This is a genomic window from Brevundimonas sp. UBA4553, from assembly GCF_002387245.1.
GTDB lineage: Bacteria > Pseudomonadota > Alphaproteobacteria > Caulobacterales > Caulobacteraceae > Brevundimonas.
In genome coordinates this window covers 53,436-107,043 of the sequence record NZ_DGLD01000006.1, presented here as the reverse complement: position 1 = coordinate 107,043, position 53,608 = coordinate 53,436, and the positions used below count along the sequence as shown (strand labels likewise).

Below are 53,608 nucleotides of genomic sequence, written 5' to 3'. Positions count from 1 at the left end.
GCCTTCATCCATGTCGATGAAGTCGATGACGATCAGGCCGGCGAGGTCGCGCAGGCGCAACTGGCGGGCGGCCTCGACGGCAGCTTCCAGGTTGGTCTTGGTGGCGGTGGCCTCGACGTTGCGCTCCTTGGTGGAGCGACCCGAGTTCACATCGATGGCCACCAGGGCCTCAGTCTGGTTGATCACCAGATAGCCGCCCGACTTCAGCGGCACGACCGGCTGGTGAATCTGGGTCAGAACCTCTTCGATGCCGTTGGCGGCGAACAGGGGCTTGGAGCCCTGATAGAGATGAATCTTCTTGGCCTGCGACGGCATCAGCACGCGCATAAAGTCGCGGGCTTCCTTGAAGCCTTCCAGCCCCTCGACCTGGATACCGTCGAAGTCCTTGTCGTACATGTCGCGAACGGCGCGGCGGACCAGGTTCTCTTCTTCGTAGATGACGGCGGGGGCGTTCGACTTCAGCGTCGTCTCGCGGATCGTCTCCCACAGGCGCAGCAGATATTCGTAGTCGCGCTTGATCTCGGCCTTGGTGCGCTTGGCGCCGGCCGTGCGAATGATCAGGCCCATGCCCTTCGGCACCTTCAGCGCCGAGGCGGCGGCCTTCAGGCGGCGACGGTCCGAGGTGTTGGTGATCTTGCGCGAGATGCCGCCGCCCTTGCCTGTGTTGGGCATCAGGACGCAGTAGCGGCCAGCCAGCGACAGCCAGGTGGTCAGGGCCGCGCCCTTGGCGCCCCGCTCATCCTTGACGACCTGCACCAGCAGGATCTGGCGGCGCTTGATGACGTCCTGGATCTTGTAGCGACGCATCAGGCGGCGCTTCAGGCGCTCTTCGTCGGCCAGACCGCCCTCGGACTCGTCGTCGCCTTCACGGCCCAAATCGTCGTGATCGTCGTCGTCCGAGTTCGCTTCGGCCATGATGGCTTCGCGGTCGGCGACCGGGATCTGGTAATAGTCCGGGTGGATTTCGTTGAAGGCCAGGAAGCCGTGGCGATTGCCGCCGTACTCGATAAAGGCAGCCTGCAGGCTGGGCTCTACGCGCGTGACCTTGGCGAGATAGATGTTGCCGCGAAGCTGGCGGCGGGCCGTGGATTCGAAATCGAATTCCTCAACCTGACGTCCGTCCACGATGGCGACGCGGGTTTCTTCCGCGTGCGCCGCATCGATCAGCATTGTCTTTGACATTAAGGGTCTCTCTCTGGCGCGCCAGGCCGGGCCCTGCGGAAGTCTCCGCGGACAAGGGGGCGGCTCGCCGAATGGAAATGGGGGCCAGGGCGCGCGTCATCCCCTCGCGAATTGCGAGCGCGGCAATGGTCTGCCGTTCGGGAGCGCAGGCGGGTCGGCCCATGAGGTTCTGTCGGTCCTGGATCCGAACGCGCCGTTCAAAGGCCGCGTCCCGGACCCGTTCTTCGGACCGTCGGCCAGGCCGGGCGATCCTCGGAATGAGGTGAAAGTCAGCGTTGCGAGGAGGGCGCGCCTGACCCTGCGTCAAGATGCAGAGGGCGCGATCGTTCGCGAACGGATCACACCATAGGCCTAACTTGTAGAAAATAAAAGAACCGCGGCCGTTACATGGGTTAACGAAATCCTTAGCAGCTTTAGCCTTTACTGGTGGCGGAACCAGAAGGGTGAAGTCCGTCCATGTTCGGCCGGTGGCGTAACAGTCTGTCCCTTTGGGGCGTGCGTGAATGGATCATGACGGGCTTGTCCTTTGTCGTGGTTTGCGCCGTCGTGCTTACGGCTGGGCGGGGCCTGGCCTTCGGCCCGGACGGACAGATTTCCGGCATTCGCTTTGGCGGCGACGCCCAGCGGACACGGGTCGTCCTGGATATGGGCAAGAGCACGCGCGGCCAGGTGATCGAGGATGGCACGACCGGACGCGTTGTCGTGGCTCTGTCCGATGTGGCGCCAGGCAGGGGGCTGGACGGCGCAGGCTCGGGCCTCGTGCGGGGTTATGAGGTGTCCTCTGCGGGCACGTCGTCGCGGGTTCGTCTGGATCTGGCGCGCGGGGCGGAGATCGAGCGCCGCTTTCTGCTGCCGCCCGGCGACGGGGTGCAGCACTATCGCTATGTCATCGATCTGAAAGCCACCGGAGCGGCCGCCGTAGTCGCCGCCAGCACGCCGCCGCGTCGCGAGCAGGCGCGCCGTGAAAAGCCCCTGATCGTTATCGACGCCGGTCACGGCGGCCGCGATCCGGGCGCTCAAGGGCAACACGCTCAGGAAAAGACCGTCACCCTGGCCGCCGCACGCGAACTGAAGGCCGCGATCGAACGCACGGGCCGCTATCGAGTGCGCCTGACCCGTGACAGCGACGTCTATGTCATTCACGGCCGTCGGGTGCAGATAGCGCGTGACGCCGGGGCGGATCTGTTCATTTCACTGCACGCCGACGCCGGGACGGATCCGGCCTTGCGCGGCGCCAGCGTCTACACCCTATCGGAACAGGGTGCGGGCCGGGCTGTGCGCGAGTATACACGCGGCGATGACTGGCAGCGTGACCTTCGCCTGCCCGGGCGCGACGCCTCGGTCGACCGCATCCTTCTGGACATGACCCAGCGCGCCACCCAGAATCGTTCGGCCCAATTCGCGCGGGTGCTGCTGACCCACCTGGAAGGCGACAGCCATCCGTTGCTGCGACGCAGCCACCGCGACGCCGGACTGGCTGTCCTGTTGGCTCCTGACGTCCCGGCCATCCTGTTGGAAATGGGCTTCATCACGAATCCCGAGGACGAGCGGGTTCTGACCGACGAGAGAGCCCGTCGCCGCCTGATGCGCTCGGTGGCTGAGGGCATAGACCGCTATTTTCGCGAACCTTCGGCCCCTGTGATGGTGGCCGGCGAGGTCGCTGGCGGCGGTTGATCTAGTTTGCCAGCGCCGCCTTGGCGCGATGGAAGATGGCCTCGAACATCTCAGGCGTCAGGCGGCCGGTGTTCGTGTTCAGCCGCGAGCAGTGGTAGCTGTTGATGATCGTATAGCCTCCGACCTTGCCCTCGACGCCGTGGCCAGCAGGGATCGCCGTGCCAGGGTAGCCGAGCGTGCGCAGGATGCTGCGCCGGGACACGTCGCCCAGGGTCACGATCACCTGCAATCGGGGCAGGGCCGCCAGCCGGTCGATCAGGAAGGGGCGGCAGGTGTTCTCTTCCTCGCCTGTCGGCTTGTTCTGCGGCGGGGCGCAGCGCACGGCGTTGGTGATCATGCAGTCGACCAGTGTCAGGTCGTCGTGGCCGTCTGGGTGATATTCGCCCTTGGCGAAGCCGGTTTTCTTCAGCGTATCGTAAAGCAGCCAGCCGGCATGATCGCCCGTGAACGGGCGGCCGGTCCGGTTGGCGCCGGTCCGGCCTGGGGCAAGGCCCGCGATCAGCAGGCGGGCGTTCGGGTCGCCAAACGACGGAGCAGGGCCGTTCCACCAGTCGGGATTCTGGCGAATATTCTCCTGTCGATAGGCGACCAGCCGCGGACATAGTGGGCAGTCGCGCGCCGGTTCGGGGTTCAGGTCGGGGTTCATGCCCGGTCGCTCCGGTCCAAGGTGCGCGCGACACCCTGGTTCATTGCTGTCTTGGGCTTGCTGAAGTGTTCGGCGACATCGGCCAGGTCGATGAAGGTGTCGGCCTGACGGCGAAGTTCGTCGGCGATCTGTGGGGGCTGGCTGCGGGTGGTCGAAACCACTGTGACACGAACGCCCTTGCCCTGAACGGCTTCGACCAGTCTGCGGAAGTCGCCGTCGCCCGAGAACAGGACCATGTGGTCCAGCCGCGGGGCCAGTTCCATCATGTCGACCGCGATCTCCATGTCCATGTTGCCCTTGATGCGGCTATGGCCCTGGGCGTCAGTGAAGCGTTTCACTGGCTTCGTGACGACCGTGAAGCCATTGTAGTCGAGCCAATCCACCAACGGCCGAATGGGGGAGAACTCTTCGCCCTCGATCACCGCCGTGTAATAGTAGGCGCGCACCAGTTGACCCTTCTGGCCAAACCAGTCGGACAGCTTCCTGAAGTCGAGGTCGACATTGAGCGCGCGAGCCGACGAGTAGAGGTTGGCGCCGTCGATGAACAAGGCGATGCGGTCGCCCGTGTAGCCGGTCATGAATATGAGCTCGTGCAAATGGTCGAGAATATGAGCGTCCCGACAGACATCCCCGAAGGTGATCTCGATCTGGACGGTGCAGTCATCGTCGCGCTGGGCTGCAATGACAAGGGCGTGTGGGCGTCTTGTGAAGAGTCGTTGGAGGCCGCGCTGGCGCGCTTCCGGGCCGAGGGCATCGATATCCTGGCCCGGTCGTCCTGGTGGTCGTCAAAGGCCTGGCCCGATCCGACCGATCCTCCGTTCCTGAACGGCGTGGTCATCGTCAAGACCGAGCACGACCCGGGCGCCCTGATGGCCAAGCTGTCGCGCATGGAGGACGTCTTCGACCGCCGCCGCAGCGTTCGTAACGCGCCGCGCACGCTAGACCTGGATTTGATCGCCTATGGGCGGCTGAGTGGCGATCTTGACGGCTTGATCCTGCCCCACCCGCGAGCGGCCGAGCGCCTGTTCGTCATGGGACCGTTGGCCGAGATCGCGCCCACATGGCGACACCCCACGGTCCACAGCGCTGCGGCGACGCTGGCTGCCCAGGCCGTCGTGGGCGCAGACGCGCGACCGCTCACCCGTTGACGCTGCCCCTCGGGCCGCTAGGTTCGCTTGAAATGACACCGGGAGACAAAGTCATGTTTCTGCCTGCTCTGGCGCTGATCGCCGCGCTTCAAGCTTCCTCGGTTCCGGCTTCGCCGCCTGCCGGAACCGGCGTCGTGATCCGAGAGGCTGACACCATGGTGCGTCAGGTCCCGCCTCATAACGGTGAGGGCATGAGCACGGCCTATCGCATATCCGACGGGGTGCCGAACCGGGCGATGGAATTCCGTAAGCGCGTACTTCATCAGGGCGCGGCGATCGGTCTGCATCCAATCGCCCACGACGAGGTCTATTATGTCGTGAGCGGCGAGGGTGAGGTGACGTCGGACGGGGTGACGACGTCGATGCGCGCCGGCGACGCGGCCTATCTGTTCGACGGCAATGTCGTAGGCATCCGTCAGACCGGAGAGGTGGACCTGGTGCTGATCATCAGCTATCCGCTGGCTCAAAGGAAGAACTGAGGCGTTTTGCGCCGCATTCCGGCCTTCGCGGCGTTGCACAATCACGCCTAACCCTATATTTTGTGCGGTTCTCCCTGCCGCCAGAGGAATTTCATGGCCCGCGTCACTGTCGAAGATTGCATCGAGAAGGTGCCGAACCGCTTTGGTCTGGTTCTGCTGGCTGGCCACCGCGCCCGCAATATCGCCAACGGCGCTGCTCTGACCCTCGACCGTGACAACGACAAGAATCCTGTCGTCGCCCTGCGCGAACTGGCCGAGGACCGCGTGGTCCCGGAAGAGCTGCGCGAGAACATCATCACCACCCTGCAACGAGTGGATGAGCGCACGGAAGCCGAGGACGAAGCCGAAGTCGTGGCGCTGCTGGCCGAGCCGCAGCACATGAACATGGCCGAGGCTGAACTGATCCGGGCTCTGCAAAGCGACCGGGACGGCGGCCAGGAGGAACGCTACTGACGGCAGAGCCTGTCAACGGCGTTACCATATTTCCGGCGCGGCCCTTGGCGGACACGCCGACGAAGCCAGTCGTGAATCAAAAAGATCAGTCGGCGTCGCTCCCCACCGGGGCGACGCCGAAGTCGTCTGAAGGCCCCCAGTCCGAGTCGCAATTGTCTGATGCCAAGCGCGCGCCGATCATGCGCCAGTTTGAATTGATCGAGGCGGTCAAGGCCTACGACCCCACTGCTGATGAGGCCCTGCTGAACCGGGCCTATGTCTACGCGATGAAGATGCATGGCTCGCAGCTTCGGGCGTCAGGCGATCCCTATTTCGCGCACCCGATCCAGGTTGCGGGCATTTTGACGGATTACCGGCTGGATACGGCGACGATCGTCACGGCCCTGCTGCACGACGTGGTCGAGGACACCTCCGCCACGCGCGACGACATCGCCGCCATGTTTGGCGAAGAGGTCGCGGTTCTGGTCGAGGGCGTGACCAAGCTGTCGCGACTGGAACTTCAGGCCGAGCACACGCGCCAGGCCGAGAACCTGCGCAAGTTCATCCTGGCCATTTCCAAGGATGTGCGGGTGCTGCTGGTCAAGCTGGCCGACCGCCTGCACAACATGCGCACCCTCCAGTATGTAAAGCCGGAGAAGCGCGAGCGCATCAGCCGCGAAACGCTGGAAGTCTATGCCCCGCTGGGCCGCTCCATCGGCATCCACTCCATTGCTTCGGAGCTGGAAGAACTGGCGTTCGAGCATCTGAACGCCACTGCGCGTGTCGCCATCCAGCGCCGTCTTGAGGCGCTGAAGCTCGAGCATGGCCGCGCCATCGAGGGCGTGTCGCGCGAAATCGAGACTGTTCTCAGCGAGGCGGGCATCCCCGCCCATGTGAAGGGTCGGGAGAAGACGCCCTATTCGATCTGGCGCAAGCTGCAGAGGAAATCCGTCGGCTTCTCCTCTCTGTCGGACATCTATGGCTTCCGGGTCATCGTCGAGGCCGAGGACGACTGTTACCGTGCCCTGGGCGTTATCCATCGCGCCTGGCCTATGGTGCCGGAGCGGTTCAAGGATTTCATCTCGACGCCCAAGTCGAATAACTATCGCTCGCTGCACACAACGGTCGTGGGGCCGGGCGGCCTTCGTATCGAGATGCAAATCCGCACCGAGATCATGGACCGCGTGGCCGAAGACGGCGTGGCCGCGCACTGGGCCTATAAAAACCATTCCTATGGCTTCGACCGAGAAGCGATGGAAGCCGACGGCGGGCGCGACCCGCTGTTGAACCTGCGCCATCTCGTTCAGGTCATCGAGCACGGCGAGGGCGGCGAGGACTGGGTCGAGCACGCCAAGCTCGAGATGTATCTGGATCAGGTCTTTGTCTTCACGCCCAAGGGCGCCTTGATCACCCTGCCGCGCGGCGGCATGGCGCTGGACTTCGCCTACGCGGTCCATACCGAGGTCGGCGACACGGCGGTGGGCGTCAAGATCAACGGCGAGTTGAAGCCGATGCGGACGGCGCTGCAGAATGGCGACGTGGTCGAGATCATTCGTGGGACCAAGCGCGAGGTCCCGACCGACTGGCGCAGCCTGACCGTCACCGGCCGGGCGCGCTCGGCGATCCGCCGCCACATCCGCACTTCGGAACGCGACGAGTTCGTACGGCTGGGCAAGGCGACGTTGGAACAGACACTCGAACGCGCCGGTAAGTCTCTGGCTGACGTGTCACTGAAGCCGGTGCTGGAAACTCACGCCATCACCACTGAAGAGGACATGTTCGACGCCATTGGCAGGGGGCGGCTGGCCGCCACGCGGGTGGCCGAGACCATGTTCCCGGCGTTGAAGGGCCAGTTGAAGGCGGGACCTGAGCGCAAACGGATCGGCAATGAACACGCTCGCCTGTTTGTGCGGGGCAGCGGCCTGACGCCGGGCGTCAGCATCCATTTCGGCGCCTGTTGTTCGCCAGTGCCCGGCGACCGCATCGTCGGCATTCTGGAGCCCGACAAGGGGCTGACGGTCCATACCATCGACTGTCAGACCCTGGCCGACTTCGCCGACGACGATAGCGTCTGGCAGGATCTGCAATGGACGCCGCAGGCCGAGCAGGACGCCGTGGCCTCCGCCCGCCTTCGCGCGACCATCCGCAATGCGCCCGGCGTGCTGGGCCAGGTGGCGACCATCATCGGCGAGGCCGGGGGCAATATCCTGAACCTGTCGATGGCCCATCGTCAGCAGGACTTCTTCGACGTCGACATCGACGTCGAGGTCGAGGACGCGCGCCACGCCACCATGATCATCGCCGCCCTGCGCGCCAATCCGTCAGTGGACACCGTGGACCGAGCACGGGGCTGATCGCCTGCGCACCTGATTCTGAAGGCCGATATGTCTCCCGAACAACAAGCCCTTGCCAACGCCGCTCAGCTGGCGTCGCCCTCCTATCGTCTGGCCGCCCTGGATCAGGACTTCCTGCTGGGCGAATCGATGCGCGGCGTGCGCTTCCTGATGGAATACGAAAAGGCCGAGGAGGCGCTGAAGGCCTGGGGCGTGCGTTCGACTCTCGTAGTCTTCGGCAGCGCTCGCGTCGGCGCCAATGGGGGCGGGCGGCACAGCTACTGGTACGAACAGGCGCGTCTGTTCGGTCGAATCGCCTCGGAGCGGGGCGGGGCCTTCCGCGGCTCGCCGGGCGAGGTGCGTGACAATGTCATCGCCACCGGCGGCGGGCCGGGCATCATGCAGGCCGCCAACCAGGGCGCGCATGAAGCCGGCGCGCCCTCCATCGGCTTCAACGTCACCCTGCCGCACGAACAGGTGCCCAACCCTTGGTCGACGCCGGAGCTGACCTTCCAGTTCCACTACTTCGCCATGCGCAAGATGCACCTGGCCATGCGGGCCAATGGTCTGGTGGTCTTCCCCGGCGGCTTCGGCACGCTGGACGAGTTGTTCGAGATCCTGACTTTGCGCCAGACCGACAAGGCGCCGCCGATTCCCATCGTCCTGTTCGACGAGACCTATTGGCGCTCTGTGATCAACTTTGACACCCTGATCGAGCACGGCATGGTCAAGGCCTCGGACATGGCGCTGTTTTCCTTCGCCGACGACGCCGAAACCGTCTGGACCAGGCTGCTGGAAGGCGGATTGAAGCCTAACTGCGACCTCACCTAGATCGCTCGCTTGAGGGGGCGGGGCGCAGGGTCTAAGGGACGCTCTCATGAACACTGAAGACGTCCTCAACGAATTCCGCGACGCCGGCGCCTTGCGCGAAGGCCATTTTGTCCTGTCGTCCGGCCTGCACAGCCCGGTTTTCCTGCAGAAGAACCTGGTCTTCATGGATACGCGCCGCTGCGAGCGCCTATGCAAGGCTCTGGCCGACAAGATCGTGGCCACGGTCGGTCCGGTCGACGTGGCGATCTCGCCCGCCGTCGGCGGCATCATTCCCGGCTATGAGACGGCGCGGCACCTGAACGTGCGCTCGCTCTACGTCGAGCGCGAAGGCGGCGAGTTCAAGCTGCGCCGCGGCTTTACCGTCGAGCCGGGCGAGAAGGTCGTCATGGTCGAGGACATCGTCACTACGGGTCTGTCGTCGCGCGAATGCATCGCCGCCATCCAGAAGGCCGGAGGCGAAGTCGTCGCCGCCGCCTGCATCGTCGACCGCTCGGGCGGTCGCGCCGACGTGGGCGTGCCGCTGATCGCGCTGGCGACGCTGGACGTCCCGGCCTATCCGGCCGACGCTCTGCCGCCCGAACTGGCGGCTTTGCCGGTTGAGGATCCGGGCAGCCGCCGGCTGTCCAAGTAAGGGGAAGAAGCGGGATGAAGCGCGAGCGGGTGCGTCTGGGCGTCAACATCGATCACGTCGCCACGGTTCGTAACGCGCGCGGCGGCGCTCATCCCGATCCGGCTCGCGCGGCCGAGGCGGCGCTGGCCGCCGGGGCGGACGGCATCACCGCCCACCTGCGCGAGGATCGCCGCCACATCACCGACGCCGACATCGACGTGCTGACGGCCCTGTGCCGTCGCGCGAACAAGCCGCTGAACTTCGAGATGGCGGTGACCGACGAGATGCTGGCCATCGCCTTACGCCACCGTCCGCACGCGGCCTGTCTGGTGCCGGAACGGCGCGAGGAGGTTACGACGGAGGGCGGCCTAGCCGTCGCCGGTCACGAGGCGCGCATCGCCCCGGTCGTTAAGGCGCTGTCTGATGCGGGCATCCGTGTCAGTCTGTTTATCGAACCGTCCGAAGCCCAGGTCGAGGCCGCCGCCGCTGTGGGCGCGCAGGTGGTTGAGTTCCACACCGGCCGTTACTGCCACCTGACCGATCCGGCCGAGCGCGCCTTCGAGCTGGACCGCCTGGCCGCCGCCGCCGCCCAGGCTGATATCCTGGGGCTGGAGGTCCACGCTGGGCACGGTCTGGACTACGCCACCGCCAGCGTGGTCCTGGCCATCCGCGAGATCAAGGAACTGAACATCGGCCACTTCCTGATCGGGGAGGCGGTTTTCGTCGGCCTTGACGCCGCCATCCGCCGGATGCGGACAGCGATGGACGAAGCTGTGGCAGGAGCAGGTCGGTGATTATCGGCGTCGGCGCTGATGTGTCGGACATTCGCCGCATCCAGAACTCGCTGGATCGCTTCGGTGACCGTTTCAAGGAGCGGTGCTTTACGGAACTGGAGCGGGCACGTTCTGATCGCAAGCCGGACCCGGCATGGAGCTACGCCAAGCGGTTCGCGGCCAAGGAGGCCTGCGCCAAGGCGCTGGGCACGGGGATGCGCGCTGACGTCTATTGGCGTGACATGGGGGTGGTGAACCTGAAGTCGGGCCAGCCGACCCTGGCCCTGACCGGACACGCCGCCGAACATCTGGCGCGTCTGATCCCGCCGGGGCATGAGCCCCGCATCCATCTGACCCTCAGTGACGAACACCCGTATGCTCTCGCTTTCGTGGTCATCGAAGCCTTGCCCGTGGCGTAATCAGCGATTACCCCTCAGGCTTCCAACCCCGCGTTCTGCGGGGGATTCGAGCAGACCATGAGCGACGACCCCAAGGCGAACGGCGGCGCCGGCAATCCTGCCATCGACCCGACCGAGCAGCGACCGATCTGGAGCGACGACGGTGACGCCCCCTTCGACATGGGCGACGATCCCGACGCCCTCGACAGCGACAAGCCGATCTACGCCACGCCGCGTCCCAAGAAAGCCAAACGTGTGAAAAAAGAGAAGTCCGCGAGCAACGAGACGGTCGAGATCATCAAGACCGTCGTCTTCGCCCTGCTGATCGCCTTCGTGCTGCGGGTGCTGTTGTTCCAGCCCTTCACCATCCCCTCGGCCTCGATGGAGCCCAATCTCTACGAGGGCGACTACATCGTCGTGTCGAAGTGGTCCTACGGCTATTCGAAACACTCGATCCCGTGGAGCCCGCCGCTGTTCGACGGCCGTATCATGGGCAAGGACCCGACGCGGGGCGATATCGTCGTCTTCAAGCTGCCGCGCGACAACAAGACCGACTACATCAAGCGCGTGATCGGCCTGCCGGGCGACAAGGTTCAGATGATCGCCAACAAGCTTTACATCAACGGTGCTCCGGTGAAGGACGTCGTCGTCAGCCGCGCCGAGATGGCCGACATGTTCGGCCCGCGTCCGGTGACCCAGGTCCGCGAGACCCTGCCGAACGGCAAGGTCTTCATGACCCAGGACTTCGGCCCCGGCGGCGATCTGGACGACACCCCCGTCTATGAAGTTCCGGCCGGTCACTTCTTCATGATGGGCGACAACCGCGACAACTCGATCGACAGCCGCGTCGAGATGTCGGCCGGCGTCGGCATGGTTCCGGCCGAGAATCTGGTCGGCAAGGCCGAGATCATCATGTTCTCGTGGTCGCCGGGCGCGTCGCTGTTCAACCCGGTCAGCTGGTTCGCAAACCTGCGTCCCAGCCGGTTCTTCAAGATCCTGGACTGATGGCGAACGTAAGGGCCGAGGCCGTCGCCGCGCTCCGGCTTCGGCTGGGCCACGAGTTCAGCGACCCGTCCTTGCTGGAACGGGCGCTGACCCACGCCAGCGTGGGGGAGGGCGGGGGACAGGCCGATGGACGCCGCCCCCCCGCCGACAACGAGCGTCTGGAGTTCCTGGGCGACCGGGTGTTGGGCCTGCTGGTCGCCGACCGCCTCACGCGTGACTTTCCTTCGGCGGACGAAGGTCAGCTGTCGGCCCGCCTGCACGCCTTGGTGGACAAGGCCGCCTGCGCCCGCGTGGGCGAGAGGCTGGGCGTCGGCGCGGCCCTTCGCCTGTCGGCGGGCGAAACCAAGACAGGAGGCCGCAGAAAGGCCGGAGTTATCGCCGATGCTGTCGAGGCTATCTTGGCGGCTGTCTATCGCGACGGCGGCCTGACAGCGGCCAAGGCCATGTTCGACATCGCCTGGGCCGAGGAGTTCGCCTCGCCCCCGGTCCCGGCCGTGACCAATCCCAAGTCCGCTCTGCAGGAGTGGGCGCAGGCTCAAGGGCGTCCGCTGCCGACCTACCGGGTGGTGGAACGCACCGGATCAGATCATGCTCCGACCTTCGTGGTCGAGGCGACGGTGGTCGGTTTCGATCCCGTGAAGCAAACAGGACGTTCGCGTCAGGAGGCGGAAAAAGCCGCCGCCTCGGCGCTGTTGAAACGAGAAGGCGTAATTTGACCGAGACCCTCAACCCGAACCAGCGCGCGGGCTTCGCCGCCATCATCGGCGCGCCCAACGCCGGCAAGTCGACGCTGGTGAACCGGCTGACGGGCTCCAAGGTCTCGATCGTGACCCAGAAGGTCCAGACCACGCGCTTCCCCGTGCGCGGCATCGCCATCGAGGGCGATGCCCAGATCGTTCTGGTGGACACGCCCGGCATATTCACCCCGCGCCGCCGTCTGGACCGCGCCATGGTCGCCTCGGCCTGGGGCGGGGCGCAGGACGCCGATGTCGTGGTTCATCTGATCGACGCCCAGTCGCATATCGACGCCGAAGGTCGTGAAGGCACTGCTGCGGACCGTCGTTCGGCTGAAGACACCGAGACCATCATCGCCAATCTGCAGTCGACGGGGACCAAGGTCATCCTGGCGCTGAACAAGATTGACGGCATGCGTCGCGACACGCTGCTGGCTCTGTCCAGCCGCCTGTTCGAAACCGGCGTCTACGAAGAGGTCTATATGATTTCGGCGCTCAGCGGCGACGGCGTGGATGACCTGAAGCAGCGTCTGGCGCGCTCCATGCCGGCCGGTCCGTGGCTCTACCCGGAAGACCAGTCGGCGGACGTGCCTGTGCGCGTTCTGGCCGCCGAAATCACCCGTGAGAAGGTTTATCTCCGCGTTCACGAGGAACTGCCCTATTCGGCGGCGGTCGAGACCACGGCCTTTGATGAGAAGTCCGATGGTTCGGCCCGCATCGAGCAGACCATCTATGTCGAGCGCGAGAGCCAGCGTCCCATCGTTCTGGGCAAGGGCGGCCAGACCCTGAAATGGATCGGTCAGAAGTCGCGCGAGGAGCTGATCGAGCTGCTCGACCGCCCGGTCCACCTGTTCCTGACCGTCAAGGTCGATCCGAAGTGGCAGGACAGCCGCGCCCTTTACGCTCAGTTCGGGCTGGAGTTCGACGTCTAATCAACGTGGTTTAGTATCGTGTTTGTAGTTCCCAAGTCCGCAGGCGGGCGGCCCTGGTTCCTCGGATCCCTGGCCGCGGTCGCCCTCGCATCCGCCGGCGCCGGCGCCTGGATCGTCCACGCCATTGCGCCAGAGACCCAGGCGGCGGTCGCGAAGCTCAAGCTGCCAGAGCGGCCGCCGGTCGAGGTGGTCGAGGCCCTGCCGCAACTGAAGGCGCGGCTGGACTACTTGGGCGACCGCAAGCAGTTCATGGGCGCCATCCTGGTGGCGAAGGGCGATCAGGTCCTGTTCCGACAGGTCTATGGCAAGGCGAACTACGAAAACGATCAGCCGCTGAAGCTGGACACCCGCTTCCGCCTGGCCTCAGTGTCCAAGCAGTTCACCGCCGCCGCGATCCTGAAGCTACAGGACGAGGGCAGGCTGTCGGTCAACGACCCGGTCTGCAAATGGATCGAGGCCTGTCCGGACGCGTGGAAGCCGCTGCGCATCCACCACCTGCTGTCGCACACCTCGGGCATACCGGACCTGATGGCCCAGTCCGAATGGGGGCGCATCCGCGTCACCCCGCGCACGCCGCAGGAACTGACCGAGACCTCGGCCCGCTATGGCCTGCAGTTCGAGCCTGGAACGAAGATCCGCTACGACAACGCCGCCTATAATCTGGCCGCCGAGATCGTGGCCAAGGTAAGCGGCAAGCCGTTCGAGGCCTATCTGAATGACGCGATCCTTAAGCCGCTAGGCCTGAAGGACACGGGATCGGATGCCCATGCCGACGCTCAGGGTCTGGCCATGGGCTACGCCAACTTCCCCGGCGGATTGGCGGCCCAGCCGATCGCCAACGTCAGCGTCGTCTATGGCGCTGGCGCCCTTTATTCGACGCTGGACGACATGCTGGTGTGGAACCAGGCCCTGCATAAGGGCCGTGTCCTCAGCGACGTTTCCTATGCCCAGATGATCGCTGACCACGCGCCGGCGAATACGCCCAAGGAGCGGGGGCGAGCACACCGGGCCTATGGCTATGGCATCTACGTCAATAGCCTGGGCGAGCAGGTGAAGCCCGCCTTTGACGACAGGCAGATCTATCATACCGGCAGCTGGGCGGGGTTCCGCAATCTGGTTCTTTATCAGCCGGAGGCCGACGTGACCGTGGTGGCCCTGTCCAACAACTACCATCAGCGCGACCTGGTCTTCATGCTCAGCCAGCAGGCGATGGCCGAGGCCCTGGGAAGACCGTTTCCGACGGGCCTGAACCGCTAACTTACGGCTTCATCGTTCCCGTTTCGATGAAGCCCTGATGCCACGACAGGGCTTCGGTCAGCAGGTGAGGCGATTGCAGGCCGTAGGAGCCTTTCAGCGCGCGAGCGTAATAGTCGCTGAGCGCGTCGCGGAAGTCGGGGTGGGCGCAGTTGGCGATGATGACCTGGGCGCGCTGCTTGGGCGACAGGCCGCGCAGGTCGGCCAGTCCCTGTTCCGTGACGATGAGTTGCACGTCCTGAGTGATGTGGTCGACGTGGCTGGCCATGGGGACGATGGCCGAGATCTTGCCGCCCTTGGCCGTCGAGGGCGTGACGAAGCAGGAAATGTAGGCGTTGCGGGCGAAGTCGCCCGAGCCGCCGATGCCGTTTTGGATGCGCGAGCCCATGACGTGGGTCGAGTTCACGTTGCCGTAGATGTCCGCCTCGATCAGACCGTTCATGGCGATGCAGCCCAGGCGACGGATGATCTCCGGGTGGTTCGAGATTTCCTGCGGGCGCAGGATGATCTTGCCGCGGAACTGCTCCATGCGGCTGTTCAGATCGGTGGCGGCCTCGGGGCTGAGCGAGAAGGCGGTGGCCGAGGCGACGGTCAGCTTGCCGCTGTCCAGCAGGTCCAGCATCCCGTCCTGAAGCACCTCGGTATAGGCGGTCAGGTTTTCGAACGGGCTGTTCTGAAGCCCGGCCAACACGGCGTTGGCGACATTGCCCACGCCTGATTGCAGCGGCAGCAGATGGGCGGGCAGGCGGCCCAGCTTCACCTCGTGCTGCAGGAACTCGATCAGGTGCCCGGCGATGGCCGTGGCGCTGGCGTCCGGCGCGGCGAAGGGCAGGTTGCGGTCAGGGCTGTCGGTCTCGACGATGGCGGCGATCTTCGACGGGTCGACGCGGAAGACGGTTTCTCCGATCAGGTCGGTCGGTTTGGTCAGCGGGATCGGCACGCGGGCCGGTGGCAGGGCCGTGCCGTAGTAGATGTCGTGCATCCCCTCCAGCGCCGCATTTTGCCAGCTGTTGACCTCCAGGATGATCTGGTCGGCGCGATCCAGCCAGGTCTTGTTGTTGCCGATCGAGGACGATGGGATCAGCGAGCCGTCCTCGCGGATGCCCGAGACCTCGACCACCGCCGTCTCCAGCGGGCCGAGGAAGCCCTGCCAGGCGACCGGCGCCACCTGCGACAGGTGCATGTCCAGGTATTCCATCTCGCCCTTGTTGATCTTCTCGCGGGCGATGGGATCGGAGTTGTATGGCAGGCGGAACTCGATGCCGTCGGCCTTGGCCAGGGCGCCGTCCAGTTCCGGTCCGGTAGAGGCGCCGGTCCAGACCTTCAGCTTGAAGGGATTGCCCGCGGCGTGCTCCGCCTCGATCCGCTCTGCCAGCGCCATGGGCACGACCTTGGGATAGCCCGAGCCGGTGAAGCCGCTCATGCCCACGGTCGAGTTGGCCGGGATCAGGGACGCGGCGTCCTGAGCGGACATGATTTTCGACTTGAGGGCGGCGTTACGGACGCGGGACATCGCAAACCTGTCGGCTGGAGCCTGAAGGGCTCTGAGAACGAGGTGGACTTAGGCCCCGCATCACTCTGATTCCAATGCGGCTTTGGTCGTAACGGCGCGTGATCACAAGGGTGTCAGCCGCCGGGATTCCAGTCCTCGGCTGGATTGGTGTTGATCATCCACGGAATGCCGAACCTATCGGTGAAGGTGCCAAAACCCGGAGACCAGAAGGTCTCGGCGAAGGGCATGCCGACCTTGCCGCCCTCGGATAGGGCGTCGAAGACTTGGCGCGCCTTGTCTAGATCATCAGTGTGATAGGAGACGTCGAAGCCGTTCTTGGGCTTGTCGATGTTCGGCGCGAACTCGGGCGGCATGTCGGCGCCCATGATCGCCTGGTCACCGACCTCCAGCCAGCCATGCATCAGCCAGTCCTTGTATTTGGCGTCGACCGGCATGTCGGGCGGACCGTCGCCGAACGGGAAGGCGGCGGTGACTTTTCCGCCCAGAACGCGGGCGTAGAACTCCAGCGCTTCGCGGCACTGGCCTTGGAAGCTCAGGCTGGTGACGATCTTCATGACTACCTCCCTTGGATCGGGGGTGAACGCGCGAGGCGAGTGAAGGGTGCGCCTCATCGCCTTTGCGATAGACGGAAGGCTGTGCTTTCCCCTGAAGTAGAACAGGACTAGAACAAAGCCATGATCACCGCAGCCCTGATGATGCTCCAGCTTTCCGCAGCGCCGGCGCCGGCCGCGCCTGTGGCGGACACCGAAACCGCGTCCGTTGAGCGCACGCTGGACGCCATGCACGCTGCTGCGTCAAAGGCTGACGGCGAGGCCTATTTTGCGACCTTTACGGCGGACGGCCGCTTCATCGGCACCGACGCGACTGAGCGCTGGACCCTGCCGGAGTTCCGCGCCTACGCCATGCCCTATTTCTCGCAAGGCAAGGGCTGGACCTATCGTCCGGTCGCGCGGACCGTCACCATCGCCGCGATCGATTGCCGCTGCGTGGCATGGTTCGACGAGGTGCTGGACAACGACGCCTATGGGACCACACGTGGTTCGGGCGTGCTGCGTCTGACCGACGACGGCTGGAAGATTGAGCAGTATGTCCTCAGCTTCGCCGTGCCGAACGACAAGGCCCGCGCCGTCGTCGACGTCATCAAGGCCGACTGATGGAGGTTCAGGACGACGCCTTCGTCCTGTCGGCGCGGGCGCATGGCGACACCGGGGCCGTGGTCGAACTGCTGACCGAGCGGCACGGTCGCCGCGCGGCCTATGTCGCGGGCGGGGCGTCGCGGAAGATGCGACCCTTCCTGCAGGCGGGGGCACGGGTCGTGGTCGATCTGCGGTCGAGAACCTCGGACCAACTGGGCTCTGCGCGGCTGGAGCCGGTGGGCGAGGGGCCGGCGGCCCTGTTCGACGACCCCTTGGCTCTGGTCGGTCTGAACGCCGCCGCCGCCGTGGCGCAGGGAGCCCTGCCGGAGCGCGAGGCGCATCCGGGGGCCTTCTACGCCTTCGAGGCCCTGATGGGGGCCTTCGTCATGCCCGAGGTGTGGCCCGCCATCTTCGTGCGGTTCGAGGCGGGGCTGCTGGAGGACCTGGGGTTTGGTCTGGACCTGTCGCGCTGCGCCGCTACGGGTTCGATGGACGACCTGATCTACGTCAGCCCCCGCACCGGCCGCGCTGTCAGCCGCGATGCGGGTGCGCCCTATGCCGACAAGCTGCTGAACCTGCCGCCCTTCATGCTGGGGGCGCAGGCGGGCTTAAGCGACGGCGACGTGAAGGCGGGGCTGGACCTGACCGGGCACTTCCTCGAACAGTTCGTCTTCCATGCCCTGAACAAGCCGTTGCCGCCGGCGCGGGTCTGGATGATCGAGCGGCTGGCCGAGTCCGGAAGGCTCTAGCCGAAGGTGAAGGCGAAGACCTGAACCCCGGGGTCGAGGAACTCGATCTCGAAGGTCCGTTCGCGCGCGCCGCGCGACTGACGCACCAGTTGATACAGGCGCTGGCTGTCGATCCGCCCCATGCCTGGCGCATCGATGTCCACACCGGCATTGGCGCCCGGCGCTTGGCCGTCGATTCGGACACGGAAGCGAACCGGCTTGCCCGTGCTGCTGGGCCCCATGACCAGATGCAGGTCGCGGGCCTTGAAGCGGAAGGCCAGCCGCCCGCCCATCGTCTGCAGATCGGCGTGTTCCGAGCGTACGATCCAGTCGCCGGACAGACTCCAGTCGTTCAGCTTCAGCGGGGCGGCCGCATAGGCCTTGCGCACGTCGAAGCCGAAGCCGCCTGGCGAGACGAAATGCTCGGCGCGGGCATAGCCGACGTAGGTTTCGGGCGAGGCGACTTCGGCCATTTCGGCGGCGGCCTCGGCGCCCTGGCCGCGCACCTCAACCACGGCCTGATCGACGTCCGTGGCGCCGGCCTCCTTCAGCAGCTGCTGGATGACCCGTTCGGAGTGCTCGTAATCGCCCTCGCCGAAGTGGTGGTAGCGGATGTTGCCCCTGGCATCGATGAAGTAGTGGGCCGGCCAGTATCTGTTGTTGAAGGCGCGCCAAATGGCGAAGTCGTTGTCCATGGCCACGGGGTAGGTGATGCCAAACCGGCTGACAGCGTCGCGGACGTTGGCGGGCGACTTCTCGAAGGCGAACTCGGGCGTGTGGACACCGATCACCACCAGACCCTGATCGCGATACTTCTCGGCCCAGGCGCGGACATAGGGGATAGTCCGCACGCAGTTGATGCAGGAGTAGGTCCAGAAGTCGACCAGCACGACCTTGCCGCGCAGCTGTTCCGTGGTTAGCGGCGTGCTGTTGATCCATTCGGTCCCGCCGGTCAGCGGCGGCATGATCCCTTCGACGGGCAGGGCGTCCAGGGGCGCGGCGGGGGCGTTCGTGGGCTGACCCGCGCCAAAGCGATTGAGCAGGCTTTGTTCGATGCGGGTGGTGCCACCACTGGACAGCCGGGTCAGCAGGCCGGTGTCGAGGCCGAGAGCAATGGCGGCGACGCCGATCAGGACAAGCACGCCCAGACCCCGGCGCACCCACTCGCCGACGCCCAACGACCTCTTCATCGTCTGGAAGACCTTGCCGCCGATCAGCAGGGCCAGGGCCAGCGAGGTGGCGGCCCCGGCTGCGTAGGCGACCAGCAGCAGGGTTGTACCGACGCTGGCGCCTTGCAGCGCCGCGCCGGTCAGGATCAGCCCCAGGATCGGTCCAGCGCACGGCGCCCACAGCAGGCCGGTCGCCACGCCGAGCAGGAAGGAGCGCCAGACGCCGCCCCCGGATTGCTGCTCCGCGCTGGCTTTTTCTGTCAGGCGTGAGCCGAGCGCGACGACAGGCCGGGTGAGTCGATCCGCCAGCGCCGGAAACACCAGCGTCAGCCCCAGCACCGCCATGACCGCCAGGGCGATCCAGCGCCCGACCTGATTGGCCTGCACCGCCCAGCCGCCGCCGACCGCCGCCAGGGTCGCCACGCCGGCAAAGGTCAGGGCCATGCCCAGTAGCAGAGGCAGGCCGCTCTTGACGAAGGGCTGACCCGCTCGGGCAAACACGAAGGGCAGGACCGGCAGGATGCAGGGGCTGAGAATGGTCAGCGCCCCGGCCAGATAGGACAGCAGGATCAGGAGCATCGTGTCGTCCTTGGGCCTTCAGACCCTGATGTTACGTAGGCAGGAACCCGCCGGATGGTGTCGGTTTACAAAAGCCGTTGCAGGTCGTGGATGGCGGACCGGGTTTCCTGAGCCAGAGCCTCGACCAGTTCAACTGCGGGCAGGCCGCGGGTCAGCGGCGCAGCCTGACCGGCCCACTGCGGGGCGTAGCCGTCGTCGCCTTGGGCGCTGGCGACGGCGTTCAGCGCCTTGCCAAGGTCGTAGGCGTAGGGATAGCCAGCCGTCAGGGCCTCATCGGCGCGCCGCATGAAGGCGTTCTCGAGGCCGCGCGCGGGACGGCCGGAAATCACCGCGCTGACACGGGTGCGTTCGGCTCGCGGTCCAGCCAGCGCCGCGCGATAGGCCGGATTGGCCGCGGACTCCGGACAGGAGACGAAGGCCGTGCCCAATTGCGCGCCCGCAGCGCTCAGCGCTAGCGCGGCCGCGATACCGGCGCCGTCCATGATCCCGCCCGCCGCAATAACCGGGATGTCCAGTTCCCGCGTCAGCAGGCGCGTCAGGGGCAGGGTGGCGAAGCGCGGGTCGTCGGCGGGATCGAAGACGCCGCGGTGGCCGCCAGCCTCGACGCCCTGGGCGACCACCATGTCGATCCCCGCGATCTGGGCCAGACGGGCCTCTGCCGGCGTAGTGGCGCTGGCGAGCAGGGTGCAGCCGGCGGCCTTCAGGGCGGCGATCTTTTCGGGTTGAGGCAGGCCGAAGTGGAAGCTGACCACGGCGGGTCTTTCTACCAGAAGTACGGCTAGCTTGGCGTCGTCGGTCAGGAAGCTCTGGTAGATCTCGTTCAGGGTCTCGGGCGGCGACGCGTCGAACCCGGCGAAGATCGGACGCAGGCTGTCGATCCAGACGCGGTCGCTCGCCAGATCGGGTGGTGTCGGGGCATGGCAGAAGACATTGATGTTGATCGGCCGCATGGTCAGGGCCTTCAACGTCTGAATCTGGCGCTGACCCTCGACTGCATCGACCGCGGCGATCGAGATAGAGCCCAGCGCCCCGGCGTTCGACACGGCCGCCGCCAGTTCTGGCGTCGAGGTCCCCGCCATCGGCGCCTGAATGATCGGCAACTCCAGCCCGAGGCGGTCGGTGAGGGCGGTCTTCATGCGCGACTCCTGGCTATTCGACGGCGACCCTCCACAGATAGGCGCGGATCGTCCCCGCGTCAGCCGTGCGCTACGCTAGACTTTGTCGTCCAGATCACCGATTCGAAGTCGCATGACCATCCACACCCCGACGCCCGAAGGCGGCCGCATCGTTGAAGAGCCGATGAGCGAGGCGCTGTCCAAGCGCTATCTCGCCTACGCCCTGTCCACGATCACCAACCGCGCGCTGCCCGACGTGCGCGACGGCTTCAAGCCGGTGCATCGGCGCATCATGTACGCCATGCACCAGATGCGGCTGAACCCGCAGGCGGCGGCGCGCAAATGCGCCAAGGTCGTCGGCGAGGTCATGGGCGGCTATCACCCGCACGGCGACGCCTCTATCTACGAGGCTCTGGTGCGTCTGGCTCAGGACTTCGCCCAGCGTTATCCGCTGGTCGATGGTCAGGGCAACTTCGGCAACATCGACGGCGATAGCGCCGCCGCCATGCGTTACACCGAGTGCAAGCTGACGCCCGCCGCCGTCCTGCTGCTGGACGGAATCGATCAGGACGCGGTCGACTTCCGCCCCACCTACGACGATCAGGACGAAGAGCCGCTGGTCCTGCCGGCCGGTTTCCCCAACCTGTTGGCCAATGGATCGTCCGGAATCGCCGTGGGCATGGCCACCTCGATCCCGCCGCATAACGTGGGCGAACTGATCGACGCCTGCCAACTACTCCTGGAACGCCCCGAAGCGACGACCGAGGAACTGGTGCAGATCGTGCCAGGCCCGGACTTCCCGACCGGCGGCGTCTCGGTAGAGGGCCACGCCTCGATCCTGGATGCCTATGAGACCGGTCGCGGCGGGGTGCGTCTGCGCGCGCGCTGGGAGACCGAGGACTTGGGGCGGGGCGTTTGGCGCATCATCGTCACCGAGATGCCCTATCAGGTGCAGAAGAGCCGCCTGATCGAGGGTCTGGCCGACCTGATCGAGAACAAGAAGGCGCCGCTTCTGGGCGACGTGCGCGACGAGTCTGCGGAGGACATCCGCCTGATCCTCGAGCCAAAGAACCGCACCATCGAGCCCGAGATGCTGATGGAGAGCCTGTTCAAGCTATCCGATCTGGAAGTCCGCTTCCCGATCAACATGAACGTGCTGGACGCCAGCGGCACCCCGCGCGTCATGGGGCTTAAGGATTGCCTGAAGGCCTTCCTCGACCACCGGCGCGAGGTGCTGAACCGACGCAGTCAGTGGCGGATCGAACGCGTCGAGAAGCGTCTGCACCTGCTCGAAGGCCTGCGCATCGTCTTCCTCAACCTGGACGAGGTGATCCGCATCGTCCGCGAGGAGGAGCAGCCCAAGGCCGTCCTGATCGCGCGCTTCGGCCTGACCGAAATTCAAGCTGACTTCATCCTCGATACCCGCCTGCGTCAGCTGGCGCGACTCGAGGAAATGACGATCGAGAAGGAGTTCAATGCGCTGTCGGAGGAACTTGCAGCGTTGAAGGCGCTGACCTCGTCCGAAGGCAAGCAGTGGAAGGCCATTTCCAAGGAACTGGAGGCGGTGCGCAAGGCGCTGATCTCGCCGCGCCGCACGACCATTGGCGAGGCGGTGGACGCCTCGGCCTTTGTGGCGCCCGAGGCCTTTATCCCGCGCGAAGCCATCACGGTCATCCTGTCAGAGCGCGGCTGGATCCGCGCCGCCAAGGGCAAGGTCGAGGACCCGTCGGAGCTGAAGTTCAAGGAGGGCGACAGCCTGGCCTTCCTGGTGCCGACCTTTACGACCGACAAGCTGCTGATCGGGGCGTCGGACGGGCGCATCTTTACTATCGGCGCCGACAAGCTGGCCTCCGGGCGCGGTCATGGCGAGCCGCTGCGCCTGATGATCGATCTCGACGAGAAGGCCGAGATTATCAACGTCGTGGCGCACGAACCGAATGCAAAGCTTCTGGTGGCGTCCAAGGCCGGTTACGGCTTCGTGGCGCCGGAAAACGACCTTCTGGCCCAGAAGCGCGGCGGCAAGCAGGTGCTGAACGGCGACATGCTGTCCATGCTGCGCGTGACCGGCGACCACGTTGCGGTCATCGGCGAAAACATCAAGGCGTTGATCTTCCCGTTGGCCGAACTGCCCGAGATGGGGCGCGGCAAGGGCGTGAAGCTTCAGAACTACAAGCAGGGCGGTCTGGTCGATGTTTCGGTCTTCAATGCCGAGACCGGGCCGGAGTGGGCCGATGGCGGCGGGCGTCGCCGCAACTGGCCTGACTGGAAGGACTGGCTGGGCAAGCGCGCCGGCGCCGGACGCCAAGGTCCGCGCGGGATGCGCAAGTTCCGCTGAGGTCAAGGTGACGGCGATTTCATTGGAGGTCGCCGTCAGCCCTTGCGATAGTCCCGCCAAGGCCGATACGGCCGGGGCTGGAGATTGCAATGATCACCTGGATCATCATCGGCGTTATCGTCGTCGTTCTGCTGTTCGTCGTCGTCGGGGCCTACAACCGGCTGGTGAAGCTGGATCAGGCGGCCAATCAGTCGTTCGCCGATATCGACGTGCAACTGAAGCAGCGCCAGGACCTGATCCCCAATCTGGTCGAGACGGTAAAGGGTTACGCCACGCACGAACGCGGCACCCTGGACGCCGTGACCCAGGCCCGCGCCGCCGCCGCCGGCGCCCGCACGGTCGATGAAAAGGTGCAGGCCGAGAACATGCTGACGGGCGCGCTGGGCCGTCTGTTCGCGGTGTCCGAGGCCTATCCGGACCTGAAGGCCAACGCCAACTTCCAGCAGTTGCAGATGGACCTGTCGGATATCGAGAACAAGCTGGCCGCCGCTCGCCGCTTCTTCAACAACGCCGTCAGCGAGTTCAACGCCGTGCGCCGTCAGTTCCCGACGGTCCTGTTCGCCGGCATGTTCGGCTTCGGCTCGGACAAGCCCTTCTTCGACGTGGGCGAGGGCGAACGCGCCGCCCTGAACGCCGCCCCGCCGACGGTGAAGTTCTAAGCCCCAATGGCGGTTTTCGGTCAGGCCGTCGGCCTCAAGACCCACATCTGGCAGAACAACACCCGGTCGGCCATCCTGCTGGCCGGGTTCCCGATCCTGTTGGTCCTGATCCTGTTCGGGATTCAGGTGCTGATGATGGGGTTTGGCCTGCTGCCCAACTCGGGTGGCGGGCTGGACCAGGATCTGGCGCTGGCGGTGTCCATGCTGGGCTGGACCGTGCCGACGGCTCTGGTCGTGGCCGCCATCTGGTTCGTCATCGCCTATTTCGGCAATCAGACGATGATCGACGCCATGACGGGCGCGCGAAAGGTCGAGCGCCGGGTGGAGCCGGATCTCTACAACCTGCTGGAAAATCTGGCGATCTCGCGCGGCCTGCGGACGCCGACGCTGCGTATTATCGAGAGCCCGTCGCTGAACGCCTATGCGTCGGGCCTGCATGAAGGCAACTACAGCGTCACGGTCACGCGGGGCCTGATGCAGACCCTGAGCCGCGACGAGATGGAATGCGTTCTCGCGCACGAACTGACTCACGTCATCAACAAGGACGTGCGGACAATGGTGATCGCCTCGATCTTTGCGGGGATCATCAGCGTGATCGCCGAGCTGGTGTTCCGCAGCCTGTTCTACATGCGCGGCGGACGCAGTCGGGACAACAAGAACGCCATGCCCCTGATCCTGATTGGTCTGGCCATCGGGGTGATCGGTTTTGGTCTGGCCGCGGTCATCCGCATGACGCTGTCGCGGACCCGGGAATATGTGGCCGATGCGGGGGCGGTGGAACTGACCAAGAACCCGGACGCCATGATCTCGGCCCTGCGCAAGGTGTCGGGCCAGTCGAAGATTGAAGCCCCCGACGAACTGCGCGGCATGTTTCTGGACAACACGGCGGACAAGGCGGGGTTTGCCGGCCTGTTCGCCACCCATCCGCCCATCGAAAAGCGGATCGCGGCGCTGGTGAAGTTCGCTGGCGGCCGGGACGACGGGTCGTGGGGACCTACGCCGCTGACTGGCGGTACGGCTGTGCCGACGACCTGAAGCGAGTTAGGGAAGCCGCTCCCAGCCTAGCGGACGAAGCGCCTCCATAGGCCTGAACTTGGCCTTGTAGTCCATCTTGGGTGAGCCCTGCACCCAGTAGCCCAGATAGACGTAGGGCAGGCCGACCATGGTTGCCTGGCGCAGGTGATCCATGATGGCGAACTGGCCCAGGCTGCGACGTTCCAGCTCTGGCTCGAAGAAGCTGTAGACCATGGACAGGCCGTCATGCAGCAGGTCGGTCAGGCAGACGCCGACCAGATCGCCGGGGCCATCGTCGGTTGCAGACAGGCGATATTCGATCAAGTGGGTTCGGACGGCGGTGTCCTCGACCATCGACACATAGTCGGACCAGCCCATGTCGCTCATGCCGCCACCCGGATGGCGGGCCGTCAGATAGCGACGCAGCAGGTCGAACTGCTCCATCGTGGCCTCAGCCTCCACCAGATCGCGCGAGAGGTCGGCGTTGCGGTTCAGGATCTTGCGTTGGGAGCGGGAGAAGGCGAACTCGCCCACCGGAATGCGGACGGAGACGCAGGCTGCGCAGGCCTCGCAGGCGGGGCGGTAGGCGATATTCTGGCTGCGACGGAAGCCAGCCTGGGTCAGGGCGTCATTGACGTCGGCGCCGTCCGAAAAGGGTAGGTTGGCGAAGACCTTGCGCTCGAACTGGCCGGGCAGATAGGGGCAGGGCGCGTTGGCGGTCATGAAGAACCGCAGCTGCCGGGTCGGGAAATGCTGGGTCACGGCCTTACTTCCGGTCGCGATCGTGTCGGCAGGTTTGCACGCGGAGCTTCATTCCCCGATTTGGCGCGCAACCGGACGATTTCGCAAGCGCCGTTGGAGCGGCGCTCGCGGTCACAGGCTGGTGTCCGTCGGCAGGACCGGGGCTTCGCGCAGCAGGACGATGGCGATGCGGCGGTTGCCCGCCAGCGAGGGGTCGTCCGGATAGAGCGGGTCGGACCCCGCCTTGCCCGCCACCGAATAAACCCGGTCGGCGTTCACGCCCGCACCTTGCAGGGTCAGGCGCGAGGCGTCGGCGCGGGCCGAGGACAAGGTCCAGTCGCCCGCACCGCTGGCGCGGCTGGAGCCGGCGACGGCGCTGGTGTGGCCGGTGATCGAGATGCGGTTCGGCAGTTGATTGATCACCTTGGCGATGGCCCGCAACAGCGTCTGGGCCCGCGGGTTGGGACGGGCGGAACCATTCTCGAACATCGAGCGGCCTTCCTGGTCAACCAACTGGATGCGCAGGCCCTCGGGCGTTTGATCGATGATCAGTTGCTTCGACAGCTCAGCCAGCTCTGGCATGGCCTGCATGGCTTGACGCAGGCTTTCGGCGGCGCTGGCGAAGTCTGCGGCCTCGCGGCGGGCGATTTCAGCGCGAAGGGCCGACTCGCTGGCGGCGGCCAGGTCGGTGCTCTGGCCGGCTTCCTCGGGCGATTGGGGCGCTTCGGGCGCCAACTGCTCGATCATGGCCATTGAGCCTGAGCTCTTGGCGCCGTCGTCGCCCAGAGCGGTGCCGCCCAGGATGCCGCCGGAGCCGGAGGTCGAGGCCGAGACATTGGCCGGGGCGAAGTATTCGGCGATGCCGCGCTTCTGCTCCGGGTCGGTCGTGTTGATCAGCCACATCAGCAGGAAGAAGGCCATCATGGCCGTGACGAAGTCGGCGTAGGCCACCTTCCACGCGCCGCCGTGGTGACCGCCGGCGGTCACCTTCTTCACCTTCTTGATGAGGATCGGGCGATCGCTCACGGACATGGGCAGGCCAATCTTAACGTCGTCTGTTAGCCTTGAATCCCACGCCGCCCGTTAAGAAGCGGTTGCGGTACGGGCGTTTTGGGTTGCGATCTTGCCGCGCAGCGACCCACGGCTTAGGTCAGGCCTGTGACCATGACTTCCTCCTCTTCTGAATTCGACGCCAAGGCCTACCGCAGGGCGCTGGGCGGCTTCGCCACGGGCGTCTGCGTGGTGACGGCGCACACCGACGAGGGGCCGCTGGGTATCACGGTCAACAGCTTCACCTCGGTGTCGCTGGATCCGCCGCTGGTGCTGTGGTGCATGGACATCAAGTCGGATCGTCATGACGCCTTCGCTGGGGCTGAGCGCTTCGCCGTGCATATGCTGCCGGTCGAGGATCAGGCCATGTCGGACCGCTTCGCCTGGGGGGTCTGCACCCTGTCTGACGACGAGTTCGAGGTCGGCAACCCGGCGCCGCCACGTCTGCGCAACGCTGTGACGCGCCTGGATTGCACGACCCATGATCGCATCCTGATGGGGGATCACCTTGTCATCGTTGGTCGGGTGTCCGCCTTCGAGACTCATCCCGGCGACGCCCTGACCTATTTCCGCGGCAAGTACGGACAGGCCGTCGATCCGACGGCCTGAGCCGGATCAGGCCCCCAGAAGCCGGGCCGCCTTGGGCGCGAAGTAGGTGAGGACGCCGGAGGCGCCGGCGCGTTTGAAGGCGTGCAGGCTTTCCAGGATGGCGCGGTCTTCCTCCAGCCAGCCGTTGGCGATGGAGGCCTGCATCATCGCGTACTCGCCGGACACCTGATAGGCGAAGGTCGGGATCTTGAAGGTGTCCGAGACCAGCTTGACGATGTCGAGATAGGGCAGGCCCGGCTTGACGATCAGGGCGTCGGCGCCCTCGGAAATGTCCATCGCCACCTCGCGCAGCGCCTCGTCGGCGTTGGCATAGTCCATCTGATAGGTCTTCTTGTCGCCGGTCAGGGATTTCGACGAACCCACGGCATCGCGATAGGGGCCGTAGAAGGCCGAGGCGTATTTGGCGGCGTAGCTGATGATCAGGGTGTCGGGCAGGGCGTTGGCTTCCAGCGCCTCGCGGATGGCCTGGACGCGACCGTCCATCATGTCGGACGGCGCCACGGCGTCGGCGCCGGCGTGGGCGTGGATGAAGGCCTGTTCCACCAGGCGTTCGATGCTGGCGTCGTTGACGATGCGGCCGTCCTCCATGACGCCGTCGTGGCCGTGGTCAGTGTAGCAGTCGAGGGCCACGTCGGTCATGACGCCGATCTCGGGCGCGGCGTCCTTGATGGCCTTGATGCAGTCGGGGATCAGGCCGTCCGGGTCGCTGGCGGCGGTTCCGATGCTGTCCTTGATGGCTCCGTCCACGTTGGGGAAGAGGGCGATCATGGGGATGCCCAGATCACGCGCCTCCACGGCGGCCTTGGCGGCCTCCCTAGGCGACAGGCGGAAGACGCCAGGCATGGAAGCGACCGGAACGCGGTCCTCGGCCCCGTCATGGACGATGATCGGCCAGATCAGGTCCGCAGGCGTCAGGGTCGTCTCGGCGACCAGGCGGCGCACCCAGGGCTGCGAGCGCAGGCGACGCGGGCGGGCGTAGGGGAAGGCGGCGGGCTGGAACGGCAGGGTCATGCAGGGCTCATAGTCCGGTAGGCGGGGCAGGGAAACGGCCTTGGCGGTCGCATATCGGACCTTGGCCGCGAAAAAACAGAGTCCAATTCGTCTGAATAGTCTGAAATCGGCGCGCTGCCCCGAGGTGACGAAGGCAGTATGGCGGTTCGCTGCGTCATGAGCGGTCATGGGGCGCAGCGGGGTGACGTTTTGCGCGCGCTTGGATAGAAGCGGGCATGAACGCCCCGTCAGAGGGCCAGAGTCGGGAGTATAGATCATGGACTTCGCCCTCAACGACGACCAACGCGCCATTCAGGACGCGGCGCGGGCCTTTGCCGACGCCGAACTGGCGCCGCATTCGGCCCAGTGGGACGAGGACAAGCATTTCCCGGTCGAAGTCATGAAGACGGCGGCCGAGATGGGCTTCTGCGGCATCTATACCGGCGAAGAACATGGCGGCATGGCCCTGGGCCGCGTCGAGGCCGCGGTGATCTTTGAGGAGTTGTCGCGCGGGGACGTGGCGACGGCGGCCTTCATCTCGATCCACAACATGGCGACGTGGATGATCGACAAGTTCGGCTCGGCGGATCTGCGGTCGCGCTACGTGCCGTCGCTGACGACAATGGACAAGATCGCCAGCTATTGCCTGACGGAGCCGGGCTCTGGGTCGGATGCGGCGGCGTTGCGGACCACGGCGGTGCGCGACGGCGATCATTTCGTGCTGAACGGGTCCAAGGCCTTCATTTCGGGCGCGGGCACGTCAGACGTCTATGTCGTCATGGTGCGCACGGGCGGCGAAGGGGCCAAGGGCGTCAGCGCAGTCGTGGTCGAGGCAGGAACGCCCGGCCTGTCGTTCGGCGCGCAAGAAAAGAAGATGGGCTGGAACGCCCAGCCGACCGCCGTGGTCAGCTTTGACGACTGCCGTATTCCGGTCGCCAACCTGTTGGGCGAAGAGGGGGCAGGCTTCAAATACGCCATGGCCGGTCTGGACGGCGGGCGTCTGAACATCGCCGCGTGCTCGCTGGGCGGGGCGCGGCTGGCGCTGGAGACGGCCCAGGAATACGTGACTACCCGCAAGCAGTTCGGTCAGGCCATCGGCCAGTTTCAGGCGCTGCAGTTCCGTCTGGCCGACATGGCGACAGACCTGGAGGCGGCGCGTCTGATGGTGCTGCGAGGGGCCTGGGCCATCGACAACGACCACCCTGAAAAGACCAAGTGGTGCGCCATGGCCAAGCGCCTGGCCACCGACGCCTGTTTCCAGATCGCCGACGAGGCGCTGCAACTGCACGGCGGCTACGGCTATCTGAAGGACTATCCGCTGGAACGGATCGTGCGCGACCTGCGGGTGCACCGCATTCTGGAAGGCACCAACGAGATCATGCGCGTGATCATTGCGCGGGAACTGGCGCGATGAGCGAAGCTGAAGTCATCACCCGCATCGAAAGCGGCGTCGGCCGCATCACCCTGAACCGGCCCAAGGCGATTCATGCGCTGAACCGGGCCATGTGCGAGGCGATGATCGAGGCGTTGCTGGCCTGGCGCGAGGATGGCGCGGTGAAGTCGGTGCTGATCGACCATGCAGGCGAGCGCGGCTTCTGCGCCGGGGGCGACATCCGCATGATCGCCGAGAGCGGGGCAGGGGATGCGTCGGAAGCCAAGGCGTTTTTCAAGACCGAGTATCAGCTGAACCATCTGATGTTCGAATACCCCAAGCTGATCACGGCCATTGTCGACGGCATCGTCATGGGCGGCGGCGTGGGCATCAGCGAACCGGCGGATGTGCGTATCGCCACTGAGCGCACCACCTACGCCATGCCTGAGACGGGCATCGGCCTGTTCCCCGATGTGGGCGGGGGCTGGTTCCTGCCGCGTCTGCCGGGGCAGACGGGCGTCTGGCTGGCGCTGACGGGCGCGCGGCTGAAGGCGGCGGATACGGTGGCGCTGGGCATTCATACTCATTTCGCGCCGAGCGAGAGCGTTGAGACGCTGAAGGCTGAGCTGCTGGCCCATCCGGCTGATCCGAAGGGTGTGGCGGATCGTCTGGCGGGCGACGCCGGCCCGGCGCCGCTGGACGCGCACCGCGAGGCCATCGACCGGCTGTTCGCTTTTGATACGGTCGAAGAAATCTTCGCCGCGCTCGAGACAGACGGATCGGACTGGGCGCAGAAGCAACTCGACATCCTGAAGACCAAGTCGCCGCAGTCGCTGAAGGTGTCGCTGCGCCAGATCCGCACCGGCGCGACGCTGTCGTCCTTCGCCGACAACATGGGAATGGAGTATGCGCTCGGCGGTCGGGTGGTGCAGACCCACGACTTCCAGGAAGGCGTTCGCGCCGTCATCGTCGACAAGGACAATGCGCCGAAGTGGTCGCCCGCCGATCTGTCGGGCGTCAGCGACGCGAGCCTGGACGCCCTGTTCGCGCCCCTGCCCGCCGACGAGGCCTGGTCGCCGCTCTGAAAAGGTCGCTGCGGCGCAACATTTGTTGTTCCGAAGCCCTGACAGGACTATCTAGGCGGCATGAGTAAGCGCTGGACCCCTGAATCCTGGAGAAACAAGCCCGTCGTGCATATGCCGACGGACTATCCTGACATGGCCGAGCTGGCCCGTGTCGAAGACGAGCTGCGGGCCATGCCGCCCCTGGTGTTTGCCGGCGAAGCCCGCAAACTGACCCAGCATCTCGCACAGGTGGAGGCGGGCGACGCCTTCCTCCTCCAAGGGGGCGACTGCGCCGAGAGCTTCAAGGAGTTCTCGACCGACAACATTCGCGACACCTTCCGTCTGATCCTGCAGATGGCGGTGGTCCTGACCTTCGCCGGTCGCAAACCGGTGGTGAAGGTCGGCCGCATCGCCGGTCAGTTCGCCAAGCCGCGCTCGTCGCCGCTGGAAGAGATCGGCGGCGTCGAGCTGCCGTCCTATCGCGGCGACATCATCAACGGCATGGGCTTCACCGCTGAAGAGCGGGTGCCCGATCCACAGCGCCTGATCCGCGCCTACAACCAGTCAGCCTCGACGCTGAACCTTCTGCGGGCCTTCGCCGGCGGCGGCTATGCCGACCTGTACAACATCCATCGCTGGACGCTGGGCTTCGCCGACAACGGCGCGGGCGCAGCCTATCGCGAGCTGGCCGACAAGATCACCGAGGCCCTGGCCTTCATGGAAGCGGTCGGCGTCACGCCCGAGACCCATCCTGACCTGTCGCGCGTCGAGGTCTTCACCAGTCACGAAGCCCTGCTGCTGAATGTCGAGAGCGCCCTGACGCGTTTGGAAGGCTCGTCGGGCGAATGGTTCGACACCTCGGCCCACATGCTGTGGATCGGCGAGCGCACGCGTCAGCTGGACGGCGCCCACATCGAGTTCATGCGTGGCATTTCGAACCCGATCGGCGTCAAGTGCGGACCGACCATGACGGCGGAAGACATCCTGCCGCTGATCGACGCCTTGAACCCGAACAATATCCCGGGACGCCTGACCCTGATCGGCCGCTTCGGTCACGACAAGGTCGGCGATCGCCTGCCGGCCCTGATGCGGGCGGTGAAGGCCGAGGGTAAGCGCGTCATCTGGTCGATCGATCCGATGCACGGCAATACACTGAAGGCCGCCAACGGCTACAAGACCCGGCCGTTTGACCGCGTCATGGGCGAGGTCCGCACCTTCATCGACGTGGCGGAGGCCGAGGGCGTCCACCCCGGCGGCGTTCATCTGGAGATGACCGGTCAGAACGTCACCGAATGCCTGGGCGGCGCCCAGCCGGTGACCGAGGACGATCTGTCGAGCCGTTATCACACCCACTGCGATCCGCGCCTGAACGCGGATCAGGCGCTGGAGCTGGCCTTCCTGGTCGCAGAGCGCCTCAAGGCCGGGCGTCAGGCCCGCGCCGAGGCCGCGTGACCACGACGGTCGAAGACGATCGGCCGGGCCGCGTCGCCTATCAGGGCGCGCCCGGCGCCTTCAGCCATGAAGCCTGCCTCGACCTGCGTCCGTGGGACGAGGCGGTTGGCTTCGAAACCTTCCAGGGGGCCATCCAGGCCCTGCTGTCCGGCGACTGCCAGTCGGCCCTGATCCCTGTCGAGAACTCGACGATTGGCGTAGTCGAACCGGCAGCCACCCTGGTGCGCGAGGCGGGTCTGACGGTGGTCAGCGAAGCCTGGCGGCCGATCCGTCTGGCCCTGCTGGGACTGCCAGACGCCCGCCTGTCGGACATCCGGACGGCGGAAAGCCACCCGGTCGCCCTGCAGCAATGCTCCCGAGCGCTGGGCGAGATGAAGATCGCGGCGATCGAGGTCTTCGACACCGGCGGAGCCGCCGCCGCCGTGGCCGAGGCTGAGGATCCGACGCGGGCCGCCGTGGCTCCAGCCCGCGCAGCCGAGGTCTATGGCCTGTCGGTTCTGCGCAACGATCTGCAGGATTTCAGCGACAACCGGACGCGATTTGTCCTCTTCACCGCTCCTGAAGGTTGACGGCGCACAAAGTTTGCGTCTTTAAGGTCTGATCGGATCGACCCTGATCCTGAAACCGGACCGGATTCATGTCCTCGCTGCGCGCACAAATGACCCTTGAAACCACCACGCGCGCGGTGGCCGGCTTTTATTTTGGCTACGGCTATTACGGCTTTCGATACGCCGGCTGAGGCGTCGGGCTTCTAACCAACCCTGACAGTCTCGCTGGCGACCGCTTCTCCCGAGCGGCCTCTGCACGCGTCCCTGCCTGATGTTCGGCGGACGCGATCTCCCCATCGAAATCCATGCCGAAAGCCCAATCCCATGCCGCAATCCAATCTCCAGCAAGTCTGGCCCGCTGACCAAGCTGAAATGAGCCCCGAGCAGAAGGCGCTGGCCGCCCTGCGCGCCGAGATCGACAGCCTGGACGATCAGATCCTTGAACTGTTCGAGCGCCGTCTGGCCGTCGCCGCCCAGGTGGGCAAGGCCAAGGACGCGCCGACCGGCCCTCACACCAAGCTGCGCCCTGACCGCGAACAGGCTGTCCAGGCCCGCGTCCTGAAGCAGTGCGAACCCGAGAACCGCGAGGCGGTCGAGCACCTGTGGCGCGAGATCGTCGGCTGGGGTCTGGCCCGTCAGGGGCGTCTGCAGGTTCATGTCTGGGCGCCGATCGATCCGGCCAAGGCGGTGGACGGCGCCCGTCTGCGCTTCGGCGCCGCCGCGGACATCAAGCTGGTCCGCGATCCCCAGGCCGCGCTGGCCCACGCGGCCGAGGGGCACGGCGTGGCGGTGCTGTCGATCAACACCGACGACGCCTGGTGGATGGGCCTGCGTCGCGAGTGGTCGATGTTGAGCGTGTTCGACGGCTACGGCGGCGACACCCCGACCTCGCTCGCCGTCGGCAAGATCGATCCTCCGGCCCTGCCGACGGGGCGTCGCGTGGTGGTGACGGTAGGCGGCGACGCCGGCGACGGTTCGGGCGCGCGCCGCTGGGGCCTGAACACCAACCACGGCTGGACCCTGGCCCTGACCGACGCCGACGTGGCGCCGGGCGATGTTGAAGGCTGCGTCGGCGCCATTGGCTGATGAAAGAGTGAACAGGCGTTAAGCCTGTTCCTCAACCCTGTCTCAAAAGACTGGGTTCAGCATGCTGGTATGAACGCTTCCGTCATCCTGCGGTTCGGATCGGTCGGCGCCCTGGCGGCGCTGCTGGCCGGATGCGGCATGGCGGAGGCCGATCCCCATCGGTTTGAAGGCGTGGCCAAGACGATCGCGGCGATTCCCGTATCGGCCAAGCCAGAGCCTGCGAGAGAAGCGTCGGGGCCGCGCAATGCTCAAGAGGCGGGTTTGCGTCCTCTGAAGGTGGAGCTTTTGACCCCGCATCAGCTATGGGACGCCCGCGATGGGCTGAGCGCCAAGGCTGTGACGGCTCTGCCAGCCCTTCCGCCGGTGTTCCATGATCCCGAAGCCCCGCCTGAGGTTCAGGTCGCACAAGCGACCGCCGAAAAACGAACGCGGGCCGACGCTGTGGTCGTGCCTCCTTCAGCCGTTCTGATCCAGTTGGGCGCCTATGCCAGCCAGGCCTCGGCCCAGGCGGCGTGGGAGCGACTGGGGCAGGCGAGTGCAGGCCTGAGTCCCGTGTTTGAGCCGGTCGAGGTCGAAGGTCGGCGTCTGATCCGGCTGAAGGTTCGTACCGGTTCTGGCCAGGCCAGGGCGCTGTGCCAGCGTGTGGCGGCGTCCGACCCTTGGTGCGTTCGGGCCGCAGAGGCGGCGTCGTCCACAGGCGCGGCTTAAGGTTTCGTTGACGACTGACGCCCTTGGCCCGATCTAGGGCGTCTGGGATGGGAAGCGAACGCATGAGTCGCGCCCGTCGAAACATCGGGACTCATCATGGCGCAGCCTCAGGTCATCGTCATCGGCAATGAAAAGGGCGGGGCCGGCAAGTCCACCCTGGCCATCCACATCGTCACCGGCCTGCTGCACGCGGGCAAGAAGGTCGCCATCATCGATCTGGACCTGCGCCAGCGGTCGATGGAGCGCTTCTTCTCGAACCGTGCGGCGTGGACGGCGGCCAACGGCCATGACCTGCCGCTGCCGATCGTGCCGGACATGGGCGACGGCAAGGCGCTGGCTAAAGCTGATGAAGCCGAACAACTGGCGAAGTTCGAGGCCGCCTATGCAGAGGCGCAGGCAGTCGCTGACGTCATCCTGATCGATACCCCGGGCGGCGACACCGCCCTGTCGCGCGCCGCGCATGGCCGTGCCGACCAGATCGTCACGCCGATGAACGACAGCTTCGTCGATTTCGACCTGCTGGGTGAGGTCGATCCGGTGACGCTGGAGCTGAAAAAGCCCTCCATCTATTCCGAGAGCGTCTGGGAAGCGCGTAAGCACCGCGCCATCACCGAAGGGCGTCAGGTGACGATCGACTGGATCGTGGTCACCAACCGTCTGGCTGTGGCCGAGGCGCGCAACCGTCGCCGTCTGGAAGAGCGGATGAAAAAGCTGGCCAAGCGCGTCGGCTTCCGCGTCGGACCGGGTCTGCGCGACCGGGTCATCTATCGCGAGCTGTTTCCGTTCGGCCTGACGGTCGCCGACCTGTCGAACGACATCCGCCCCGTGTCGGTGTCGCTGGCTCACGTGGCCGCGCGTCAGGAGATGCGCAATCTGATGCAGGCCATGGGTCTGGACGACGTGGCGGGGGGAACGCTGACGCCGCTGGACGCAGCGGCGGCCTGATCGTCGCATGGGCCTGATCTGGCTGGCGCTGGCCGCCGTGGCGGTCTGGGCGCTGGTCCGGCTGGGCCGGCAGACCGAACGCGCCCGGCGCGGCCATTGGCGCATTTCCGCGACCATCCTCAGCACGGCCCTGTTCGCGGGAGCGGTTCTGGCCGCTTCGCGCGGCGTCTGGCTCGCGGCTGTCGGCATGGCGGGGGCGGGACTGTGGCTGGCGGTGCAGTCGCGGGTTCGGCCCGTAGCCCCGCGAGCGCCGGTCACCGAACGCCTGACGGATGCTGAGGCGCGGGCGATCCTGGGCGTGTCCATGGATGCGACATCGCAAGAGGTGCAGGCCGCCTGGCGCCGTTTGATGGCGCGGGCCCATCCCGATCAGGGGGGCACCGAAGGCTTGGCTGCGCGTGTGAATGCCGCGCGGGACCGACTGCTGAAGGGGTAAAGCCCCAGTGCTGTCGTTTCGAGGCTGCGTAGCTGAGCCCGGACCCCAGGCTTGTCATCCAAACTGAACGCTGGGGGGCTTGAAGCCGCCGCCTGGGTCCCGGATCGGACTTGCAGACCGTCCGGGATGACGGATGCCTGGGCTAAACGTCCAGATCGGCCACGGCGAAGCGGGCGTTGTCCTGGATGAACTGGTAGCGAGCCTCGGCCTTGCGGCCCATCAGGCGTTCGACCAGATCCTCGATCTCTTCCTCGCTGTCGGGCAGGGAGACGCGCGCCAGGGTCCGCTTCTTCGGATCCATGGTGGTCTCCTTCAGCTGGGAGGCCATCATCTCGCCCAGGCCCTTGAAACGCCCGATCTCGACCTTCTTGCCCTTGAAGACGGTGGCCAGCAGCTCGTCGCGGTGGGCGTCGTCGCGGGCGTATTCCGACAGGGGGCCGGCCGAGATGCGATAGAGCGGCGGCAGGGCCATGAAGAGGCGGCCCTGGCGGATCGTCTCAGGCATGGAGCGATAGAAGAAGGTGATCAGCAGGGCCGCGATGTGGGCGCCGTCCACGTCGGCGTCGGTCATGATGACGATGCGCTCGTAGCGCAGGTCTTCGATGTTGAAGCGGTTGCCCGGCTGGACGCCCAGGGCCAAGGCCAGGTCGGACAATTCGACGTTGGCCCGCAGCTTGTCGGCGGTCGCGGAGGCCACGTTCAGGATCTTGCCGCGCAGGGGCAGGATGGCCTGGGTGGTGCGGTCGCGCGCTTGTTTGGCCGAGCCGCCGGCCGAGTCGCCTTCGACGATGAAGAGTTCGGTGCCTTCTGCGGCCTGGCGTGAGCAGTCCGACAGCTTGCCGGGCAGGCGAAGCTTGCGGGTAGCGGCGGCGCGCTGGACTTCCTTGTCCTTGCGGCGGCGCAGACGGTCCTCGGCGCGGTCGATGACGAAGCCGAGCAGGGCGTTGGCCTGCTTGGGGCTTTCGGTCAGCCAGTGATCGAAGGGGTCGCGCAGCAGTTGTTCCGCCAGTTTCTGGCCCTCGGGCGAGGACAGGCGGTCCTTGGTCTGGCCCTGGAATTCCGGGTTGCGGATGAAGATCGAGATCAGGGCCCCGGCGTTGGCGATGACGTCTTCGGCGGTGATCTGGGCGGCGCGCTTCTCGTTGGTCAGTTCGCCATAGGACTTGAGCCCCTTGACCAGAGCGGCGCGGAAGCCGGCCTCGTGCGTGCCGCCATCAGGCGTCGAGACCGTGTTGCAGTAGGAACCGATGAAGCTGTCGGCGTCGCCGAAGCCGATGGGCGACCAGGTGACGGCCCATTCCAGTGCGCCCGCCTCGCCCTTGCGCTCGGCGCGGCCGGCGAAGACGGGGGTGACGGTTTCCAGTTCGCCCACGCGCTCGGCCAAGGCGTCGGCCAGACCGCCTGGGAAGTGCAGGGTGGCCTCAGCCGGGGTGGCGTCGGTGATGCGTTCCGGGGCGCAGGTCCATTTGATCTCGACGCCGCGGAACAGATAGGCCTTGGCGCGGGCCATGCGGTAGAGGCGGGCGGGCTTGAAGGCGGCGCCGACGCCGAAGATCTGCTCATCCGGGTGGAAGCGGATCAGGGTGCCCTTCTTCTTCGAGGGGCCGACCTGCTGGATGGGGCCGAGAACATGCCCCCGGCTGAAGGATTGACGCCATTCGAAGCCGTCGCGCCAGACGGTGACGTTCAGATGGTCCGACAGGGCGTTGACCACCGAGACGCCGACGCCGTGCAGGCCGCCCGACGTCTCATAGGCCTTGCCCGAAAACTTGCCGCCCGAGTGCAGCACGGTCATGACAACTTCCAGCGCCGACTTGCCGGGATGCTTGGGGTGGGGATCGACCGGAATGCCGCGTCCGTCGTCGCGGACCGACAGGAAGCCGTCGGCGTCCAGGTCGACGGTGATCAGCTTGGCGTGGCGGGCGACAGCCTCGTCCATGGCGTTGTCGAGGACTTCGGCGAACAGGTGGTGCAGGGCGCGCTCGTCGGTGCCGCCGATATACATGCCGGGGCGCTTGCGGACGGGCTCCAGCCCTTCCAGCACTTCGATCGAGGAGGCGGAATAGCCAGTGGCGGCGGCGGTCGCCGTGCTGGCGTGGGTGGCAAGCTCGACCTTGGGCTCGTGCACCACCGGGGCGGCGGGGGCCACCGCCACAGGCGCGGGCGCTTTTTCAGCCGCGCTCGGTTGGGTCGGTTCAGCGTCGTCGAGCGTCGAGAAGAGGTCAGCCATTTACACAGTCTGGGGCGATTCGGAGTTCGGTCTGGTAGGCTCCGCGCCTGCGAGACGCAAGCTGGAGAGGGCGGCGAGCGGGAAGTTGTGGAGAAGCGGCCGCGCCGCTCACGCCCGCTCCACGAAGGTGTCGATGACTTTCTTCTCTCCGGCCTTTTCGAAAGCAACGATCAGCTTGTTGCCCTCCACCGCGCGGACGGCGCCGTAGCCGAACTTCTGGTGGAAGACGCGGTCGCCGCGTGACCAGCCGGACCCTGTCTTGGGGTCTGCGGTGGCGATCAGGCGGCCTTCGCCCTCGATCACGGCGCGGCGCGCATAGGCGGGCTTGGGGGTCTGGGTCGCGGTGAAGCTCTGGGCGCGCTTCCAGCCGGGGCTGGAGTAGCCGGCGCCGAAGGAGGGGGCGTCGTCCCAGCGGCTCTTGGCCTCCTTCATGCCGCTCGAAGCGCCGTAGTAGCCGGTGTCGGACTGCGGATCGACGTGGGCGAGGGGCAGTTCGTCGACAAAGCGGCTGGGCAATTGCGTGGTCCAGCGGCCATAGACCAGACGGTTGGCGGCGAAGCTGATGCGGGCGTCCTGCTTGGCGCGGGTGACGCCGACGTAGGCGAGGCGGCGTTCCTCCTCCAGGCCCTTAACGCCCTTCTCGTCGATGCTGCGCTGTGAGGGGAAGACGCCTTCCTCCCAACCCGGCAGGAAGACCAACGGGAACTCCAGCCCCTTGGCCCCGTGCAAAGTCATGATCTGCACCGCGCCACTCTCGGATTCAGGCGCGGCGCGATCGAGGTCCATGACCAGGGAGACGTGCTCAAGGTAGCCTTGCAGGGTCTCGAAGGCCTGCATGGCCTGGGTCAGTTCCTTGAGGTTGTCGAGACGCGTCTGGCCGCTGGTGCGATCGGCCTTCTGCATGTCGGTGTAGCCGCTCTCGTCCAGCAGGGTCTCGGTCACCTGCCAGTGGGGCGTGCCCATGGTCGCCAGATCGCGCCAGCGGTCGAGGTCGCGCACGAAGTTGGCCAGGGGCGTGCGGGTGCGCGCCTGAAGCTCGTCCGTGGTGATCAGATGGCGCACCGCCTGCATGGCCGAGACGCCGTTCTCGCGGGCGATGTGCAGGATCTTCTGCACGCTGGTGTCGCCGATGCCGCGCTTGGGCACGTTGACGATCCGCTCGAAGGCCAGATCGTCGTCCTCGGACTGGATCAGGCGGAGATAGGCGTGGGCGTCGCGGATTTCGGCGCGCTCGAAGAAGCGCGGACCGCCGATGACCTGATAGGGGACGGCCAGCATGACGAAGCGTTCTTCAAAGGCCCGCATCTGGAAGGAGGCGCGGACCAGGACCGCCATGTCCCTGTACTTCATGCCCTGCTTGCGGGCCGTCTCGATCTCGTCGGCGATCAGGCGGGCTTCGGCCTCTCCGTCCCAGACACCGCGCACGCGAACCTTGTCGCCGCTGTCGTCCTCGGTCCACAGGGTCTTGCCCAGACGGTCCTGATTGGTGGCGATCAGGGCCGAGGCGGCGCCCAGGATATGCTTGGTCGAGCGGTAGTTGCGTTCCAGCTTGACGATTTTGGCGCCGGGGAAGTCGCGCTCGAACCGCAGGATGTTGTCCACCTCGGCCCCGCGCCAGCCGTAGATCGACTGATCGTCGTCGCCGACGCAGCAGACGTTGCCGGTCGAGGAGGTCAGCAGACGCAGCCACAGATACTGGGCGACGTTGGTGTCCTGATACTCGTCAACCAGGATGTAGCGGAAGCGGTTGCGATATTCTGCAGCCAGATCAGCGTGTTGCGACAGGATGGTGAGGTTGTGCAGCAACAGGTCGCCAAAGTCGCAGGCGTTCAGCGTGGCCAGGCGTTTCTGATAGGCGGCGTAGAGGGCGTGGCCCTTGCCATTGGCGAAGTCCTCGCCCGGCGGCAGCTTGTCGGGGGTCCAGCCGCGGTTCTTCCAGTGGTCGATCAGGTGGGCCAGCGACTTGGGCGTGTGCTTCTTGGTGTCGATGTTGGCCGCTTCCAACAGCTGTTTCAGCAGCCGCTCCTGATCATCGGTGTCGAGGATGGTGAAGCTGGACTTCAGCCCGACCAGTTCGGCGTGACGGCGGAGAATCTGGGCGGCGACGGAGTGGAAGGTGCCGAGCCAGCGCAGGCCCTCGGCCGACGGGCCGATCAGATGAGTGATGCGCTCGCGCATCTCGCGCGCGGCCTTGTTGGTGAAGGTGACGACCAGCAGTTCCCATGGCCTGGCCCGGCCCGTAGCCAGGATATGGGCCAGACGGGTGGTCAGGACGCGGGTCTTGCCTGTGCCGGCGCCGGCCAGGACCAGGACCGGACCCTCGGTCGTCTCGACCGCCAACCGCTGCTCTGGATTCAGACCGGACAGGTAGTCGCCAACGCCGGCGGCGCCGTCGGGCGACTGGGCGCGGGCGAGGTCGGAAATGCGGGGGGCGGGCAGGTCGGTCACAGGATAAGCGGCTCACGCAAGGCGGATTCGAAGGAGAACATAAGCAGCACAGAGGCCAAAGTCAGGCCCCGATGCGATAATGACCAATGGGAACCGCCAAGCCTGACCTCCGTTCTTTCGCCCTCAGGGGAAGGAATGGAAGGGAAATCATGGCTGAGAGTTCAAGCGGAGGCGGAAACGCCGGACTGGCCTTTATCGTCGGCGGCCTGGTGGTCGTGGTGGCGGTGCTGGCCTGGTTCCTGCTGGGCCGAGGCGGCGTGCCTGAAACGAAGAATGTCGATGTCGAGGTGAAGTTGCCCGAGGTTTCGGCGCCCGCCGCGCCGGGCAATCCGTGAGGAGACGCTGATATGACCGATCCCAATATCCCGCCGCCTGAGCGAGTGGTGCATCAGACGACGATTAACACTGCGCCAGCGCGGAAGAGCGGAGGTGGAGCCTTGGCCTTTATCGTCGGCGGCCTGATCGTCGCCGTCGCCGTCATCGGCTGGTTCGTTTACTCTGGCGGGCAACCGCCTGCTGCGCCCCAGGCGCCCGAGGTCAACCTGGACATCAACGTCCCCGCGCCAAAGTTGCCGGAAGCACCGCGCCTGCCGGATGCGCCGCGTCCGGCCGAGCCGCCGACCGTGACGGCGCCGGCCGAGGGCTGAGCGACTACTTCAGGCGATAGCTGATGGTGGTCACCACGCGGACCTTCTTGTTCAGCGAGGTGGCTTCGTCGCCGGCTCCATCCCGAGGCAGGATTTCAAAAGAGCCCTGACCTGCCGACTTGATGGGGCCGAGCGGCGCCCCCGAATCCTTGGCGAACTGGACTGCGCCGGTGCGGGCGGCGGCGGTGGCCTCGGCGATCATGGCGGGGCGCACGTCGTTCAGCCTGGTGAATATGTAGGACGGCCCCTGGAAGTCCTGCAGCACCACGCCCTGACGCACCAGATCGTTCAGGTTGCGGGTGGTGGTCTGGACCCGGTCCACGTCATTGGTCCGCACGATCACTGTCTGGGTCAGGATGAAGCGAGGGCCGCCGGTCTGGCTGGCGTATTCGCGCGAGCGGGTGTCGGCGACGCCGAGTTGACCCAGATCGACCGAGGTGTCCGGGTAGCCCTGGGCCTTGAGGAACTGGCGCACGATGGCCAGGTCCCCGTCGATGCGGGCCTGAACCTCGGACAGGACCTCGCCCGAGGCCGTAAAGCGGATCGGCAGGACGGCCAGATCCGCCTTCACGTCCTTTTCAGCCAGGCCGCGCACGGTGACAGAGCGATCGCCGGCGCGGGCGTTTACGACGCCCTGACCGATCAGGGCGCCGGCGCCGATCAGACCGACGGCGAGAAGACCGCCGATCACGACCGCAGGGATCAGGCGGTTGTCGGTCGTCATGGCTCTGTTCCTGCAAAGCTGCGGTCGCCGCCGGTCCACTGGAGAGCCAGGACGCGACAGGCAGAGGCGAGAGGGCGGCGGCCGCGCCAGGCGTCGATGCGGATCAACAAGGCGGCGCGGCCGAGGTTCAATTCAGCCCCGATGGCGTCCAGAACGGCCCAGAATTCCGGTTCCAGCGCTACCGAAGTGGCGTGACCGGACAGGAGGACGGAACGCTTGGCGAGGCTGCTCACGGTTAGCGGACGCCGACCATCATGATGTCGACCTTGTTCGCCGCGCCGTTGGTCAGGACCGAGTGGCGGGTATCCGTGGTGAAGCGCAGGGCGCCGGCGGGATCGCGGATCTCAGCGCGCACGGCATAGGTGTGGCGCTGGTCGATCTGGCTGTTCGGCACCGAGAGGGTAACGGAGTAGGGCGGGCCGCGACCCTCCAGCGGCTGGCGGCTTTCGGCCAGAACGCGCGCGGGGGCGTCCATCAGGCTGACGTCCTCCACCTTGACCGTCAGGACATGGCCCGGCGGGAGCATGATGCGTTCGCGATAGGCGGCGGTGACTTCGACCGACGTCGTTTCAGCCTCTGGCCCGCCTACGCTGGAGCAGGCGGCGACCACCAGGGCGAGCGGGGCGATCAGCGGAAGGAAGCGCATGATGAAAGATCCTGTGAGAAGGCGAGCTTAGCAGAACGCATCAGCGTCACATAAGGCTGCAAGACGTGAGGCGCGGCGCGTGTGATCGGGTGCTAACGGAGGAGCCGAACTTCTTCCCGAGTCGTCGAGAGCCCCGCAATGTCCGATCCCGTGGCCCAGCCTGCGAAACCGCTGATGTCGCCCGCCCATCTGGCGCTCGGCGGCATCGGCGTCTGCGCATTGATCTGGGGCACGACCTGGTACGCCATCACCTTCCAGTTGGGAGCGGTCGACCCGGTGGTGTCGGTGGTGATGCGTTTCGCCATCGCGGCAGCCGTTCTGGCTCTGGTGGTCAAGGCGACGGGGGGGCGACTGGCCATGACGCGACCGCAGCACCTGATGGCCATGGGGCAGGGCCTGTTCTCGTTCGCGATCAGCTACGCCTTTGTCTACGCCTCGGAAGAGAAGATCGCCTCGGCCGTGGTGGCGGTGATCTTTGCGGCCCTGGCCTTCCTCAACCTGATCCTGTTCCGCGTCGCCTCGAAGCAGAAGGCGGCGCCGGCGGCCTGGCTGGGGGCCGGAATGGGGGTGATCGGCGTGGCCGTCCTGTCGGGCGGCGAGGTGCTGGGGGCCGGATTGGGCCTGCACGCCGTCGAGGGAGTGACGTACGCCGTTATCGCCGTCGTGGCCTCGGCCTTCGGCAACTGGTTCGCCTGGAAGGGACAGCAGGCGGGAGCTCAGGTCCTGCCGGGCACAGCCTGGGCCATGGCCTATGGCACGGGTGCGCTGGCGCTGTATGGGCTGGCGACGGGGGTGTCGTGGTCGGTGGCGTGGAGCCCGGCCTATGTCATCTCGCTGTTGTACCTGTCGCTGTTCGGCTCGGTGATCGCATTCGGCCTGTATTTCACCATTGCGCGGGCCAGGGGGTATGCGCTGGCCAGTTATATCTCTGCCCTGACGCCCCCGATCGCCATGCTGGTGTCGGTGCTGTTTGAGGGCGCGCGGTTCGGCGTGATCGCCTTCCTCGGGCTGGCCTTGGTGCTGGCGGGGCAGTTGTTCCTGATCCGCGCGCCGAAGCGGTCGGCGGCCTAGGTCTCAGGCTCATCCAGCTTGTGGCCGTCAAGGCGGGCCGCCTCCCTGTCGCGCTCCTTCTGCGTCGACTGACTCTCTGACCTGGTGCGGCCGAACGTCAGGCGGTTGGCGTCGGCGGTGCGTTTGGCTTCGGCCTTGTCGCGGGCCTTGCGCGCCTTGTTCAGGTTGATGACCTCGCCCATCAGACGTGGCCCTCTGGGCTATCCTTGGCCCAGGCGCGCTTGAGGGCGGGGCGGCCGCCGATACGCTGGACATAGGAATCATAGGGCTCGCCCGGCGGCATGGCGCCCCGGAACCATTGCAGCAGGCTGCCGAACAGGATGTCGAGGGCCGAGAACTCGCCCAGGATATAGCCGCCGTCCTTGATGGCCGCGCGCCAGCGTTGGTCAAGGGCGGCGTAGCCTCCCTTCTTCAGGGCGTTCCAGCTATCGGGTGGTCCGGAGGTCAGAACGCTCTCCAGCACATTGTTGTAGAGGCCCAGCCACGACAGGTACTCGGCCCGACGCGGATCGTCCGGGCCGGGCGCCATTTTCGCCTCGGGATAGCGGTCGGTCAGGAAGAGGAAGATCAGCACCGACTCGATCAGCAACTGACCATCGACGCTCACGGACGGCGCCTGCTTCAGCGGATGCGGATTGCTGGGGTCGGCGTGGCCGTGACCGCCCTGTCGCTCGATCTCGACGTAGTGGATGTCGTACTTCGCTCCCAGCTCTTCCAGTAGCCAGAGCAGACGCGTGGACCGGGACTGGGGGGCGTGATGAATGGTCAGCGACATCGTGAACTCCCTGGACGGGCGATTTTGATGGACCCGAAAGCGTCGTGGTTCGTTGTCTCCATCACCCGCAAACAGCAATGGAGATCAGCGATGATAAACGCCTCGACGATCAAGGAACACCTCGAAGTCGTGGGTTCGGACGGCGGACACGTCGGCCGGGTCGACCATGTGATGGGTGACCAGATCGAACTGGCCAAGTTCGACATGGGCGCAGGACTGAAGCACCACATGATCCCGGTCAGCTGGGTGGATCATGTCGATGAACACGTTCATCTGAACCTGACCAAGGACGAAGCCAAGGCGCGCTGGACCGAGAAGCACTAGGCCGCAGCCCGTCGCACGAAGCGACAAACAGAAACGGCGGCGAGAGCGCTCTCGCCGCCGTTCTTGTTCTAGCGTGTCACCACGAGTCAGCCCGGCGAGATCATCTTTTCAGGGCGGACAGCTTCGTCGAACTCGGCGTCGGTCAGATAGCCGCCGCCGACAGCTTCCTGGCGCAGGGTGGTGCCGTTCTTGTGAGCGGTCTTGGCGATCTTGGCGCAGGCGTCGTAGCCCAGCTTGCCGTTCAGGGCCGTGACCAGCATCAGCGAGTTGTTCAGGCCGCGCTCGATGTTGTCCTCACGCGCTTCGATGCCGACGACGCAGTTGTCGGTGAAGCTGATGGCCGCGTCGGCGACCAGACGGACCGACTGTAGGAAGTTGTAGGCCATGACAGGGTTATAGACGTTCAGCTCGAAGTGACCTTGGGAGCCGGCGAACGACAGGGCCGCGTTGTTGCCGAACACCTGGGCGCAAACCTGGGTCAGGGCTTCGCACTGGGTCGGGTTGACCTTCCCTGGCATGATCGACGAGCCCGGCTCGTTTTCCGGCAGGGCCAGTTCGCCCAGACCCGAACGCGGGCCGGAACCGAGGAAGCGGATGTCGTTGGCGATCTTGAACAGCGAGGCGGCGACCGTGTTGATCGCGCCATGGCTGAAGACCATGGCGTCGTGGGCGGCCAGGGCCTCGAACTTGTTCGGAGCCGTGGTGAAGGCCAGGCCGGTGATGCCGGCGATCTGCTCGGCGACTTTTTCAGCGAAGCCGACGGGGGCGTTCAGGCCGGTGCCGACGGCGGTGCCGCCCTGGGCCAGTTCCATTAGCTTGGGCAGGGTCTGCTCGATGCGCTCGATGCCGTTGGCGACCTGTTGCGCGTAGCCGCCGAACTCCTGACCCAGGGTCAGAGGCGTGGCGTCCTGGGTGTGGGTGCGGCCGATCTTGATGATGTGGGCCCAGGCCTTGGACTTGGCGTCCAGGGCGGCGTGCAGGTGCTTCAGCGCGGGCAGCAGGTCGTTGACCACCTGCTCGGCGCAGGCGACGTGCATGGCCGTCGGATAGGTGTCGTTCGACGACTGGCTCATGTTGACGTGGTCGTTGGGGTGGACCGGCTTCTTGGAGCCCATCTCGCCGCCCAGCATCTCGATGGCGCGGTTCGAGATCACCTCGTTGGCGTTCATGTTCGACTGGGTGCCCGAACCCGTCTGCCAGACGACCAGCGGGAAGTGGTCGTTCAGCTTGCCCTCAATCACTTCATTGGCGGCGGCGATGATGGCCTCGGCCAGCTTGGGGTCCAGCTTGCCCAGGTCGCGGTTGGTTTCGGCCGCGGCGCGCTTGACTATGCCGAGCGCACGCACGACCGGCAGGGGCATCTTTTCCCAGCCGATCTTGAAGTTGCCGAGCGAACGCTGGGCTTGCGCTCCCCAATAGCGGTCCGAAGCGACCTCGATGGGGCCGAAGGTGTCGGTTTCTGTGCGGAAGCTGGTCATCGCAGGCTCGTTCTCAGACGTGGCGGGAAGATGCGGGGCGGTGTAGCACGCAGACACGACGGGGCAAGCGGCCCGACCATTGGCTAACGGAGCAACAGGCGCGTGGAAGGCTGGATCGGCACAGGAAAGGTGCGCGGGCGCGAGATCGGCGATGTGGTCGAGATCACGATCGACGGCCTGACCACCCAGGCCAAATACTACAAGCCTCTGGCCTATGAGTTCTTCCGCAAGGAGTGGACGTCGCGGCCGGCCTGGGGCGATTACACGGTCGAGATCCTGATGGAGCACATCGGCGACGCGCCGTGGATGGACCTCGACAACCTGGCCAAGGCCCTGCTGGACGCCATCAAGGGCTACCTGTTCCATGACGACAGTCAGGTCGCCCGCCTGCTGGTCGAACGGAACGAGGGGGAGCGCGAGCGGATCACGATCCGGGTGTTTCCGAGGAAGTAAGGAAGCTGCCGTGCTGGACGCGCGCGCTATTCACCAACGGTAACTGGCGAGCAGCGCAGCTATTGACGCGCCTACTTCTTCCGAAATTGATCCAACGAGACGACCTTGGGGCCGTCGTCCTCGCCCGAGGGGGGCGGGGCGGCGTTGGGGTCGCGGGCGGGGGGCGATAGGGGGGCGATCTCGGCCTCGACGATCTCGGGCTCTTCGAACTGCAGCAGGAATTGGACGCTGGGGTCGTAGAAGCGGGTCACGGCGGAGTAGGGCATGGCCAGGACCTTGGGCATGCCGCCGAACTTCAACATGATCGAGAAGCGATCGTGCTGGACGTCTAGGTCCCAGTATTGATGCTGCAGGACGATGGTCATCTCGTCCGGGTATTTGGCCAGCACGTCCGGCGGCACCGAGACGCCGGGCGCGCGCGTCTTGAACGTGATGTAGAAATGGTGGGCGCCGGGAATGCCGGCAGGCTCAGCAGCGCGCTCCAGCGCAGAGCGGATCACGCCGCGCAGGGCGTCCTGGGCGAGCTGCTCATAGAACATCTCATCGACCGGGGGAGCTTGATCCGTCATCGGGGCCTCGAAACTGGGAACGGCCGACTGTTACCCGCGACAGGCGAGCGACGGAAGATGCGGATTGAGGAAAGTGGGGGGCTTCTGTTGCCAGGCGCCCCCCGGGCCCCGCCTGAGGATCTGAACCCCCAGGACTTAAGTGTTCGAAATCAACCGAACCGCATTACGCGGCGAGGCGGACTTCTCCAGCGAAGTTATCGTTCGCAGTTACAATATGGCCCGATACGGTGGGCCAGGACGAGCGAAAGCATCTTCTTTACACGTCCGTCGATGCTAGTCGGCCCCGCAGCTCCCGCCGATAACGCAGTGAGAGATTTGGTGGAGCCGCCGGGAATCGCACCCGGGTCCGGTCCGCTTATTACAAGCGCGTTTATCGCCATAGTCCGGGCGAACCCGAACAGGATTGATATAGGTCTTCCTGACGAGTGATCCAAGAGGGATGCATCGCCGGCCGCGGAATTCCGGCTGATTTGTCACTGCCTACAGCGATTGACACCGGTGGACATCGTCGCGAGCCTTGTCGCTGAACTGGGGAGGATCAGTATGGCCGAGGTATCACGCAGGCGACTGGGGGCGGGTCTTGGTCTGGGGCTTGGCGTCGGCCTGGTCGGCGCCTTTCCAGCGCGGGCTGGGGCCGAACCGGCGGTTGGTGATAGTGGATCGAGCGCCGTGGTGCGCTCGGGCTTCATCTACGAGCAGGCGCCCTATCCGCAATGCCATGCCTCGACGATCGTTGAGATGACGGGCGGCGTCATGGGAGCGGCTTGGTTCGGCGGCACGCACGAGAAACACCCGGACGTCTGCATCTGGTTCGCCCGTTTTGAGAACGGCGTCTGGACCGAAGGCGTGCAGGTGGCTGACGGGGTGCAATCGGACGGCGCCCGCCATCCCACCTGGAACCCTGTCCTGTTTCAACCACCCAAGGGCGATTTGCTTCTCTTCTACAAGGTCGGGCCGGACCCGTTCAGCTGGTGGGGGATGGTCATGAACTCGTCGGACGGCGGTCGCACCTGGTCAGCGCCGCGACGCCTGGAGGACGGCGTTCTAGGCCCGATCAAGAACAAGCCGGTGGTTCTGGCGGACGGGACGTGGTTGTCGCCGTCGAGCACCGAAGCCGGCGAGGGCATGGGTTCAGCGACCGGGGCGAACTGGCGTTTGCACTTTGAGATCAGCACGGATCAGGGGCGAAGCTGGAGCCTGACGGAACCGGTGGCGTCGCCGCTGAACATCGACGCCATTCAACCCAGCATCCTGACCCATCCGAACGGTGCGCTTCAGGCCGTCGCGCGGGCCCGCCAGGGCGCGCTGGCCTCAAGCTGGTCGCATGACGGCGGGCGGACCTGGAGTCCAATTGGCGCCGTGGACCTGCCCAATCCCAACTCCGGGACGGACGCATCGACGTTGTCTGATGGTCGGCACCTGATGATCTACAATCACGCGGGCCATGAGCCGGCAAGGCCGGGCCGCGGACCGCGGCATCCCCTTAATGTCGGTCTGTCGAGGGATGGGCTTTCTTGGCGAAACGTCCTGACTTTGGAGAGCGATCCCTTGCCGCATGGCTACGCCTACCCCGCCGTGGTGCAGGCTTCAGACGGGCTGATCCATGTCACCTATACGCATGACCGGACGCGCATTCGGCACGTGATCCTGGATCCGTCACGCCTGGTCTAGGCCAGCGGGATCAGGCGCGATCGACGCGCGGCCAGTCCGGCGTCTGGTTCCGGAACCAGGTCAGTTGCCGCTTGGCGTAGTTGCGGGTCGCCTGTTGGGTCTGTCGGATGGCCTCGTCGATGGTGCTACGGCCGGCCAGATGGGCGATCATCTCCCGCACCCCCACCGCCTTCATGGCGGGAAGGTCGGGATTCAGATTGCGGCTGGCCAAGGATCTGACTTCATCCAGAGCGCCCTGCTCAACCATCTGGATGACCCGCTGGTCGCACGAGCGGTAGAGCCGCTCACGTTCGGGTTCCAGCACCAGCCCTGTCCAGGCGTCGGGCGTCAGCAGAGGGCGGGTGTCGGCGGTCCATTCGCTCAGCCGCCGTCCGGTATGGCGGGCGACGCTGAACGCCCGGATCAGGCGCTGACGGTCGCCGGGGGTGATGGCTGCGGCCGCAATGGGATCGAGCTCGGCCAGATGACGACGGAAGGCCCCTTCGCCTTCGGCGTCGTAGGCGGTCTGGACGGTGTCGCGCAGAGTGTCGGGCACAGCCGGGATGTCAGCCAGGCCGCGCGTCAGGGCGTTGAAATAGAGACCGGTGCCGCCGACCAGCAGGGCGGGCCGGCCCTGAGCCGCCAGTTCGTCCAGCAGCGGCATGATCGCGCGGGTCCATCGACCGACGGACCAGGACTCGGCGGCGTCGACCACGCCGTAGAGTCGGTGCTCGGCACGGGCTTCATCCTCAGGTCCGGGCCGGGCGCTGAGGATGCGCAGGTCTGCATAGAGCTGTTGGCTGTCGGCGTTGATGATCACGGCGCCGGTGCGTTCGGCCATCTCCAGCGCCAGACCCGACTTGCCCGAGGCAGTGGGGCCGGCGATCAGGGTGAGGCGGGGCGCTTGGGTCAAAGGAACGGGCTCGCGAACAGGACCAGAGGGCGATAGAACGCGCGCGACCGGCCCGGCAAGGGCCAAGGAGTAGAGCCTTGATCGACCGCACCGCCGTTATCGCCGCCCTGGACGCCATTTCGGACCCGAGATCGGGGCAGGGGCTGGCCGCCGCCGGACTGGTTCAGGGTCTGATGGTGAGCGAGGACCGGGCTGGCTTCGTCATGGAGGTTCCGGCGGGCGAGACCGCGATCTATGCCCCCGTGCGCGACGCGGCTGAGGCGGCGCTGAAGGCCATCCCGGGCATGGTGCGGGTCTCGGTCGTGCTGACCGCCGAGACGGCGCCCGCCGCTGCACCGCGCCGGACGGCGGGGCTCTCGAAGGCCGCGACCGATCAGGGCCGGGCCAAGGCGCCGGTTCCGACCGATCGTCCGGCCCATGTGAAGCGGGTCCTGGCCGTAGCCAGCGGCAAGGGCGGGGTCGGCAAGTCGACCGTGGCGGTCAATCTGGCGGCGGCTCTGGCGGCGCGGGGCCTGTCGGTCGGGATTCTGGACGCCGACGTTTATGGCCCATCCATGCCCACCATGCTGGGGCTGTCCGGCCAGCCGGAGTATGTGGACGGCGCCATCGTGCCGCACGTCGCCCACGGCCTGAAGGCGATGTCTGTGGGCCTGTTGACCAAGGCCGACGACGCCATGATCTGGCGCGGGCCGATGGCGTCGCAGGCCATCACCCAGATGCTGACCCAGACGCGCTGGGGCACGGAGGAAGCGCCGCTGGACGTGCTGGTCGTGGATCTGCCGCCGGGCACCGGCGACGTGCAACTGACCCTCATCCAGAAGACGCCGCTGGACGGGGCGGTCATCGTCTCGACCCCGCAGGAGGTGGCGCTGGCCGATGCGCGTCGGGCGCATACGCTGTTCCAGCGCGTCAAGGTGCCGACCCTGGGCCTGATCGAGAACATGAGCGGACCGGTCTTTGGTCAGGGCGGGGCCGAGGCCGAGGCCGAGCGGCTGGGCGTGGCCTTCCTCGGCGACCTGCCGCTGGACGCCGCCCTGCGTCAGGCGGGCGACGCGGGCCAGCCATTGGTTTCAACTGACCCCCGCGGAGAGGTGGCGCAGCGGTTCGCCGCGGTGGCGGCGCGAGTGGCCGAAGGGCTGGCCCTCTAGACCGGTTCGACCACCACGGCGGTGCCGTAGGCCAGGACTTCCGTCACGCCGGGCATGATCTCGTTCGCGTCGTAGCGCATCGCCAGCACTGCATTGGCGCCCAGGTCGCGAGCGTGCGCCGTCAGCTCGTCATAGGCTTCCTGACGCGCGGTCTCGGCCAGTTTGACGTAGACGCCGACCCGGCCGCCGAGCATGGACTGGACGCCGCCAAGGGCGTCGGAAATGGCGTTGCGCGAGCGAACGGTGACGCCGCGCACCATGCCGAGGTGACGAACGACGCGGTAGCCGGTCAGGTCGTTGGTGGTGGCGACGATCATGCGCGTTTCTCCGATCTAGCGACGGTCAAGGGTGCGGAAGGTGAAGGCGTGGTCGTCCTTCTCTCCCGCGGGATGGGATTCTGATGCGGTTTCGACGAAGGCGCTCTCGTCGAAGGGCGGGAAGCGGGCGTCGCCTTCGGGCTCGGCCTCGACCTCGGTTATGTAGAGACGTTGAGCGCGAGGCAGGACGGCTTCGAACAGCGCCGTGCCGCCGATGACGCAAACCTCGTCGACGTCGTCCTCGACGGCGGTTTCGCGTGCGATGGACAGCGCTTCGCCCAGATTCGAACAGACCAGAGCGCCCTTGGCCATGCCTTCGGATTCATAGGAGCCGTCCTTCGTCAGGACGATGTTCAGGCGGCCGGGCAGGGGTTTGAGCGGCAGGCTCTCCCAGGTCTTGCGGCCCATGATGCAGGGCTTGCCGACGGTGATGGCCTTGAAGCGTTGCAGGTCAGACCGCAGCCGCCAGGGCAGGTCGCCGTCGCGTCCGATGACGCCGTTGCGGGCGCGGGCGACAACGAGGGCGATCTTGGGAACAGGCACTGGCTAACTCCGGCGGACGGGGGCGACGCCACGCCGCCCCCTTGATGCCGACTTAGGCCTCTGGTTCGAGCAGTTTCAAGCGGAAGAAGAGGGCACCGACTGCTGCGCCTATGGCCGGGGCTACGAAGAAGACCCAGACCTGGCTCAAGGCTTCGCCGCCGACCAGCAAGGCCGGGCCGAAACTGCGCGCCGGGTTGACCGAGACGGCGGTCACCTGGATCCCCACAATATGGATGACGGCCAGGGTGATGCCGATGGCGACGCCGGCGAAGGCGCCGTGTCCCTTGGCGCCCGTCACGCCCAGGATGACGATGATGAAGATGGCGGTGGCGACGATCTCGAAGATCAGGGCGGCGTGCAGGCCGTATCCGCCGGGCGACCCAGCGTCGAAGCCGTTCTGACCCAGGCTGGCGAAGCCGGTCTTGGCGATCAAGCCCAGGATCGCGGCGCCGATAATGGCGCCGATGAACTGGGCGACCCAGTAGATCAGCATGTCACGGGCGCTCATCCGTCCGGCGACGAAGACGCCCAGGCTAACCGCGGGATTGACGTGACAGCCGGACACGGGGCCGATTCCGTACGCCATGGCGATGATGGCGAAGCCAAAGGCGAGAGCGATGCCCAACTGGCCCACATGATCGAACCCGCCCAGCACGGCGGCGCCGCAACCGAACAGCACCAGCACCATCGTCCCGACCAGTTCGGCCGCAAACTTTTTCAACATGACAACCCTCCCGTTCAAGCCTCCGCATTGCCGCGGAGCAGGGAGGGTGCGCCGAATTTCGAGGTTTTGCTAGGTGGCGTAACGACGGTCTGTCACGTCTCGAGCCACTTCAGCCACTTGCGCTGCATGGCGGCCTCCAGATCGACGCCGGCGCGGTCGCAGTAGATGAGCAGCATGCCCAGAACGTCGGCGGCTTCGTCGCCGAGGGCCGAGGCGTCAGGGGCGCCCCGCGCGCGACCCGTGAGGTTCAGGTGTTCCTTTGTCAGCTCGCCGAGTTCTTCCTGAAGTTTGAGCAGGGCCCAGTCGCGGTCGCGGTCGATGGAATGCTCGCGGGCGTAGATGTCGGAGATCCGGAGGACGTCCGCCTTGAGGTCGGCGATCTTCATGCAAGTCAGACCGCGACGGCGGCCTTGATGTGCGGCCAGGGCGCGTAGTCGCTGAGGACAAAGTCTGACAGCTCATAGGCGAAGATGTCGGGTTTCGGCGCGACGGTCAGGGTCGGCAGGGGCAGGGGGGCGCGGGTCAACTGCAGCTCGGCCTGCTCCAGATGGTTCAGATACAGGTGGGCGTCGCCGAAGGTGTGCACGAAGTCGCCGGGTTCCAGCCCGACCGTCTGGGCCAGCATCATGGTCAGGAGGGCGTAGGAGGCGATGTTGAAGGGCACGCCGAGGAAGACGTCGGCCGAGCGCTGATACAGCTGGCAACTGAGCTTTCCGTCCGCGACGAAGAACTGGAACAGGCAGTGGCAGGGCGGCAGGGCCATGTCGTCCACGTCTGCCGGGTTCCAGGCGCTGACGATGTGGCGGCGACTGTTGGGATTGGTCTTCAGGCCGTGGATCAGCTTCTGGATCTGGTCGATGCTCTGGCCGTTCGGGGCGGCCCAGGACCGCCACTGCTTGCCATAGACAGGACCAAGGTCGCCGTTCGCGTCGGCCCATTCGTCCCAGATGCCTACGCCGTTTTCCTGGAGCCAGCGAATATTGGTGTCGCCGCGCAGGAACCACAGCAACTCCATGAAGATGGAGCGGGTGTGCAACTTCTTGGTGGTCAGAAGGGGAAAGCCCTTCGACAGGTCAAAGCGAATCTGGCGGCCGAACACGCCCAGGGTGCCGGTGCCGGTCCGATCGTCGCGGCGCACGCCATTGTCGAGGATGTCACGCAGCAGATTGAGATACTGCCATTCGGGGTGATCGTCCGGGACGGCCCGGGTCGCAGCCTGAAGGTCTTCGATCTGTGCCAGCGCGTTCATGGGCGAGAGCATCACCCGC

The 53,608-nt window shown here is 66.0% G+C and carries 59 protein-coding genes and 1 other RNA gene (1 of these 60 running past the window's edge); 34 read left to right on the top strand and 26 right to left on the bottom strand.

Features of this window, described 5'->3' with window-relative positions:
• Positions 1-1,182, bottom strand: the start of a protein-coding gene (locus B4A39_RS05355) for an Rne/Rng family ribonuclease (RefSeq protein WP_292034111.1). 1,482 nt of this gene lie to the left of the window's left edge; the window shows 1,182 of its 2,664 coding nt (coding positions 1-1,182); its start codon is at positions 1,180-1,182; the stop codon falls past the left edge of the window.
• Between the two features lie 510 nt (positions 1,183-1,692).
• Between B4A39_RS05355 and B4A39_RS05350 the strand changes: the two genes are divergently transcribed.
• Positions 1,693-2,856 (top strand): N-acetylmuramoyl-L-alanine amidase family protein, encoded by a 1,164-nt coding sequence (locus B4A39_RS05350; RefSeq protein ID WP_292034109.1) that lies wholly within the window; start codon positions 1,693-1,695, stop codon positions 2,854-2,856.
• Position 2,857: 1 nt separating this feature from the next.
• On the opposite strand, the gene B4A39_RS05345 is transcribed toward B4A39_RS05350, so the two are convergent.
• A complete protein-coding gene (locus B4A39_RS05345; RefSeq protein WP_292034108.1) occupies positions 2,858-3,502 on the bottom strand; it encodes a uracil-DNA glycosylase in 645 nt (214 codons plus the stop codon).
• Positions 3,499-4,080: an NYN domain-containing protein gene (locus B4A39_RS05340; RefSeq protein ID WP_292034106.1), complete on the bottom strand. Its 582-nt coding sequence runs from the start codon at positions 4,078-4,080 to the stop codon at positions 3,499-3,501. The genes B4A39_RS05345 and B4A39_RS05340 overlap by 4 nt, the downstream gene beginning before the upstream one ends.
• A gap of 30 nt (positions 4,081-4,110) precedes the next feature.
• On the opposite strand from B4A39_RS05340, the gene folK reads away from it, so the two are divergent.
• The 12 genes from folK to B4A39_RS05280 all read left to right on the top strand — a co-directional run bounded on the left by folK (position 4,111) and on the right by B4A39_RS05280 (position 14,434).
• Positions 4,111-4,650, top strand: coding sequence for a 2-amino-4-hydroxy-6-hydroxymethyldihydropteridine diphosphokinase (gene folK / locus B4A39_RS05335; RefSeq protein ID WP_292034104.1), 540 nt, complete (start codon positions 4,111-4,113; stop codon positions 4,648-4,650).
• A 53-nt stretch (positions 4,651-4,703) separates the two neighbouring features.
• Positions 4,704-5,129 carry a cupin domain-containing protein gene (locus B4A39_RS05330; RefSeq protein WP_292034102.1) on the top strand — a complete coding sequence of 142 codons (426 nt, stop codon included), beginning with the start codon at positions 4,704-4,706 and terminating at the stop codon, positions 5,127-5,129.
• A 93-nt stretch (positions 5,130-5,222) separates the two neighbouring features.
• Positions 5,223-5,582, top strand: coding sequence for a DNA-directed RNA polymerase subunit omega (gene rpoZ / locus B4A39_RS05325; protein WP_292034101.1), 360 nt, complete (start codon positions 5,223-5,225; stop codon positions 5,580-5,582).
• A 179-nt stretch (positions 5,583-5,761) separates the two neighbouring features.
• On the top strand, positions 5,762-7,915 hold the full coding sequence (locus B4A39_RS05320; RefSeq protein ID WP_292034202.1) for a RelA/SpoT family protein: 2,154 nt from the start codon (positions 5,762-5,764) through the stop codon (positions 7,913-7,915).
• A 30-nt stretch (positions 7,916-7,945) separates the two neighbouring features.
• Positions 7,946-8,725, top strand: coding sequence for a TIGR00730 family Rossman fold protein (locus B4A39_RS05315; protein WP_292034099.1), 780 nt, complete (start codon positions 7,946-7,948; stop codon positions 8,723-8,725).
• A 46-nt stretch (positions 8,726-8,771) separates the two neighbouring features.
• Positions 8,772-9,356, top strand: coding sequence for an orotate phosphoribosyltransferase (gene pyrE / locus B4A39_RS05310; RefSeq protein WP_292034098.1), 585 nt, complete (start codon positions 8,772-8,774; stop codon positions 9,354-9,356).
• Between the two features lie 14 nt (positions 9,357-9,370).
• Positions 9,371-10,129, top strand: coding sequence for a pyridoxine 5'-phosphate synthase (locus B4A39_RS05305; protein WP_292034097.1), 759 nt, complete (start codon positions 9,371-9,373; stop codon positions 10,127-10,129).
• Complete coding sequence (gene acpS, locus B4A39_RS05300; RefSeq protein WP_292034096.1) at positions 10,126-10,527, top strand: holo-ACP synthase; 402 nt, start codon at positions 10,126-10,128, stop codon at positions 10,525-10,527. The genes B4A39_RS05305 and acpS overlap by 4 nt, the downstream gene beginning before the upstream one ends.
• Before the next feature lie 57 nt (positions 10,528-10,584).
• Entirely contained in the window at positions 10,585-11,511 is a 927-nt protein-coding gene (gene lepB / locus B4A39_RS05295; protein ID WP_292034094.1) for a signal peptidase I, read from the top strand.
• Entirely contained in the window at positions 11,511-12,227 is a 717-nt protein-coding gene (gene rnc, locus B4A39_RS05290; RefSeq protein ID WP_292034092.1) for a ribonuclease III, read from the top strand. The genes lepB and rnc overlap by 1 nt, the downstream gene beginning before the upstream one ends.
• On the top strand, positions 12,224-13,177 hold the full coding sequence (gene era, locus B4A39_RS05285; protein ID WP_292034089.1) for a GTPase Era: 954 nt from the start codon (positions 12,224-12,226) through the stop codon (positions 13,175-13,177). The genes rnc and era overlap by 4 nt, the downstream gene beginning before the upstream one ends.
• An 18-nt stretch (positions 13,178-13,195) precedes the next feature.
• Positions 13,196-14,434 carry a serine hydrolase domain-containing protein gene (locus B4A39_RS05280; protein ID WP_292034088.1) on the top strand — a complete coding sequence of 413 codons (1,239 nt, stop codon included), beginning with the start codon at positions 13,196-13,198 and terminating at the stop codon, positions 14,432-14,434.
• 1 nt (position 14,435) lies between these two features.
• Here B4A39_RS05280 and B4A39_RS05275 read toward each other — a convergent pair whose 3' ends face one another.
• Positions 14,436-15,944, bottom strand: coding sequence for an acetyl-CoA hydrolase/transferase family protein (locus tag B4A39_RS05275; protein ID WP_292034085.1), 1,509 nt, complete (start codon positions 15,942-15,944; stop codon positions 14,436-14,438).
• Positions 15,945-16,057: 113 nt separating this feature from the next.
• Positions 16,058-16,498: a VOC family protein gene (locus tag B4A39_RS05270; RefSeq protein WP_292034083.1), complete on the bottom strand. Its 441-nt coding sequence runs from the start codon at positions 16,496-16,498 to the stop codon at positions 16,058-16,060.
• A 120-nt stretch (positions 16,499-16,618) separates the two neighbouring features.
• Here B4A39_RS05270 and B4A39_RS05265 point away from each other — a divergent pair, with 120 nt between their 5' ends.
• Together B4A39_RS05265 and recO are read left to right on the top strand one after the other, a co-directional pair.
• Complete coding sequence (locus B4A39_RS05265) at positions 16,619-17,098, top strand: nuclear transport factor 2 family protein (protein ID WP_292034082.1); 480 nt, start codon at positions 16,619-16,621, stop codon at positions 17,096-17,098.
• Complete coding sequence (gene recO / locus B4A39_RS05260) at positions 17,098-17,829, top strand: DNA repair protein RecO (RefSeq protein WP_292034080.1); 732 nt, start codon at positions 17,098-17,100, stop codon at positions 17,827-17,829. The genes B4A39_RS05265 and recO overlap by 1 nt, the downstream gene beginning before the upstream one ends.
• Here the strand turns inward: recO and B4A39_RS05255 are convergent.
• Both B4A39_RS05255 and B4A39_RS05250 read right to left on the bottom strand, forming a co-directional pair.
• Positions 17,826-19,556 carry a cytochrome c biogenesis protein DipZ gene (locus B4A39_RS05255; protein ID WP_292034078.1) on the bottom strand — a complete coding sequence of 577 codons (1,731 nt, stop codon included), beginning with the start codon at positions 19,554-19,556 and terminating at the stop codon, positions 17,826-17,828. The genes recO and B4A39_RS05255 overlap by 4 nt on opposite strands.
• A gap of 65 nt (positions 19,557-19,621) precedes the next feature.
• Positions 19,622-20,692 carry an NAD(P)H-dependent flavin oxidoreductase gene (locus B4A39_RS05250; protein ID WP_292034076.1) on the bottom strand — a complete coding sequence of 357 codons (1,071 nt, stop codon included), beginning with the start codon at positions 20,690-20,692 and terminating at the stop codon, positions 19,622-19,624.
• 112 nt (positions 20,693-20,804) lie between these two features.
• Here B4A39_RS05250 and parC point away from each other — a divergent pair, with 112 nt between their 5' ends.
• From parC to B4A39_RS05235, 3 genes are all read left to right on the top strand, one after another.
• On the top strand, positions 20,805-23,006 hold the full coding sequence (parC, locus tag B4A39_RS05245; RefSeq protein WP_292034075.1) for a DNA topoisomerase IV subunit A: 2,202 nt from the start codon (positions 20,805-20,807) through the stop codon (positions 23,004-23,006).
• An 89-nt stretch (positions 23,007-23,095) separates the two neighbouring features.
• Entirely contained in the window at positions 23,096-23,665 is a 570-nt protein-coding gene (locus B4A39_RS05240; RefSeq protein WP_292034074.1) for a LemA family protein, read from the top strand.
• A gap of 6 nt (positions 23,666-23,671) precedes the next feature.
• On the top strand, positions 23,672-24,700 hold the full coding sequence (locus B4A39_RS05235) for a M48 family metallopeptidase (protein ID WP_292034071.1): 1,029 nt from the start codon (positions 23,672-23,674) through the stop codon (positions 24,698-24,700).
• 6 nt (positions 24,701-24,706) lie between these two features.
• Here B4A39_RS05235 and B4A39_RS05230 read toward each other — a convergent pair whose 3' ends face one another.
• Both B4A39_RS05230 and B4A39_RS05225 read right to left on the bottom strand, forming a co-directional pair.
• A complete protein-coding gene (locus tag B4A39_RS05230) occupies positions 24,707-25,441 on the bottom strand; it encodes an arginyltransferase (RefSeq protein ID WP_292034069.1) in 735 nt (244 codons plus the stop codon).
• Positions 25,442-25,552: 111 nt separating this feature from the next.
• Positions 25,553-26,452: a flagellar motor protein MotB gene (locus B4A39_RS05225; RefSeq protein WP_292034067.1), complete on the bottom strand. Its 900-nt coding sequence runs from the start codon at positions 26,450-26,452 to the stop codon at positions 25,553-25,555.
• Between the two features lie 132 nt (positions 26,453-26,584).
• Here B4A39_RS05225 and B4A39_RS05220 point away from each other — a divergent pair, with 132 nt between their 5' ends.
• Positions 26,585-27,079, top strand: a complete 495-nt coding sequence (locus B4A39_RS05220) for a flavin reductase family protein (protein ID WP_292034064.1) — start codon at positions 26,585-26,587, stop codon at positions 27,077-27,079.
• A 6-nt stretch (positions 27,080-27,085) separates the two neighbouring features.
• Here B4A39_RS05220 and hemB read toward each other — a convergent pair whose 3' ends face one another.
• Positions 27,086-28,090, bottom strand: coding sequence for a porphobilinogen synthase (hemB, locus tag B4A39_RS05215; RefSeq protein WP_292034062.1), 1,005 nt, complete (start codon positions 28,088-28,090; stop codon positions 27,086-27,088).
• A gap of 256 nt (positions 28,091-28,346) precedes the next feature.
• Between hemB and B4A39_RS05210 the strand changes: the two genes are divergently transcribed.
• The 8 genes from B4A39_RS05210 to B4A39_RS05175 all read left to right on the top strand — a co-directional run bounded on the left by B4A39_RS05210 (position 28,347) and on the right by B4A39_RS05175 (position 35,680).
• Positions 28,347-29,483 (top strand): isobutyryl-CoA dehydrogenase, encoded by a 1,137-nt coding sequence (locus tag B4A39_RS05210; protein WP_292034060.1) that lies wholly within the window; start codon positions 28,347-28,349, stop codon positions 29,481-29,483.
• Positions 29,480-30,526: an enoyl-CoA hydratase/isomerase family protein gene (locus tag B4A39_RS05205; protein ID WP_292034059.1), complete on the top strand. Its 1,047-nt coding sequence runs from the start codon at positions 29,480-29,482 to the stop codon at positions 30,524-30,526. Before B4A39_RS05210 ends, B4A39_RS05205 begins: the two co-directional genes overlap by 4 nt.
• A 60-nt stretch (positions 30,527-30,586) precedes the next feature.
• A complete protein-coding gene (locus tag B4A39_RS05200; RefSeq protein WP_292034055.1) occupies positions 30,587-31,957 on the top strand; it encodes a class II 3-deoxy-7-phosphoheptulonate synthase in 1,371 nt (456 codons plus the stop codon).
• Entirely contained in the window at positions 31,954-32,526 is a 573-nt protein-coding gene (locus B4A39_RS05195) for a prephenate dehydratase domain-containing protein (protein WP_292034052.1), read from the top strand. The genes B4A39_RS05200 and B4A39_RS05195 overlap by 4 nt, the downstream gene beginning before the upstream one ends.
• 351 nt (positions 32,527-32,877) lie before the next feature.
• Positions 32,878-33,591, top strand: coding sequence for a chorismate mutase (locus tag B4A39_RS05190; protein ID WP_292034050.1), 714 nt, complete (start codon positions 32,878-32,880; stop codon positions 33,589-33,591).
• 69 nt (positions 33,592-33,660) lie between these two features.
• A complete protein-coding gene (locus tag B4A39_RS05185; RefSeq protein ID WP_292034046.1) occupies positions 33,661-34,299 on the top strand; it encodes an SPOR domain-containing protein in 639 nt (212 codons plus the stop codon).
• Between the two features lie 96 nt (positions 34,300-34,395).
• Entirely contained in the window at positions 34,396-35,244 is an 849-nt protein-coding gene (locus B4A39_RS05180; RefSeq protein ID WP_292034043.1) for a division plane positioning ATPase MipZ, read from the top strand.
• Between the two features lie 7 nt (positions 35,245-35,251).
• Positions 35,252-35,680: a molecular chaperone DnaJ gene (locus B4A39_RS05175; protein WP_292034041.1), complete on the top strand. Its 429-nt coding sequence runs from the start codon at positions 35,252-35,254 to the stop codon at positions 35,678-35,680.
• A 142-nt stretch (positions 35,681-35,822) separates the two neighbouring features.
• Here B4A39_RS05175 and parE read toward each other — a convergent pair whose 3' ends face one another.
• Together parE and B4A39_RS05165 are read right to left on the bottom strand one after the other, a co-directional pair.
• Entirely contained in the window at positions 35,823-37,910 is a 2,088-nt protein-coding gene (gene parE / locus B4A39_RS05170; protein ID WP_292034039.1) for a DNA topoisomerase IV subunit B, read from the bottom strand.
• Positions 37,911-38,018: 108 nt separating this feature from the next.
• Entirely contained in the window at positions 38,019-40,358 is a 2,340-nt protein-coding gene (locus B4A39_RS05165; RefSeq protein WP_292034036.1) for an ATP-dependent helicase, read from the bottom strand.
• Positions 40,359-40,507: 149 nt separating this feature from the next.
• Here B4A39_RS05165 and B4A39_RS05160 point away from each other — a divergent pair, with 149 nt between their 5' ends.
• Positions 40,508-40,693: a hypothetical protein gene (locus B4A39_RS05160; protein ID WP_292034034.1), complete on the top strand. Its 186-nt coding sequence runs from the start codon at positions 40,508-40,510 to the stop codon at positions 40,691-40,693.
• Between the two features lie 12 nt (positions 40,694-40,705).
• Positions 40,706-41,005 (top strand): hypothetical protein, encoded by a 300-nt coding sequence (locus B4A39_RS05155; protein WP_292034031.1) that lies wholly within the window; start codon positions 40,706-40,708, stop codon positions 41,003-41,005.
• 4 nt (positions 41,006-41,009) lie between these two features.
• Here the strand turns inward: B4A39_RS05155 and B4A39_RS05150 are convergent, their stop codons facing one another.
• The 3 genes from B4A39_RS05150 to B4A39_RS05140 are packed head-to-tail and all read right to left on the bottom strand — an operon-like array spanning position 41,010 to position 42,375.
• Entirely contained in the window at positions 41,010-41,729 is a 720-nt protein-coding gene (locus B4A39_RS05150) for an SIMPL domain-containing protein (RefSeq protein WP_292034028.1), read from the bottom strand.
• Positions 41,726-41,962, bottom strand: a complete 237-nt coding sequence (locus B4A39_RS05145; RefSeq protein ID WP_292034025.1) for a ribbon-helix-helix domain-containing protein — start codon at positions 41,960-41,962, stop codon at positions 41,726-41,728. The genes B4A39_RS05150 and B4A39_RS05145 overlap by 4 nt, the downstream gene beginning before the upstream one ends.
• A gap of 2 nt (positions 41,963-41,964) precedes the next feature.
• Positions 41,965-42,375 carry a YbaY family lipoprotein gene (locus B4A39_RS05140; RefSeq protein WP_292034023.1) on the bottom strand — a complete coding sequence of 137 codons (411 nt, stop codon included), beginning with the start codon at positions 42,373-42,375 and terminating at the stop codon, positions 41,965-41,967.
• 138 nt (positions 42,376-42,513) lie between these two features.
• On the opposite strand from B4A39_RS05140, the gene B4A39_RS05135 reads away from it, so the two are divergent.
• Entirely contained in the window at positions 42,514-43,446 is a 933-nt protein-coding gene (locus B4A39_RS05135) for a DMT family transporter (RefSeq protein WP_292034020.1), read from the top strand.
• On the opposite strand, the gene B4A39_RS05130 is transcribed toward B4A39_RS05135, so the two are convergent.
• Together B4A39_RS05130 and B4A39_RS05125 are read right to left on the bottom strand one after the other, a co-directional pair.
• Entirely contained in the window at positions 43,443-43,628 is a 186-nt protein-coding gene (locus tag B4A39_RS05130; protein WP_292034016.1) for a DUF4169 family protein, read from the bottom strand. The two genes, B4A39_RS05135 and B4A39_RS05130, sit on opposite strands and share 4 nt — an antisense overlap.
• Positions 43,628-44,221: a glutathione S-transferase family protein gene (locus B4A39_RS05125; RefSeq protein ID WP_292034014.1), complete on the bottom strand. Its 594-nt coding sequence runs from the start codon at positions 44,219-44,221 to the stop codon at positions 43,628-43,630. Before B4A39_RS05125 ends, B4A39_RS05130 begins: the two co-directional genes overlap by 1 nt.
• A gap of 90 nt (positions 44,222-44,311) precedes the next feature.
• Between B4A39_RS05125 and B4A39_RS05120 the strand changes: the two genes are divergently transcribed.
• The gene (locus B4A39_RS05120; protein WP_292034011.1) at positions 44,312-44,545 is read left to right on the top strand and encodes a DUF2171 domain-containing protein; all 234 of its coding nucleotides are present in this window, start codon (positions 44,312-44,314) and stop codon (positions 44,543-44,545) included.
• Between the two features lie 86 nt (positions 44,546-44,631).
• On the opposite strand, the gene fumC is transcribed toward B4A39_RS05120, so the two are convergent.
• On the bottom strand, positions 44,632-46,023 hold the full coding sequence (fumC, locus tag B4A39_RS05115; RefSeq protein ID WP_292034010.1) for a class II fumarate hydratase: 1,392 nt from the start codon (positions 46,021-46,023) through the stop codon (positions 44,632-44,634).
• A gap of 102 nt (positions 46,024-46,125) precedes the next feature.
• Here fumC and B4A39_RS05110 point away from each other — a divergent pair, with 102 nt between their 5' ends.
• Positions 46,126-46,476, top strand: coding sequence for a RusA family crossover junction endodeoxyribonuclease (locus B4A39_RS05110; protein ID WP_292034008.1), 351 nt, complete (start codon positions 46,126-46,128; stop codon positions 46,474-46,476).
• 71 nt (positions 46,477-46,547) lie between these two features.
• Here the strand turns inward: B4A39_RS05110 and B4A39_RS05105 are convergent, their stop codons facing one another.
• Both B4A39_RS05105 and ssrA read right to left on the bottom strand, forming a co-directional pair.
• Positions 46,548-47,045, bottom strand: a complete 498-nt coding sequence (locus B4A39_RS05105) for an SspB family protein (RefSeq protein ID WP_292034006.1) — start codon at positions 47,043-47,045, stop codon at positions 46,548-46,550.
• A 72-nt stretch (positions 47,046-47,117) separates the two neighbouring features.
• Positions 47,118-47,483, bottom strand: a transfer-messenger RNA (tmRNA) gene (ssrA, locus tag B4A39_RS05100).
• A gap of 105 nt (positions 47,484-47,588) precedes the next feature.
• Here ssrA and B4A39_RS05095 point away from each other — a divergent pair.
• The gene (locus tag B4A39_RS05095; RefSeq protein WP_292034004.1) at positions 47,589-48,716 is read left to right on the top strand and encodes a sialidase family protein; all 1,128 of its coding nucleotides are present in this window, start codon (positions 47,589-47,591) and stop codon (positions 48,714-48,716) included.
• A 10-nt stretch (positions 48,717-48,726) separates the two neighbouring features.
• On the opposite strand, the gene miaA is transcribed toward B4A39_RS05095, so the two are convergent.
• Positions 48,727-49,608, bottom strand: a complete 882-nt coding sequence (miaA, locus tag B4A39_RS05090; protein WP_292034002.1) for a tRNA (adenosine(37)-N6)-dimethylallyltransferase MiaA — start codon at positions 49,606-49,608, stop codon at positions 48,727-48,729.
• Positions 49,609-49,685: 77 nt separating this feature from the next.
• Between miaA and B4A39_RS05085 the strand changes: the two genes are divergently transcribed.
• A complete protein-coding gene (locus tag B4A39_RS05085) occupies positions 49,686-50,756 on the top strand; it encodes an Mrp/NBP35 family ATP-binding protein (RefSeq protein ID WP_292034000.1) in 1,071 nt (356 codons plus the stop codon).
• On the opposite strand, the gene B4A39_RS05080 is transcribed toward B4A39_RS05085, so the two are convergent.
• The 5 genes from B4A39_RS05080 to B4A39_RS05060 all read right to left on the bottom strand — a co-directional run bounded on the left by B4A39_RS05080 (position 50,753) and on the right by B4A39_RS05060 (position 53,589).
• Positions 50,753-51,073: a YbjQ family protein gene (locus B4A39_RS05080; protein WP_292033998.1), complete on the bottom strand. Its 321-nt coding sequence runs from the start codon at positions 51,071-51,073 to the stop codon at positions 50,753-50,755. The genes B4A39_RS05085 and B4A39_RS05080 overlap by 4 nt on opposite strands.
• A 15-nt stretch (positions 51,074-51,088) precedes the next feature.
• On the bottom strand, positions 51,089-51,616 hold the full coding sequence (locus B4A39_RS05075; protein WP_292033996.1) for a dihydrofolate reductase: 528 nt from the start codon (positions 51,614-51,616) through the stop codon (positions 51,089-51,091).
• 52 nt (positions 51,617-51,668) lie between these two features.
• Positions 51,669-52,340 carry an aquaporin gene (locus B4A39_RS05070; protein WP_292033994.1) on the bottom strand — a complete coding sequence of 224 codons (672 nt, stop codon included), beginning with the start codon at positions 52,338-52,340 and terminating at the stop codon, positions 51,669-51,671.
• A 92-nt stretch (positions 52,341-52,432) separates the two neighbouring features.
• Entirely contained in the window at positions 52,433-52,726 is a 294-nt protein-coding gene (locus B4A39_RS05065; RefSeq protein ID WP_292033992.1) for a phosphoribosyl-ATP pyrophosphohydrolase, read from the bottom strand.
• 5 nt (positions 52,727-52,731) lie between these two features.
• Positions 52,732-53,589: a thymidylate synthase gene (locus B4A39_RS05060; RefSeq protein ID WP_292033989.1), complete on the bottom strand. Its 858-nt coding sequence runs from the start codon at positions 53,587-53,589 to the stop codon at positions 52,732-52,734.
• Between the last annotated feature and the right edge of the window lie 19 nt (positions 53,590-53,608).

What these genes read in the sequence shown, in the direction of transcription:
- B4A39_RS05350 (WP_292034109.1), top strand. Translation starts at nt 1,693, where the DNA reads ATGACGGGCTTGTCCTTTGTCGTGGTTTGCGCCGTCGTGCTTACGGCT.
- B4A39_RS05345 (WP_292034108.1), bottom strand. Translation starts at nt 3,502, where the DNA reads ATGAACCCCGACCTGAACCCCGAACCGGCGCGCGACTGCCCACTATGT.
- B4A39_RS05340 (WP_292034106.1), bottom strand. Translation starts at nt 4,080, where the DNA reads ATGACCGGCTACACGGGCGACCGCATCGCCTTGTTCATCGACGGCGCC.
- folK (WP_292034104.1), top strand. Translation starts at nt 4,111, where the DNA reads ATGAGCGTCCCGACAGACATCCCCGAAGGTGATCTCGATCTGGACGGT.
- B4A39_RS05330 (WP_292034102.1), top strand. Translation starts at nt 4,704, where the DNA reads ATGTTTCTGCCTGCTCTGGCGCTGATCGCCGCGCTTCAAGCTTCCTCG.
- rpoZ (WP_292034101.1), top strand. Translation starts at nt 5,223, where the DNA reads ATGGCCCGCGTCACTGTCGAAGATTGCATCGAGAAGGTGCCGAACCGC.
- B4A39_RS05320 (WP_292034202.1), top strand. Translation starts at nt 5,762, where the DNA reads ATGCGCCAGTTTGAATTGATCGAGGCGGTCAAGGCCTACGACCCCACT.
- B4A39_RS05315 (WP_292034099.1), top strand. Translation starts at nt 7,946, where the DNA reads ATGTCTCCCGAACAACAAGCCCTTGCCAACGCCGCTCAGCTGGCGTCG.
- pyrE (WP_292034098.1), top strand. Translation starts at nt 8,772, where the DNA reads ATGAACACTGAAGACGTCCTCAACGAATTCCGCGACGCCGGCGCCTTG.
- B4A39_RS05305 (WP_292034097.1), top strand. Translation starts at nt 9,371, where the DNA reads ATGAAGCGCGAGCGGGTGCGTCTGGGCGTCAACATCGATCACGTCGCC.
- lepB (WP_292034094.1), top strand. Translation starts at nt 10,585, where the DNA reads ATGAGCGACGACCCCAAGGCGAACGGCGGCGCCGGCAATCCTGCCATC.
- rnc (WP_292034092.1), top strand. Translation starts at nt 11,511, where the DNA reads ATGGCGAACGTAAGGGCCGAGGCCGTCGCCGCGCTCCGGCTTCGGCTG.
- B4A39_RS05275 (WP_292034085.1), bottom strand. Translation starts at nt 15,944, where the DNA reads ATGTCCCGCGTCCGTAACGCCGCCCTCAAGTCGAAAATCATGTCCGCT.
- B4A39_RS05270 (WP_292034083.1), bottom strand. Translation starts at nt 16,498, where the DNA reads ATGAAGATCGTCACCAGCCTGAGCTTCCAAGGCCAGTGCCGCGAAGCG.
- B4A39_RS05265 (WP_292034082.1), top strand. Translation starts at nt 16,619, where the DNA reads ATGATCACCGCAGCCCTGATGATGCTCCAGCTTTCCGCAGCGCCGGCG.
- recO (WP_292034080.1), top strand. Translation starts at nt 17,098, where the DNA reads ATGGAGGTTCAGGACGACGCCTTCGTCCTGTCGGCGCGGGCGCATGGC.
- B4A39_RS05255 (WP_292034078.1), bottom strand. Translation starts at nt 19,556, where the DNA reads ATGCTCCTGATCCTGCTGTCCTATCTGGCCGGGGCGCTGACCATTCTC.
- B4A39_RS05250 (WP_292034076.1), bottom strand. Translation starts at nt 20,692, where the DNA reads ATGAAGACCGCCCTCACCGACCGCCTCGGGCTGGAGTTGCCGATCATT.
- parC (WP_292034075.1), top strand. Translation starts at nt 20,805, where the DNA reads ATGACCATCCACACCCCGACGCCCGAAGGCGGCCGCATCGTTGAAGAG.
- B4A39_RS05240 (WP_292034074.1), top strand. Translation starts at nt 23,096, where the DNA reads ATGATCACCTGGATCATCATCGGCGTTATCGTCGTCGTTCTGCTGTTC.
- B4A39_RS05235 (WP_292034071.1), top strand. Translation starts at nt 23,672, where the DNA reads ATGGCGGTTTTCGGTCAGGCCGTCGGCCTCAAGACCCACATCTGGCAG.
- B4A39_RS05225 (WP_292034067.1), bottom strand. Translation starts at nt 26,452, where the DNA reads ATGTCCGTGAGCGATCGCCCGATCCTCATCAAGAAGGTGAAGAAGGTG.
- B4A39_RS05220 (WP_292034064.1), top strand. Translation starts at nt 26,585, where the DNA reads ATGACTTCCTCCTCTTCTGAATTCGACGCCAAGGCCTACCGCAGGGCG.
- hemB (WP_292034062.1), bottom strand. Translation starts at nt 28,090, where the DNA reads ATGACCCTGCCGTTCCAGCCCGCCGCCTTCCCCTACGCCCGCCCGCGT.
- B4A39_RS05210 (WP_292034060.1), top strand. Translation starts at nt 28,347, where the DNA reads ATGGACTTCGCCCTCAACGACGACCAACGCGCCATTCAGGACGCGGCG.
- B4A39_RS05205 (WP_292034059.1), top strand. Translation starts at nt 29,480, where the DNA reads ATGAGCGAAGCTGAAGTCATCACCCGCATCGAAAGCGGCGTCGGCCGC.
- B4A39_RS05200 (WP_292034055.1), top strand. Translation starts at nt 30,587, where the DNA reads ATGAGTAAGCGCTGGACCCCTGAATCCTGGAGAAACAAGCCCGTCGTG.
- B4A39_RS05190 (WP_292034050.1), top strand. Translation starts at nt 32,878, where the DNA reads ATGAGCCCCGAGCAGAAGGCGCTGGCCGCCCTGCGCGCCGAGATCGAC.
- B4A39_RS05185 (WP_292034046.1), top strand. Translation starts at nt 33,661, where the DNA reads ATGAACGCTTCCGTCATCCTGCGGTTCGGATCGGTCGGCGCCCTGGCG.
- B4A39_RS05180 (WP_292034043.1), top strand. Translation starts at nt 34,396, where the DNA reads ATGGCGCAGCCTCAGGTCATCGTCATCGGCAATGAAAAGGGCGGGGCC.
- B4A39_RS05175 (WP_292034041.1), top strand. Translation starts at nt 35,252, where the DNA reads ATGGGCCTGATCTGGCTGGCGCTGGCCGCCGTGGCGGTCTGGGCGCTG.
- parE (WP_292034039.1), bottom strand. Translation starts at nt 37,910, where the DNA reads ATGGCTGACCTCTTCTCGACGCTCGACGACGCTGAACCGACCCAACCG.
- B4A39_RS05160 (WP_292034034.1), top strand. Translation starts at nt 40,508, where the DNA reads ATGGCTGAGAGTTCAAGCGGAGGCGGAAACGCCGGACTGGCCTTTATC.
- B4A39_RS05155 (WP_292034031.1), top strand. Translation starts at nt 40,706, where the DNA reads ATGACCGATCCCAATATCCCGCCGCCTGAGCGAGTGGTGCATCAGACG.
- B4A39_RS05150 (WP_292034028.1), bottom strand. Translation starts at nt 41,729, where the DNA reads ATGACGACCGACAACCGCCTGATCCCTGCGGTCGTGATCGGCGGTCTT.
- B4A39_RS05140 (WP_292034023.1), bottom strand. Translation starts at nt 42,375, where the DNA reads ATGCGCTTCCTTCCGCTGATCGCCCCGCTCGCCCTGGTGGTCGCCGCC.
- B4A39_RS05135 (WP_292034020.1), top strand. Translation starts at nt 42,514, where the DNA reads ATGTCCGATCCCGTGGCCCAGCCTGCGAAACCGCTGATGTCGCCCGCC.
- B4A39_RS05130 (WP_292034016.1), bottom strand. Translation starts at nt 43,628, where the DNA reads ATGGGCGAGGTCATCAACCTGAACAAGGCGCGCAAGGCCCGCGACAAG.
- B4A39_RS05125 (WP_292034014.1), bottom strand. Translation starts at nt 44,221, where the DNA reads ATGTCGCTGACCATTCATCACGCCCCCCAGTCCCGGTCCACGCGTCTG.
- B4A39_RS05120 (WP_292034011.1), top strand. Translation starts at nt 44,312, where the DNA reads ATGATAAACGCCTCGACGATCAAGGAACACCTCGAAGTCGTGGGTTCG.
- fumC (WP_292034010.1), bottom strand. Translation starts at nt 46,023, where the DNA reads ATGACCAGCTTCCGCACAGAAACCGACACCTTCGGCCCCATCGAGGTC.
- B4A39_RS05105 (WP_292034006.1), bottom strand. Translation starts at nt 47,045, where the DNA reads ATGACGGATCAAGCTCCCCCGGTCGATGAGATGTTCTATGAGCAGCTC.
- B4A39_RS05095 (WP_292034004.1), top strand. Translation starts at nt 47,589, where the DNA reads ATGGCCGAGGTATCACGCAGGCGACTGGGGGCGGGTCTTGGTCTGGGG.
- B4A39_RS05080 (WP_292033998.1), bottom strand. Translation starts at nt 51,073, where the DNA reads ATGATCGTCGCCACCACCAACGACCTGACCGGCTACCGCGTCGTTCGT.
- B4A39_RS05070 (WP_292033994.1), bottom strand. Translation starts at nt 52,340, where the DNA reads ATGTTGAAAAAGTTTGCGGCCGAACTGGTCGGGACGATGGTGCTGGTG.
- B4A39_RS05065 (WP_292033992.1), bottom strand. Translation starts at nt 52,726, where the DNA reads ATGAAGATCGCCGACCTCAAGGCGGACGTCCTCCGGATCTCCGACATC.
- B4A39_RS05060 (WP_292033989.1), bottom strand. Translation starts at nt 53,589, where the DNA reads ATGAACGCGCTGGCACAGATCGAAGACCTTCAGGCTGCGACCCGGGCC.